At 67.1% G+C, this 52,720-nt stretch carries 35 protein-coding genes; 20 read left to right on the top strand and 15 right to left on the bottom strand.

The features are described from left to right. From TSH20_RS22790 to TSH20_RS22775, 3 genes are all read right to left on the bottom strand, one after another. On the bottom strand, window positions 1-97 hold a 97-nt coding region (locus tag TSH20_RS22790; protein ID WP_146207488.1), incomplete at its 3' end, for a CoA transferase. 839 nt (window positions 98-936) lie between these two features. Beyond that, on the bottom strand, window positions 937-9,960 hold the full coding sequence (locus TSH20_RS22780; RefSeq protein ID WP_109157401.1) for a calcium-binding protein: 9,024 nt from the start codon (window positions 9,958-9,960) through the stop codon (window positions 937-939). A 68-nt stretch (window positions 9,961-10,028) separates the two neighbouring features. After that, window positions 10,029-11,108, bottom strand: coding sequence for a TIGR03032 family protein (locus tag TSH20_RS22775; protein ID WP_109157402.1), 1,080 nt, complete (start codon window positions 11,106-11,108; stop codon window positions 10,029-10,031). Between the two features lie 292 nt (window positions 11,109-11,400). Here TSH20_RS22775 and TSH20_RS22770 point away from each other — a divergent pair, with 292 nt between their 5' ends. Next, window positions 11,401-13,191, top strand: coding sequence for a tetratricopeptide repeat protein (locus TSH20_RS22770; protein WP_158282047.1), 1,791 nt, complete (start codon window positions 11,401-11,403; stop codon window positions 13,189-13,191). Between the two features lie 79 nt (window positions 13,192-13,270). On the opposite strand, the gene TSH20_RS22765 is transcribed toward TSH20_RS22770, so the two are convergent. Next, window positions 13,271-14,167: a hydrogen peroxide-inducible genes activator gene (locus TSH20_RS22765; RefSeq protein WP_109157404.1), complete on the bottom strand. Its 897-nt coding sequence runs from the start codon at window positions 14,165-14,167 to the stop codon at window positions 13,271-13,273. Between the two features lie 123 nt (window positions 14,168-14,290). Here TSH20_RS22765 and katG point away from each other — a divergent pair, with 123 nt between their 5' ends. Both katG and TSH20_RS22755 read left to right on the top strand, forming a co-directional pair. Beyond that, entirely contained in the window at window positions 14,291-16,489 is a 2,199-nt protein-coding gene (gene katG / locus TSH20_RS22760; RefSeq protein WP_109157405.1) for a catalase/peroxidase HPI, read from the top strand. Window positions 16,490-16,611: 122 nt separating this feature from the next. Then, window positions 16,612-16,818, top strand: a complete 207-nt coding sequence (locus TSH20_RS22755; protein ID WP_109157406.1) for a hypothetical protein — start codon at window positions 16,612-16,614, stop codon at window positions 16,816-16,818. A gap of 33 nt (window positions 16,819-16,851) precedes the next feature. On the opposite strand, the gene TSH20_RS22750 is transcribed toward TSH20_RS22755, so the two are convergent. Next, window positions 16,852-17,544: a GntR family transcriptional regulator gene (locus tag TSH20_RS22750; protein WP_109157407.1), complete on the bottom strand. Its 693-nt coding sequence runs from the start codon at window positions 17,542-17,544 to the stop codon at window positions 16,852-16,854. Then, on the bottom strand, window positions 17,541-20,483 hold the full coding sequence (locus TSH20_RS22745; protein ID WP_109157408.1) for an FAD-binding and (Fe-S)-binding domain-containing protein: 2,943 nt from the start codon (window positions 20,481-20,483) through the stop codon (window positions 17,541-17,543). The genes TSH20_RS22750 and TSH20_RS22745 overlap by 4 nt, the downstream gene beginning before the upstream one ends. 427 nt (window positions 20,484-20,910) lie before the next feature. On the opposite strand from TSH20_RS22745, the gene TSH20_RS22740 reads away from it, so the two are divergent. The 6 genes from TSH20_RS22740 (at window position 20,911) to TSH20_RS22715 (ending at window position 27,172) form a co-directional block, all read left to right on the top strand. Then, window positions 20,911-22,116, top strand: coding sequence for an aminotransferase class V-fold PLP-dependent enzyme (locus TSH20_RS22740; RefSeq protein WP_109157409.1), 1,206 nt, complete (start codon window positions 20,911-20,913; stop codon window positions 22,114-22,116). A 39-nt stretch (window positions 22,117-22,155) separates the two neighbouring features. Further along, window positions 22,156-23,145, top strand: a complete 990-nt coding sequence (locus TSH20_RS22735; protein ID WP_109157410.1) for a TRAP transporter substrate-binding protein — start codon at window positions 22,156-22,158, stop codon at window positions 23,143-23,145. A 100-nt stretch (window positions 23,146-23,245) separates the two neighbouring features. Then, window positions 23,246-23,851, top strand: a complete 606-nt coding sequence (locus TSH20_RS22730; protein ID WP_109157411.1) for a TRAP transporter small permease — start codon at window positions 23,246-23,248, stop codon at window positions 23,849-23,851. Continuing rightward, window positions 23,848-25,128, top strand: coding sequence for a TRAP transporter large permease (locus tag TSH20_RS22725; RefSeq protein ID WP_199231050.1), 1,281 nt, complete (start codon window positions 23,848-23,850; stop codon window positions 25,126-25,128). Before TSH20_RS22730 ends, TSH20_RS22725 begins: the two co-directional genes overlap by 4 nt. A gap of 29 nt (window positions 25,129-25,157) precedes the next feature. Continuing rightward, on the top strand, window positions 25,158-26,375 hold the full coding sequence (locus tag TSH20_RS22720; protein WP_109157412.1) for a CaiB/BaiF CoA-transferase family protein: 1,218 nt from the start codon (window positions 25,158-25,160) through the stop codon (window positions 26,373-26,375). Beyond that, window positions 26,372-27,172 carry an enoyl-CoA hydratase/isomerase family protein gene (locus TSH20_RS22715; protein WP_109157413.1) on the top strand — a complete coding sequence of 267 codons (801 nt, stop codon included), beginning with the start codon at window positions 26,372-26,374 and terminating at the stop codon, window positions 27,170-27,172. The genes TSH20_RS22720 and TSH20_RS22715 overlap by 4 nt, the downstream gene beginning before the upstream one ends. Window positions 27,173-27,217: 45 nt before the next feature. Here the strand turns inward: TSH20_RS22715 and TSH20_RS22710 are convergent, their stop codons facing one another. After that, window positions 27,218-28,138, bottom strand: a complete 921-nt coding sequence (locus tag TSH20_RS22710) for a LysR family transcriptional regulator (RefSeq protein WP_247871644.1) — start codon at window positions 28,136-28,138, stop codon at window positions 27,218-27,220. Between the two features lie 210 nt (window positions 28,139-28,348). On the opposite strand from TSH20_RS22710, the gene TSH20_RS22705 reads away from it, so the two are divergent. From TSH20_RS22705 to argE, 9 genes are all read left to right on the top strand, one after another. Continuing rightward, complete coding sequence (locus tag TSH20_RS22705; protein WP_109157415.1) at window positions 28,349-29,758, top strand: MmgE/PrpD family protein; 1,410 nt, start codon at window positions 28,349-28,351, stop codon at window positions 29,756-29,758. Between the two features lie 290 nt (window positions 29,759-30,048). Beyond that, a complete protein-coding gene (locus TSH20_RS22700) occupies window positions 30,049-31,551 on the top strand; it encodes an ABC transporter substrate-binding protein (protein ID WP_247871645.1) in 1,503 nt (500 codons plus the stop codon). Window positions 31,552-31,617: 66 nt separating this feature from the next. After that, window positions 31,618-32,574, top strand: a complete 957-nt coding sequence (locus tag TSH20_RS22695; RefSeq protein ID WP_109157416.1) for an ABC transporter permease — start codon at window positions 31,618-31,620, stop codon at window positions 32,572-32,574. Between the two features lies 1 nt (window position 32,575). Beyond that, window positions 32,576-33,436, top strand: a complete 861-nt coding sequence (locus TSH20_RS22690; RefSeq protein ID WP_109157417.1) for an ABC transporter permease — start codon at window positions 32,576-32,578, stop codon at window positions 33,434-33,436. A 1-nt stretch (window position 33,437) separates the two neighbouring features. After that, complete coding sequence (locus TSH20_RS22685) at window positions 33,438-35,570, top strand: ABC transporter ATP-binding protein (RefSeq protein WP_109157418.1); 2,133 nt, start codon at window positions 33,438-33,440, stop codon at window positions 35,568-35,570. A 105-nt stretch (window positions 35,571-35,675) separates the two neighbouring features. Next, window positions 35,676-36,095 (top strand): RidA family protein, encoded by a 420-nt coding sequence (locus tag TSH20_RS22680; RefSeq protein WP_109157419.1) that lies wholly within the window; start codon window positions 35,676-35,678, stop codon window positions 36,093-36,095. Between the two features lie 53 nt (window positions 36,096-36,148). Further along, window positions 36,149-37,108 carry an agmatinase gene (locus TSH20_RS22675; RefSeq protein ID WP_109157420.1) on the top strand — a complete coding sequence of 320 codons (960 nt, stop codon included), beginning with the start codon at window positions 36,149-36,151 and terminating at the stop codon, window positions 37,106-37,108. Between the two features lie 36 nt (window positions 37,109-37,144). After that, the gene (locus tag TSH20_RS22670; RefSeq protein WP_109157421.1) at window positions 37,145-38,542 is read left to right on the top strand and encodes a formimidoylglutamate deiminase; all 1,398 of its coding nucleotides are present in this window, start codon (window positions 37,145-37,147) and stop codon (window positions 38,540-38,542) included. Between the two features lie 31 nt (window positions 38,543-38,573). Beyond that, window positions 38,574-39,722, top strand: a complete 1,149-nt coding sequence (gene argE / locus TSH20_RS22665; protein ID WP_109157422.1) for an acetylornithine deacetylase — start codon at window positions 38,574-38,576, stop codon at window positions 39,720-39,722. Window positions 39,723-39,744: 22 nt separating this feature from the next. Here the strand turns inward: argE and TSH20_RS22660 are convergent, their stop codons facing one another. The 7 genes from TSH20_RS22660 to TSH20_RS22630 all read right to left on the bottom strand — a co-directional run bounded on the left by TSH20_RS22660 (window position 39,745) and on the right by TSH20_RS22630 (window position 49,199). Beyond that, the gene (locus TSH20_RS22660; protein WP_109157423.1) at window positions 39,745-41,193 is read right to left on the bottom strand and encodes an NAD-dependent succinate-semialdehyde dehydrogenase; all 1,449 of its coding nucleotides are present in this window, start codon (window positions 41,191-41,193) and stop codon (window positions 39,745-39,747) included. A gap of 27 nt (window positions 41,194-41,220) precedes the next feature. Beyond that, window positions 41,221-43,305 (bottom strand): 3-hydroxyacyl-CoA dehydrogenase NAD-binding domain-containing protein, encoded by a 2,085-nt coding sequence (locus tag TSH20_RS22655; RefSeq protein ID WP_109157424.1) that lies wholly within the window; start codon window positions 43,303-43,305, stop codon window positions 41,221-41,223. Further along, window positions 43,302-44,543, bottom strand: a complete 1,242-nt coding sequence (locus TSH20_RS22650; protein WP_109157425.1) for an ABC transporter substrate-binding protein — start codon at window positions 44,541-44,543, stop codon at window positions 43,302-43,304. Before TSH20_RS22650 ends, TSH20_RS22655 begins: the two co-directional genes overlap by 4 nt. Window positions 44,544-44,648: 105 nt before the next feature. After that, entirely contained in the window at window positions 44,649-45,497 is an 849-nt protein-coding gene (locus TSH20_RS22645) for an alpha/beta hydrolase (RefSeq protein ID WP_109157426.1), read from the bottom strand. Further along, window positions 45,497-45,880 (bottom strand): hypothetical protein, encoded by a 384-nt coding sequence (locus TSH20_RS22640; RefSeq protein ID WP_109157427.1) that lies wholly within the window; start codon window positions 45,878-45,880, stop codon window positions 45,497-45,499. The genes TSH20_RS22645 and TSH20_RS22640 overlap by 1 nt, the downstream gene beginning before the upstream one ends. Next, window positions 45,877-48,039 (bottom strand): acetate--CoA ligase family protein, encoded by a 2,163-nt coding sequence (locus tag TSH20_RS22635; protein WP_109157428.1) that lies wholly within the window; start codon window positions 48,037-48,039, stop codon window positions 45,877-45,879. Before TSH20_RS22635 ends, TSH20_RS22640 begins: the two co-directional genes overlap by 4 nt. Further along, window positions 48,036-49,199, bottom strand: a complete 1,164-nt coding sequence (locus TSH20_RS22630) for an acyl-CoA dehydrogenase family protein (RefSeq protein ID WP_109154830.1) — start codon at window positions 49,197-49,199, stop codon at window positions 48,036-48,038. The genes TSH20_RS22635 and TSH20_RS22630 overlap by 4 nt, the downstream gene beginning before the upstream one ends. Window positions 49,200-49,310: 111 nt before the next feature. Between TSH20_RS22630 and gcvA the strand changes: the two genes are divergently transcribed. Both gcvA and pcaF read left to right on the top strand, forming a co-directional pair. Then, window positions 49,311-50,198, top strand: coding sequence for a transcriptional regulator GcvA (gene gcvA / locus TSH20_RS22625; RefSeq protein ID WP_158282046.1), 888 nt, complete (start codon window positions 49,311-49,313; stop codon window positions 50,196-50,198). A gap of 190 nt (window positions 50,199-50,388) precedes the next feature. Then, window positions 50,389-51,594, top strand: a complete 1,206-nt coding sequence (pcaF, locus tag TSH20_RS22620) for a 3-oxoadipyl-CoA thiolase (RefSeq protein WP_109157430.1) — start codon at window positions 50,389-50,391, stop codon at window positions 51,592-51,594. A 74-nt stretch (window positions 51,595-51,668) separates the two neighbouring features. Here the strand turns inward: pcaF and TSH20_RS22615 are convergent, their stop codons facing one another. After that, complete coding sequence (locus TSH20_RS22615; RefSeq protein WP_109157431.1) at window positions 51,669-52,595, bottom strand: FAD-binding protein; 927 nt, start codon at window positions 52,593-52,595, stop codon at window positions 51,669-51,671. Window positions 52,596-52,720 lie beyond the last annotated feature (125 nt).

The following is a 52,720-nucleotide window of genomic DNA, read 5'->3' as shown; positions in this document are numbered from 1 at the left end:
CGTCGGCGCCGAACCAGGCGAGCAACTGGGTGCAGGTCGGCCCCGACTGCACATGCGTGAAGTCGAGAATCCGCACGCCCTGAAGTGCTTTGCCCATGCATGCCCTCCCTATTACCCCAGGAGCACGCGGGCACTCCGGAGTTCTCGTTCAGCAGATTTTTTTGGAGAATCGCCCAGCGTATAGAATGTGAACAGCTGGTGATTGGAGATGGCTGAATTGGTCCTATCGGAGCCAATCCCTTATCATTTGGATTTTCTGGTCGCCTTCATTCGTTCTGGCATATTGCAGACCGCAATGCGTCGTGTATTCCCGAGCAAGACCTTCTCTCACCAGATCAGTCAACATGGGCCTGACCACAACCGGCTTCAGGCGTACCGCCTGAGTTATTTCCATCAATGATGCTGTCGGTCTCAGGGCCTCAGGACCTGGCAGAGCACGCAGGGTGTTGAGCATCGTCCAATTGATAGACAACGGAGAGATCACGGAGTCCTCCTTTCGTACGGCAAAGCCGCGGCCGCCAATGGGCAAGCCAGTAAAATCGGATGGCGATCATGATCGATGCTTTTGAGCCTAGGACCTCAAGCTATCTTGAGGTCAAGGGGAGATTTCACGCACACCAGCAGGATTTTTCCGAACCATGACCTCGGTGAGAGCGTGAGGGGCAGATGCTCTGACGCAAAGAAAGAAGGTCCGGTCCTGTTGATTGGCTCGCATGCCGGGCACCATGGGTACATTCGGCGCAAGCCGATCCGCGAGATAGCGGGCATTCGGGATCTTGTGGTGGCGGGGCGCGTTGGCCTTGTACGACATCGGGTTCTCGGCGTCAGCGGGCCGCCTCTACACCCGCTCGCCCTCCCGACCACCACCAGCCGGGCATTTTTGCACCAACGTCTTGCGGGCGCCCTTCCCTTTTACCACGATGCTTAGCCGCCGGATCAACCGAGGTTGATGTCGGAGAGCGAGAGCACCTGGCTGTTGTACACGCTGAGCAGACGAACCTCGGATGAAGCCACCTGGCCGTCGCCGTTGGTGTCAACCACCTGGTACAGGCCGGAATTGGTGCCGTTGTTGGCCAGAATCAGCGTGCTTGCACCAGCCGACGAGTTCGTCAGCGCACCCAGAGCCGTGCGGAAGTTCGCCAGCGAGGCATCCGTTAGGCTGCCGCTGACCGCCGAGGTCAGGTTCACCAATTCGTTCGAGCCGATGTTCACGCCGTTGGTCGCAGCAGACGCCGTCGCCAGCGAGGCATCGCCGTTCTTGTCCGCCTCGGTCCGGGCCGTACCGGTCAGTTCCACCTTGTCAGTGCCCGACTGGAAGTTCGAGACCGAGACGAAGCCGGTGTTCGCACCCAGCGACGCGATGTCGCTGAAGGACGAGTACACGACCGTATCCGTGCCGCTGCCGGACAGAGTCAGGCTGTCGCCCGTACCACCCAGGAAGCGGATCGACCCGCTGGTCATCGTGATCGCATCGGTGCCCGAACCGCCGATCAGCGTCTCGACGCCCGAGACCGACATGGTCACGCCGGTGTTGCCGGCGGTGATCACGTCGTTGCCGGTGCCGCCGACCAGGGTCTCGATGCCACGCAGCAGGACGGTGTTGCCGTTGTCGCCGAGGGTGACGCTATCAGTGCCGGCGCCGCCGACCATGATCTCGATCCCGCTCTCGGCCCGCATGGTGACGCCGGTGTCGCCCAGGAGCACCAGGTCGCTGCCCGCACCACCGATCATGGTGTCGATGCCGCGGGTGATGACGGTGTTACCCGATGCACCCAGGGTCACAACGTCCGAACCGGTGCCGCCGACCAGATACTCGACGCCCGAGGCCAGCATCGTCGCGCCGGCGGAGCCGGTGAAGACGATGTCGGTGCTCGCACCGCCGGTCAGGGTGTCAATGCCCGTCACGGTGATCGTGTTGGCCGTGTCGCCCAGCGTGATCGCGTCGGTGCCGGCCGCACCGATCAGGGTCTCGACCGCACGGGTCAGCAGGGTCGTGCCCGAGGTGGCGAGGCTGACAACGTCGGTGGAGGCGCCACCGATCAGCAGTTCGATGCCCGAACCCAGCGCCATGGTGACGCCGGTGTCGCCCAGGAACACCCAGTCGGTGCCCGCACCGCCCGACAGCGTATCGATGCCGCGGGTGATGACGGTGTTGCCCGAGGAGCCCAGGGTCACAACATCCGAACCGGTGCCGCCGACCAGGAACTCGACGCCCGAAGCCGTCATCGTCACACCGGCCGAGCCGGTGAAGACGATGTCAGTGCTCGCACCGCCGGTCAGGGTGTCGATGCCGGTGACGATGACCGTGTTCACCGTGTCGCCGAGCGTGATCACGTCGGTGCCGGTGTTGCCGATCAGGGTCTCGATCGCACGGGTCAGCAGGGTGGCACCCGAAGTGCTGATGGTCACGACGTCGACCGCTGCGCCGCCGACGAGGATTTCCAAGTTCGCACCCAGGGTCAGCGTGTTGCCGGTATCGCCCAGGACCGCAAGGTCGGAGCCCTCGCCACCGACCAGTGTCTCGATGCCGCGAATGGTGGTGGTATTCCCATCGGACCCGAGGGTCAGGACATCGGTGCCGCTGCTGCCGACCACGAAATCCGCACCCGAGACGGTCAGGGTCGCCCCCGTCGAACCGGTGAAGATGACCTCAAGCCCCGTGCCGCCGATCAGCGTCTCGATGGCGAGCGCCAGAAGCGTGCCGCCGGCAGTGCCGATGGTGACGACATCGGTGCCTGTGCCGCCGACCAGGGTTTCGATGTCCGACACCATCAGCGTGTTGCCGACCGAACCGAGGGCGACGAGATCGGTGCCCAGGCCACCGACGATCGTCTCGAACAGCGATGCCGTCGCCGTGTTGCCCGTGTTGCCGAGCGTCAGCACGTCGACACCGCTGTTGCCGGTCAGTGTTTCGATGCCGCGCAGCAGAAGCGTGTTGCCCGCCGAGCCCAGCGTCACGATATCCGTGCCGGTGCCGCCGATCAGGGTATCGATTCCCGACACCGCAATCGTCGATCCGCCTGAACCAAGGAAGACGAGTTCGGATGCCGCGCCACCCAGCAGGGTTTCAAGTGCGTTGGCCACCAGCGTTGCACCCAGGGTGCCGATCGCGATCACGTCGCTGCCCGCCCCGCCGGTTAGCGTTTCGAGGAGCGACACCATCATCGTGCTGCCGCCCGAGCCCAAGGCGATGACGTCCAGCCCGGACCCGCCGGTCAGCGTCTCTATCGCGCTCGCCAGCATGGTGGTGCCGGTGTCGCCGATGGTGACGGTATCGCTGCCCGCCCCGCCGGTCAGGGTTTCAATACCGCGCAGCAGCAGCGTGTTGCCGTCCGACCCCAGCGTAACGACATCCCGACCGTTGCCGCCGACCAGAATATCAAGGGCCGATGCCAGCAGCGTGCTGCCGGTGCTGCCCAGGAAGATCAGATCGAAGCCTTCGCCACCGACAACGGTTTCAAGGACATTCACCTGTGCCGTGATGCCGCCCGACCCCACGGTGATGACATCGATTCCCGCACCACCAATGAAGGTTTCGATGCCGGTGATCCGCACCGTCGTGCCGGCGGTGCCCAAAGTCACCACATCCAGACCGCTGCCGCCGATCAGCGTCTCCACCGCCACCGTCGCCAGGGTGCTGCCACCGGACCCCAGCGTCACCACGTCCAGACCGGCGCCACCCAACAGCGTCTCAAGCTGCGACACCGCCAGCGTGTTGCCGCTGGTGCCGAGCAGGACGGCATCGATGCCGGTCCCGCCGATGATCGTCTCGAACAGCGACACCGTCGCCGTGTTGCCGGTGTCGCCCAGCGTCAGAACGTCGACGCCGCCGTTGCCGGTCAGCGTCTCAATCCCGCGTAGCAGCACCGTGTTGCCGCCGTCACCCAACGTCACCGCGTCGTTGCCGGCTCCGCCGACGAGGATCTCCAGCCCCGAAACCAGCACCGTGTTGCCGGCCGAGCCGAGATAGACCACATCCGTCCCGCTCGACCCGATCAGCGTTTCCAGGCCCGCGACCAGCAGCGTGTTGCCGCCGGTGCCCGATACCCGGTTCATGTCAGCCGCCGTGTCGAACCGGGCGGTGGCGAGCGTCACGATGTCCAGTCCGCTGCTGCCGATCAGCGTCTCCAGCTGCGACACCAGCAGCGTGTTGCCGCCGGTGCCCAGCATGATGATGTCGAGTGCGGTCCCGCCGACCAGCGTCTCCAGGTTCGAGGCCACCATGGTCGAGCCGCGATTGCCGATGGTGATCGCATCCACGCCCGTTCCGCCGGTCAGCGTCTCCAACATGCGCAGCAGCGTGGTGTTGCCGGCGTTGCTGAGCGTGACGACGTCCGCGCCGGCGTCACCGACCAGGACCTCCAGCCCGGCGATCAGCAGGGTCGAACCGCCGCCCAGCTCGCCAATCACCACGACGTCGCTGCCGGAACTGCCGATCAGCGTCTCGAGCAGATTGGCGACGAAGGTGCCACCACCGTCCGACAACTGGACGACGTCGCTCCCGCTGTTGCCGGTGATCGACTCGATGCCGGCGATCCGCACCGTCGTGCCGGCGGTGCCGAGCGTCACCACGTCCAGCCCGCTGCCGCCGATCAGCGTTTCCACCGCCACCGTCGCCAAAGTGCTACCGCCGGACCGCAGCGCCACCACGTCCAGACCGGCCCCGCCGATCAGCGTTTCAAGCTGCGACACCGCCAGCGTGTTGCCGCCGGTGCCGAGCAGGACGGCATCGACACCGGTTCCGCCGATGATCGTCTCCAACAGCGATACCATCGCCGTGTTGCCGGTGTCGCCCAGCGTCAGAACGTCGACGCCGCTGTTGCCGGTGAGCGTCTCGATGCCGCGCAGCAGCACGGTGTTGCCGGCGATCCCGAAGGTGACGACATCGGTCCCGACCCCGCCGATCAGGGTGTCGATGCCCGACAGCGCGATCGTCGAACCGGACGTGCCGAGGAGGAGCAACTCGGAGCCCGTGCCGCCGGCGATGGTCTCCATCAGGTCGACGAGCAGAGTGGCGCCGGCCGAACCGATGGTGACCACATCGGTACCGATCCCGCCGGCCAGGGTTTCCAGCCCGCGAACCAGCAGCGTACTGCCTGCCGTGCCCAGCGCGATGGTGTCGGTCCCTGACCCGCCAACCAGCGTCTCGATACTCGAAACCGCCATGGTGGTGCCGGTATCGCCGATGGTGATGGCGTCGGTTCCCAAGCCGCCGATCAGGCTTTCCAGCCCCCGCATCAACAGGGTGTTGCCTGCCGGACCCAGCGTGACAATGTCGGTGCCGGCGCCGCCGATCAGCAGGTCCAAATTGGACGCCAGGACCGTACCGCCGGCCGAGCCGAGGAAGATCAACTCGGAACCCGCGCCGCCGGTGATCGTGTCCAGCAGGTTGGCGAGCAGAGTGCTGCCTGCCGAACCGAGGGTCACGACATCGGTGCCCGCGCTGCCGGTGATCGTCTCCACAATCGAGAGCAGCAGCGTGTTGCCGGCCATGCCCAAGGTGACGATGTCGGTGCCGCCGCCGCCGGTGATCGTTTCAAAGTCCGAGATGGACAGGCTGTTGCCGGCCGAACCGAGAACCACGACGTCGGTGCCGGCTCCGCCGGTCAGCGTCTCGAGAGCGGTTGCAAACAGGGTGCTGCCGGCCGTGCCCAGCGATATGGCGTCGACGGCCGCGCCGCCGATGATCGTCTCAAAAGCCGAAACCCGCGTGGTGTTGCCGGTATCGCCCAGCGTGACGATGTCGGTCCCGATCCCACCTGTCAGCGTCTCGATGTTGCGCAGCAGCAGGGTGTTGCCGACCGTGCCCAGGGTGACGACATCGGTGCCGATGCCGCCGGTGAGGATGTCGATAGCCGAGATCGAAACGGTCGAACCGGACGTGCCGAGGGCGATCAGATCGGAACCCGTGCCACCGGTGATCGTCTCCAGCAGGTTGACCAGCAGAGTGCCGCCGGCCGATCCGAGGGTCACGACATCGGTGCCCGCAGACCCTGCCAATGTCTCGATGGCATTGACGAGCAGGGTCGTGCCGCCGGTCCCCAGCATGACGACGTCGATGCCGCTGCCGCCGCTCAGCGTCTCCAGCCGCTCGGCAAGCAGGGTGCCGCCCGTGCTGCCCAGGGCGATGACATCGGTGCCGGCTCCGCCGGTGATCGTGTCGAGCAGGGTTGCCAGCAGCGTGATGCCGGACGTGCCGACGATCACCGCATCGCCGGCGTCCGACCCGGTCAGCGTTTCGAGACCTTCGACGTAAACCGTGCTGCCGCCGCTTCCAAGCGTGATCACATCGGATCCCGACGATCCGAGAATGGTCTTGTATTGGGTGGAGACCGACAGGGTGTTGCCACCGTCGCCCAAGACGAGAATGTCGGCATTCAGAATGCTGACCAGGGTTTCGAGCCCGCTCAGATGAAGAGTCTGCCCGGTCGCGATGACGGTTTCAATATTGACGGCGTGAAAGGTCGCCCCGCTGCTGCCAAGCATGACGACATCGGTGCCGGAGCCTCCGATAATCGTCTCGATGCCGGTTGCCAGCAGGGTATTGCCGGCGGTGTCCACTGTCACGACGTCGGTGCCGGCACCGCCGATAAGCGTCTCGACACCGGTTGCCTGCAGAGTGTTGCCGCTGGTGCCGAGCATGATGATGTCGGTGCCGGTCCCACCGGTCAGCGTTTCAACAGCCGAGACCATCAGGCTATTGCCGACAGCACCTAGCGAAATGACATCAGTCCCGGCCCCACCGGTCAAGGTCTCAAGACCTTGTGCAGTCAAGGTCGCTCCAGCCGTACCCAGGGTGACGACGTCAGTGCCGTTGTCTCCCGCCAACGTTTCGATGTCGGACACCAGCATCGTGCTGCCGGCGGTACCCAGTGTAATGACGTCGGTGCCGGCCCCACCGGTCAGCGTTTCGACAGCCGAGACCAGCAGGGTGTTGTCGGCAGTGCCGAGCGTTATGACATCCGTGCCGGCGGCGCCGATAAGCGTCTCGATGCCGGTTGTCAGCAGGGTGTTGCCACTGGCGCCGAGCGTCACGACATCAGTGCCGGTCCCGCCGGTCAAGGTCTCGACAACCGAGACCAGCATCGTGTTGCCGGTGCTGTCCAGTGTGATGACATCCGTGCCGGCTCCGCCGAGCAAGGTCTCGATGCCTCGTACCGTCACCGATACACCGGTCGTGTCCACGGTTACGACGTCGGTGCCACTGTCTCCCGTCACCGTTTCGATGCGGGAGATCTGAATTGTGTTGCCGGCGGTGCCAAGAATGACGACATCCGTGCCGACCCCACCGGTCAAGGTTTCGATACCGGACGCAAGTATCGTGCCGCCGGCGGAGGCGACCGTCACGACATCGGTGCCGATCCCGCCGCTCAGCGTTTCGATGCGCCAAACTTGAATTGTGCTGCCGGCGGTGCCGAGCATGACGAGATCTGAGCCAGCCCCGCCGGTCAAGATCTCGATATCGGAGGCCAGCACCGTGTTGCCGCCGGTGCCGAGCGTCACGACATCGGTGCCGATGCTGCCCGCCAAGGTTTCAAAAGCAAAGAGCAGCAGGGTGTTTCCGGCAGTGCCGAGCGTCGCAACGTCGGTGCCGGCCCCGCCGGTCAGTGTTTCGACAGACGAGACCAGCATCGTGTTGCCGGCGATGCTCAGCACCACGAGGTCTGTGCCGGTGCTGCCCGCCAAGGTTTCGATGTCGGACACCAACACCGTGCTTCCGTTGGAACCGATCGTCACAACATCGGTGCCGGCCCCACCGGTCAACGTCTCGATTCTCCACAACTGGATGGTGTTGCCCGAATCCACCAGCGAGATGGCGTCGCGGCCCGAGCCACCGTTCAATGTTTCGATCTGGGAAAGAAAAAGGGTTATGCCACTGGCGCTGACTGTGACGACATCGACGCCCACACCACCAACCAGTGTTTCAAGCGCCGCGATCAATACCGTGCTGCCGGCCGGCCCGAAGTTCACGACGTCCGTGCCGGTCGCACCGATGACGCTTTCCACGGCGGAAAGCAGCACCGTGTTGCCGGCGGTACCGAGCGTCACGACGTCGGTGCTGGCCCCGCCGATCAAGGTCTCGATGCCTTGCACCTTCACCGATACGCCGGTGGAGCCCACCGTTACGATGTCGGTGCCGCTGTCTCCCGTCACCGTTTCAATGCGGGAGATCTGAAGCGTGTTGCCGCGGGTCCCGAGAATCACGACATCGACGTTAATCCCACCGGTCAACGTCTCAATGTCGGAAACCAGTGTCGTGTTGCCACCGGAGGCGAAGGTCACGAGGTCGGTGCCGGCACCACCGACCAGGGTCTCCAGCAGCTTCACCGTCATGGTGCTGCCGATGGTGCCGATGGTGATGACATCGGTGCCGGTGCCGCCCGTCAGGGTTTCCAGCCCGGAGACCAGCATGGTCGTGCCGGCCGTCAAGATGGTCACGGCGTCGGTGCCGACACCACCGATCAGCGTCTCCAGATCCGACACCTTCGTGGTGACGCCGGCCGATCCCAGGGTGATCAGGTCGGTGCCGCTATTGCCGATGATGCTCGTCACCAGCGACACCGTGGTGGTGTTGCCCTGCGTCCCCAAATTCAAGGACGCTGTGCCGCCCGCGCCACCCGCGATGACGACTTCAACGCCGGACACTGCGTACCGCACGCCATTGGAGCCGAGCACGATGGAGTCCGTGCCCGCACCACCGATGATGGTTTCAGTGGAATAAACCGCTATCGTGTTGCCGAGATCGCCCAGGGTTATGGCATCGATACCAGTGCTGCCCAGCAGGGTCTCCAGTCCGGACACCAGGATGGTGTTCCCCCCGGTACCCAGCGTTATTTGATCAATTCCAATCCCGCCGATCAGGGTTTCCACCAGCGAGACTGTCGTGCTATTGCCCGCCGAACCCAGCGTGATGAGGTCGTTCCCAACCCCGCCGGTCAGGCTTCTCAGCCACGACACCATCATGGTGGAGCCGGCCGTGTCACCCAGCGTGATGACATTGGTGCCACCGGTGCCGGTCAGCGTTTCGACCCCGGTGACGCCGAAGGTCGCGCCGATGTCGCCCAGCGTGATGACGTCCGTACCGGCGCCCCCCGTCAGGGTGTTGATCTGCGACAGCGTCAGCGTGTTGCCGGAATCGGCCAGCGTCCTGACGACCGGCGCGATGTCCCGGAGATATAGCAGGGAGCCAGCTTGGACACCGTAAATCGCGTCAAGGTCGCCGTCGCCGTCGAGGTCGGCCAAGGCCGGCATCGGATAGGCTCCGGTGTTGAGGCCGTAAACAGCCGTCCCGACAAGCGAGAATGTCGGGGACGATGTCGTCCCGATGTTGATGGAAACGACATCCTTGTTCACAAGGTCGAGATCGCCGTCGCCGTCGAGATCGACGAGGACCGGCGCATTGTGGCTTACGCCCGCCGTCATGCCGAAGAGGTTCGTTCCCTCCAGCGAAAAGGAGGGCGCCGACGAGGTTCCGGTGTTGCGGTAGAAAAGGAGGCCGTTGCTGGTGGTCCCCATCAGCAGATCGGCATCGCCGTCGCCATCCAGGTCGGCGAAGCTCGGAACCATGTAGCCGTCGGTGACGATGCCGAAGAGGTTGGTCCCCTCCAGGGAGAAAGATGGAGAGGCCGACGTTCCGCTGTTGCGGAAGAACCGGGTGCCGCCATCCTTGCTACCGATGAAAAGATCGAGGTCACCGTCTCCATCGATATCGACGAGTCTTGGGGCCGCATAGGTATTGTAGCTGGAAATGCCGAGCAGATTGGTGCCTTGCAGGGAAAAGGTCGGCGCCAGCGTCGTCCCGACATTGGCGAAATACACCGTCTCGCCAGATTTGTTTCCGACCAGGAGATCCAGGTCACCGTCGCCGTCGAGATCCGCGAATGTGGGGGCGGCGTATTGCCCGACGCCGCTGAGACCGAAAGAGTTGGTGCCGACCAGAGTAAAGGTTGGAGTAGCCACGATCTTTCAGCCCCTCGGATATATCTGTCGACGCCGCACCCGCTCACCGTCCGCCATGTGGCGTCCAGTCAATTCGGAACGTCTGTTGGAGTGGTCACCGCTTCGGCCAGCGCCCGCGCGTCGAGCAGCCCCACCGCCTCCGCACGGCGCACACCGGGAAGGATGGCGACGTCGTACAACTCGTTGACGGTGTGATGGAGCCACAGCATGTGCGCCACGGTTCCACTGTCGGTGTCCACCACGGCCAAGCCGCATTGAGCGGAAACTCCGGCCCGGTTCAGGGCCGCCTCAAGCGGCAACGCGCTCAGCGTTCCGTGATCGCCGCGTGGACGCGACAGCCCGACAACCGCCCATTTCCCAAGGAAGGCCAATCCGCGCGCGAAGCCGGGGCAGAAGCAGACCGGCGTGAAGCGACCGCTTGCGTCCACCGTTCCAAGCTCGCCGGTGCCGGAATTGAGCAGCCACAGCCGGCCGCGGTGCCAGCGGGGGGAATGGGGCATCGACAACCCAGCGCAGGCAACCTCGCCCGATGGAACATCGATCAGCACGCCGCCGTCGGTCCGGCGCTCGCGCCAGCCCTCGATGACATCGCAGCGGCCCAACGCCGTCGCAAACAGCGGCCGGCCGTCTTCGCCGAGTGCCATCCCGTTCAGATGGCAGCGGTCCTCGTTGCGCAGGGCGGAAATAAAGGCGGGCTTCCAGACCGGACGGAATCCCCGGTCGGCGTCGGGAACGGCAAGACAACTGAAGCGCGTGTTGACGAAGATCAGAACGCCGTCATGCCCGACCGCGATGTCGTGGATATCGACGTCGCCGGTCATGTAGCCCAATCGCGGCACGTAAAGACGGTCCGCGCCCGACGGCGTACGGCCGAACGGTTGCAACATATTGGAGAAACGCCAGAGGTGGGACTGTCCGGCGACCCACAGCGCTGCCCCGTCGACACACAGGCCCTGGCAACGCTGCACCATCCGCTCATGGGCCTTCAGACGCCCATCCTCTCCCAGCCCAAGGAAGAACAGCCTGTGCGTCTCGTAGGTCGAAAATGCGATCGCGCAGCCGACCGTCTCCAGCCAATCGGGCAGGTTCGGTGTGCCCTGCAGCATGGGATGGGCCAGCACGGGATGGGATCGTTCTTCGGCTGCCATCCGACCGTTCTCCCCAACTTTTCGCGGATCATCCCGGAAGGATCGTTAGCATGCACCGCAAAACAAAATTAAATTATTAAGAGAGTAGATAATTTTCTCAAAAAATCGTTTTCTTCACAGCCAAAGATGGAGAAGACATGGAGGAATATCCACAAGCGATCGACTTAAGATGGTGAATGTCGGGGCAAGCCGCGGATTTCGCTCAGCCGAATCGGGCGGATGCCGCCCTACGCACAAGTTCTCTCTGCAGCAGCCCTGCACTGATCCGCCGCCTTCCTCAGGACACTCTTTCATGCCCGACCCAACCGCCGGTTTCACCGACCAAGCCGTTGTACTCACCCACCGAGGTGCCGCCGCCCTGGCAGACGGGCAGGAAACGCTCGCCGTTTCCTGTTTCACCACGGCAGCCATACTGGCACCGCATCGGGCAAGCATCTGGCACAATCTCGGCGAAGCGCGGCGCGCCCTGGGCCAGGCAGCCGGTGCGGCGCGGGCTTACCATCACGCCTTGCGGCTGCGTCCGGCCTACCCGAGGGCTTGGGCCGGACTGGCCTCGCTGCTGCACAAAAGCCGGCGCTTCAAGGCGGCGGCGCGGGCGTCGATGCGGGCGTTGGCTCTCGACCCAGGCTTTGCCGAAGGCTGGTCGGTCGTCGGTTCGATCCTGCTGGAACGGCGGGCAATGGAGCGCCTGCCGATCATCCTGCATCGGGTGGTACGGCTGGCGCCGGACAGCCCGCCGGCGTGGCTCGCGCTGGCCGGCGGGCTCGGGGATACGGCAGAGCCGACGCTGCCGCTCGCCTGCGCGCTGCGCGCGGTTGCGCTGTCGCCCGACCGGCCGGCCGGCTATGTGAACCATGCCGGGCTCCTGATCAGGCAGGGCAGGCTCGACGCGGCCAAGGCGATGCATGACCGGTTGCGCCGCTTGGCTCCGCTGGAGGGATATGCCGAGGCCGGCGACAGTCTGCTGGCAACCTTGCGCGGCGACTTCGCTGCGGCGGTGTCGCTGGCCCGTCGGTCTCTGGTCCTGCAACCGGCTTCCCCGACCGCACTCATCAACCTGTCCCTGGCAGAACATGGCCGCGGACAGGCGGAGCGGGCGCGCCGCGGCAACGAGCGCGCCATGGTGCTCCATCCCGAAAGCGACGTTGCACGCTTCAACCTGTCTATGGTGCTGCTGGCGGATGGCGACTTCGCCAATGGCTGGCGTCTCTATGAATCCCGCTGGCGGATGGACCGTGTTGCCTATCCGGCATATGCCCCAAGCTGGCAAGGCGGCGACCCGGCGGGACGCTCATTCCTTCTGGTGGCCGAACAGGGGCAAGGAGATACGCTGCATTTCGTCCGCTATGCCCCGATGCTGGCCGCACTCGGCGCCCAAGTCCATCTGATGGTCCAACCGTCACTGGTCCGGCTGCTGTCGGGGCTCCCCGGTATCGCCTCGGTCCGGGCGCCCACGGAACCGCCACCGAAATGCGATACCTGCATTCCGCTGCTCAGCCTGCCCTTGGTGTTCGGCACCACACTGGCAACCATCCCGGCAGCCGTTCCCTATCTGCGCGCATCCGAGCAGGATCGCACCACCTGGAAACGGAAGCTCGACGGAGAGCGCCGCTTGAAGGTCGGGCTGGTCTGGGCCGGTTCGGCGCACAACGACCAGTTCCTGGCCCACATGGTCGACCGGCGGCGAAGCCTGCCGCTTGCCGCGTTGGCCCCGCTGGCCGGCGTTCCGGGCGTGCGATTCTACAGCCTGCAAAAAGGCCCGTCGGCGACCGAAGCGCCGCCGTCCGGTCTCGACCTTGTCGACTGGATGGATGCGGTTGGCGATTTCGCCGACACCGCCGCGCTTGTCGCGGAGCTCGACCTGGTCATCAGCGTCGATACTTCGGTGTGCCATCTGGCCGGCGCACTGGGTCGCCCGGTCTGGATGCTGTCGCGCTACGATTCCTGCTGGCGCTGGCTGCGCAACCGGTCGGACAGTCCGTGGTATCCGACCATGCGCTTGTTCCGCCAGGATCGGCCGGGTGACTGGACCCCCGTCATCCTTCGCGTCCGCGCCGCCCTGGAGCGTTGGGCGGTGCAGTGATGAACCGGATGAGCGGATGGTTCCCCCCCTTAACCATATCCATCTGTCGATCGGTAGTGCAGCTTTGTCGGCGTAGGGATCAAAGCTCCGATTGCCGGCCAAACGACTCCGTCAATTTCAGGAATTGGCTGGCCAATGGACTTGTCTTGCGCCAGACCATGCCGATGGTCCGGGAGGGTTGGGGATCCTTGAAGCGGACGACGGATACCGTGCCTGAACCGGTCTCCACCGCCACAGCCATTTCCGGTATCAATGTCACGCCCATACCCGCCTTGACCATCTGGACGAGCGTGGAGAATGAGTTCGCCTCCAGCGCCTTCCGCGGCGAAGAGGACGGCATGTTGCAGAAGGACAGGGCCTGATTGCGAAAGCAGTGCCCCTCCTCCAGCAGGAGCAGCCGCATCTCCCGCAGCATTTCCCTTGTTGGCACCGGCTTTTCCGCATCCTTGGCCGGGCGAACCAGCAGGAAATCCTCGGTGAACAGCACCACCTCGGTCAGCGACGGCTCCAACACCGGCAGCGCGACGATCGCGGTATCGAGCCGGCCATCGCCAAGCTCTTCGATCAGTTTCGACGTCAGCGCCTCACGCACTTCGATCTCGACATGGGGATGCTCCTGCGTGATCACCCCGATCACGGCCGGCAGCAGATAGGGTGCGATGGTGGGGATCATGCCGATGCACAAGCGACCGGTGATCCGGTTGCGCGACATCTGGGCAAGCTCCCCCAGCTGATCGACCGAGCGCAGAATGTCGCGGACGCGCAGGGATGCCTCCTGCCCGAAGGCAGTCAGCCGAATGCTTCTGCCGCCCCTCTCGACGAGTGCCGCACCCAAAGCTTCCTCCAATTCCTTGATCTGCATCGACAGGGCGGGCTGCGAAACGGCACAGGCCGCCGCCGCCCGTCCGAAATGGGCGTGGTGTGCCAGCGCATCGAAATAGCGGAGCTGCCTGAGAGTCACGGATCCGGGAATCATAAGAATACCTTATCACAGCAATCACCAAAGACCATTTTACCTGATCGTACGTTAACCATACAGTTTTATCTGCTGAGCATTTATTGCTGCCACGGGAGCCCATAAGCGATTCAGGAGGGAACGATGGACGCAAGGACCGACGAGAGCGCAGGCAAGTGCCCGTTCAGTGGGGGAAGCAAAAGCCGCAGGAACCGCGACTGGTGGCCGAATGCCCTCGATATTGAGATGCTCCATCGGAATTCGGCTTTGTCCAATCCGATGGGCAAGGATTTCGACTATGCCAAGGAATTCCAGTCCCTCGATCTCGACGCGGTCATCAAGGATTTGCATGCCTTGATGACGGACTCGCAGGATTGGTGGCCTGCCGACTTCGGTCATTATGGCGGCCTGATGATCCGCATGGCGTGGCACAGCGCCGGCACTTACCGAATCGCCGACGGTCGCGGCGGCGCCGGCACCGGCCAACAGCGTTTCGCGCCGCTCAATTCCTGGCCGGACAACGCCAATCTCGACAAGGCGCGCCGTCTGCTGTGGCCGATCAAACAGAAATACGGTCGCAAACTGTCCTGGGCCGACCTGATGGTCCTGGCCGGAAACGTCGCTTTGGAGTCAATGGGTTTCAAGACCTTTGGCTTTGCCGGCGGCCGCGTGGACGCATGGGAACCGGAGGAACTTTTCTGGGGTCCGGAAGGAAGCTGGCTCGGCGACGAGCGCTACAGCGGCGAACGACAACTCGCGGACCCGTTGGGCGCGGTGCAGATGGGACTCATCTACGTCAATCCGGAGGGGCCGAACGGCAACCCGGATCCCGTTGCGGCGGCCAAGGACATTCGCGAGACCTTCCGCCGCATGGCCATGAACGACGAGGAGACCGTGGCGCTGATCGCCGGCGGCCACACCTTCGGCAAGACGCATGGTGCGGGCGATCCGTCCTTCCTCGGCCCAGAACCCGAAGCCGGTGCGCTGGAGGACCAGGGCCTCGGTTGGAAAAGCAAACACGGCACGGGATTCGGACCCGACGCCATCACCGGCGGCCCGGAGGTGATCTGGTCCCAGACACCGACGAAGTGGAGCAATCACTTCTTCGACAACCTGTTCAAGTACGAATGGGAACTGACCAAAAGCCCGGCCGGTGCGTGGCAATGGCAGGCGAAGGATGCCGAGCCTTCAGTTCCGGGCCCCTGCGCGGACTCTGAAAAGCGCCTGCCCACAATGCTGACGACCGACCTGTCTCTGCGTTTCGATCCCGTCTATGAGAAGATCTCGCGGCAGTTCTACGAGAATCCCGACCAGTTCGCTGACGCCTTCGCCCGCGCCTGGTTCAAGCTGACCCACCGCGACATGGGGCCGGTCGTTCGCTATCTCGGCCCGCTCGTCCCGAAGGAGACGCTGATCTGGCAGGACCCGATCCCGCCGGTCGATCATCCGCTGGTGGATGATGCCGACGTTGCCACCCTCAAGACCCGAATTCTCTCTTCCGGCCTTTCGGTCTCGCAACTGGTTTCGACGGCTTGGGCTTCCGCCTCCACCTACCGCGGTTCCGACAAGCGCGGCGGCGCCAACGGCGCGCGCATCCGCCTTGCCCCGCAAAAGGATTGGGAGGTGAACGAGCCGGCGCAACTCCAGACCGTACTACAGACGCTGGAAGCCATTCAGAAGGACTTCAACGCAGCGGCCGGCGGCGGCAAGAGGATCTCGCTTGCCGACCTGATCGTTCTTGCCGGCGGTGCGGCGATTGAGAAGGCGGCACAGGATGCCGGTTTGACCTTGCAGGTGCCGTTCTCGCCCGGGCGCATGGATGCATCGCAGGAGCAGACCGACGTCGACTCCTTCGCCCCGCTCGAACCACGCGCCGATGGCTTCCGCAACTATGTCAACAGCACGAAGCAGCAGTTCATGATTCCGGAAGAGGCACTGGTGGACCGGGCGGCATTGCTGCGGCTGACCGGCCCGGAGATGACGGTTCTCCTCGGTGGGCTGCGCGTTCTGGGCGCCAATGTCGGCGGTTCCAAACATGGCGCCCTCACCGACCGGCCCGAGACGCTGACCAATGACTTCTTCGTCAACCTGCTCGACATGGGCACGGAGTGGCAGCCTCCGAATGCGGACGGCATTTACGAAGGACGCGACCGCAAGACCAAGGAACGCAGATGGACGGCCACCCGCGTCGACCTGATCTTTGGGGCGCATTCGCAGCTCCGCGCATTTGCGGAGGTCTATGCGTGCAGCGATGCGCACGAGAAGTTCGCGATGGACTTCGTTGCCGCCTGGACGAAGATCATGAATGCCGACCGTTTCGATCGGGCCCGGCCGCTCCTTTGACGCGGAAGGACTTCGACAATGGCACCCGGCCGACCGGCCGGGCGCCTGCGTGGCCGGTCGGGAAATCGGTCTTTGCGAGCGAGGGTATGCCGCCACCAGTGAGGGAGAAGGGAGGCTCGATCATGAGCGACCGCCGGATACAAACCGATCGCGAGTGGCTGATCTTCATTGAGAAGGACATCGACACTCTTGATCAGCAAATCTACCACGCGAAATGGACGATCACACAGTCGCAGTCGGCACTTGAACGGCTGAGGGCCGCCCGCGACTCTTTGCTTACCCAGGCACAGGAGATCCTGGATCGCCTCGACGGGAAGTCATCCGCATAGGCGGCTGCTCTATATGGGGATTGGCGGACAAGCTCAGGCGGCCGACGAGGTTTTCGCGGCGTCGGCACCCGACGGCGCCATCCCGGTCGAATCGGCCATGATGTCGATCTTGCGCTCCAGATGCTGGCGCAGCAGGATCGCGATCGCGGCGCCATCCCGCCGGACCAGGGCGTCCAGGATCTGTTCATGCTCGCGCACCGCCTGGTCCCACCAGTCGCGCGGCATGTCGGCGACGTAGCGGGCGCGGCGGATGCGCAGCGCCAAGCCGGCGTGGGTGGCGATCAGCACCGGGTTGTTCGACGCCGTCAGGATCATGTGGTGGATGCGCTCGTTCAGCCGGTAATAGGCCTGCAGGTCGCGGCGGGCATGGTGGGCCAGCATCTCGTAATGCAGCGCGCGCAGCTCGGCGATCTGTTCCTCGGTGATGTGGGCGCAGGCCAGCTCGCCGGACAGCGCTTCCAGGCAGGCCATCACCGTGAAAGTGTCCTCGATGTCTGCCCGCGTCAGGGTGGCGACACGGGCGCCGCGGTTGGGCAGCAGCACCACCAGCCCCTCGCTGGCCATCACCTTCAACGCCTCGCGCAACGGGGTGCGCGACACGCCGAAGCGTTCGCACAGCTCACGCTCATTGACGCGCGAACCGGGCGACAGGTCGCCGTCGACGATGGCGGCGCGCAGCCGGGCGACGACCTCGGCGTGAAGGCTGCTGCGGTCGATCAGCGTCATTCCGGTCTTCCCCCCACCGCAGCCGTCCGGTCCGCCAGCGCCTGCTCCAGCAGGATGGCGACATGCACCGCCCGCCGGCCGGCGCCGTCCTGGATCTGGTGGCGGCAACTCGTCCCGTCGGCCACCAGGATGGTGTCCGCATCGGCGGCGCGCACCGCCGGCAGCAGGTCGAGTTCTCCCATGCTCATCGACACCTCGTGATGCTCCGCCTGATAGCCGAAGGCTCCGGCCATTCCGCAACAGGTGGATTGTAGCACCGAAACCGCAAGGTCCGGGATCAGCTTCAGCACTCTTTCCACGGGCGGCAGCGCGCCCATGGCCTTCTGGTGGCAATGGCCGTGCACCAGCGCCTTGCGTGCCGCTAGCGGCTTCAGCGCCAGGGTCAGCCGGCCGGCGGCGTGCTCGCGGTCGAGGAACTCCTCGAACAGCAGGGCGTGGTCGGCGATGCGGGCATATTCCAGTCCGGGCAGCACCGCCGTCATCTCGTCGCGCAGGGTCAGCAGGCAGGATGGCTCCAGCCCGACGATCGGCACCCCGCGCCCGGCATAGGGCATCAGCGCCTCGACCACGCGCCATTGCTCCGCCCGCGCCTGCTCGACCAGACCGGCGGCGAGAAAGGTCCGGCCGCAGCACAGCGGCCGGCCGCCGTCGGCCGGTGCCGCGCCATGGACGGTGTACCCCGCCGCCTCCAGCACGCGGGCCGCCGCGCGGGCGTTGTCGGACTCGAACCAGCGGTTGAAGGTATCGGCGAACAGAACCACCTCGCCGGCCGCGCCGGGCTTCGGGACGTCGGGGTGCCGGAACGGCGTCCGGTGCCAGCGCGGCAGCGACCGGTGGCGGCTCAGCCCGAGCAGGCGCTCGGTCAGCGCCGGCAGGCCGGGGATCCGGCCGTGCAGGTTCAGCAGGGGGGCGGCGGCCGACAGCGCCGGGGCGTAGCGCGGCAGCCACGCGACCAGCCGGTCGCGCAGCGACAGGCGGGCGCCGTGCTTGCGGCGCTGGGCCAGCACCTCGATCTTCATCTTCGCCATGTCGACGCCGGTCGGGCATTCGCGCTTGCAGCCCTTGCAGCCGACGCAGAGGTCCAGCGCCTCCATCACCCCGTCGCCGGCCAGCCCCTTGGGGCCGAGCTGACCGGTCAGCGCCAGCCTCAGCGTGTTGGCCCGGCCGCGGGTGACATGCTGCTCGTCACGGGTCGCCCGGTATGACGGGCACATCACGCCGGGGTCGGACTTCCGGCAGGTGCCGTTGTTGTTGCACATCTCCACCGCGCCGAGGAAGCCGTTCCACTCCGACCAGTCCAGTGCGGTGTCGACCGGCATGGCGCCATAGCCGGGCTTGTAGCGGAACAGGCGGCGGTCATCCATGCGCGGCGGATCGACGATCTTCCCGGGGTTGAACAGGCCGGCCGGGTCGAACAGCATCTTGACCTCGCGGAAGGCATCGACGATGCGGCGGCCGTACATCGGCTCATGGAATTCGGAGCGGACCAGCCCGTCGCCATGCTCCCCGGAATGGGACCCCTTGTATTCGCGCACCAGGGCGAAGGCTTCCTCGGCGATGGCGCGCATCTTCCGCACCTCCAGCTCCTGCTTGAGGTTCAGGACCGGACGGACGTGCAGGCAGCCTTCGGAGGCATGGGCGTACCAGGTGCCGGTGGTGCCGTGGCGGTGGAAGACCTCGGTCAGCCGTTCGGTGTAGTCGGCCAGATGCTCCAGCGGGACGGCGCAGTCCTCGATGAAGGAGACCGGCTTTCCCTCCGTCCGCATCGACATCATGATGTTCAGCCCGGCCTTGCGCACTTCCCAGATCGCCGCCTGGAAGGCCGGGTCGACCGCCTCCACCACCGCGCCGGGCAGGCCGAGGTCGCCCATCAGTTCGCTCAATCGCCGGAGATTGGCGATCTCCTCGTCGCGGTCCTCGCCGGCGAACTCCACCAGCAGCAGGGCGTCGGGCTCGCCGACGATGAAGCGGTCCATGGTGGCGCGGAACAGCGGGATGTTGCGGCCCAGCGCGATCATGTTGCGGTCGACCAGCTCCACCGCCGCCGGCTTCAGCGCGACGATTGCCTGGGCCGATTCCATCGCCTTGCGGAAGGTCGGGAAATGGCAGACGCCCAGCACCTTGTGCCGGGGCAGCGGCGCCAGCGCCAGCTCGATGCGCTGGAAGAAGGCCAGCGTCCCCTCCGACCCGACCAGCAGCTTGGCGAGGTTGGGGTGGTCGCCATCCAGCCGTTCGATGTTGTAACCGCCGACCTTGCGGCGGACGGCAGGAATGCGGGCGGTGAACTCATCGGCCTCGCGGGCGTGCAGCGCCTTCAGCGCCGCTTCGAGTTGCCGATGACGCTCGGTCGAGGGGGCGGAGCCATCGAAGCGCACCGGGGTGCCGTCGGCCAGCACGGCGTCGATGGCGCGGACATTGTGCACCATGTTGCCGTAGCGCAGCGACCGGGTGCCGCAGCTGTTGTTGCCGGTCATGCCGCCGATGGTCGCCTGCGCCGCGGTCGAGACGTCGACCGGGAACCACAGCCCCAGCGGTTTCAGCGCCTTGTTCAGATGGTCAAGCACGATGCCCGGCTGCACCGTCGCCGTCCGCGCCTCGGCATCCACGTCCAGGATGCGATTCAGGTGCCGGGAGCAGTCGAGGACCAGCGCCTCGTTCACCGTCTGCCCGCACTGCGAGGTGCCGCCGCCGCGCGGCAGGATCGGCACCCCTTCCTCCACCGCGACGGCGACCGCCGCCGCCACATCCTCCGCATCGCGCGGCACGACGACGCCGACCGGCTCCATCTGGTAGATCGAGGCGTCGGTGCTGTAGCGGCCGCGCGCGAACCGGTCGAACAGCACCTCCCCCTTCACGGCGCCGCGCAGGCGGGCGGCCAGGGCGGAGTCGCCGATCCGGGAGCCGCGGCGCGGCGGGGCGTTGCGGTCGTCGAGCGGCATGGCGTGGGCTCCCCTGAAATGGATGGCGGCGGATGGTGCGGCTGGATCGCCATTTTTGCATGCAAAATTCATATTGCGATGAATCGTCCCTGCTTGCCGATGGATCGGAGCATGAGCCTCAATCGTTCGCAAGACGAACAACATCCTTATGGGAACGCCGGATTTCCGTCGAGTCCCAGCGGCATCATAGGCGCTTTTGCCGATGCACCCTTTCGGAAATGGGTAGGCATGGCCGCAAATGACCGTTTGCAGCGCCGGCCATTTGAATGCAAAATTTGTTTGGTGGACAAACCAACGGTCTTCGCGCGCCGTCGTTATCCTGCGTCCGGATCACGCGCCCGAAACACGCACATCGGCCGCGCGCGCCGACACTGCCCCCAAGTCACCGACACCACGGCATCATCGACACAAGGGAGGAGGAGCCTACATGGCCCATCGCAGCGGACGCCATTTCCTGCAAATCCCGGGGCCGACCAACGTGCCCGACCGCATCCTGCGGGCGATGGACCGGCCGACCATCGACCATCGCGGCCCGGACTTCGCCGCGCTTGGCCGTGAAGCGCTGGCAGGGATCAAGACGATCTTCAAGACCGAGCAGCCGGTGGTGATCTACCCGGCGTCGGGCACCGGGGCGTGGGAGGCGGCGATCGTCAACACGCTGTCTCCCGGCGACCGGGTGCTGATGTTCGAGACCGGCCACTTCGCCACGCTGTGGCGCAACCTCGCCGACCGCTTCGGCATCCACTGCGATTTCGTACCGGGCGACTGGCGCCACGGCGTCGACCCGGCCGCGGTGGAAGCCCGGCTGGCCGAGGACCGCGGCCACGCCATCAAGGCGGTGATGGCGGTCCACAACGAGACCTCGACCGGCGTCGCCAGCCGCATTCCGCTGATCCGCAACGCCATCGACGCCGCCGGCCACCCGGCGCTGCTGCTGGTCGACACCATCTCGTCGCTGGGGTCCATCGACTACCGCCACGACGAATGGGGCGTCGACGTGACGGTCAGCGGCTCGCAGAAGGGCCTGATGCTGCCGCCGGGGCTGAGCTTCAACGCCATTTCCGAAAAGGCGATCGCGGCCAGCCGCAACAACAAGATGCCGCGGTCCTACTGGGATTGGGCCGACATGGCCGGTCCGAACCGGGCCGGGTTCTTCCCCTACACGCCGGCGACCAACCTGCTCTACGGCCTGGTCGAGGCCATCGACATGCTGCACGAGGAAGGGCTGGACGCCGTCTTCGCCCGTCACGACCGCCATGCCGAGGCGACGCGCCGGGCCGTGACCGGCTGGGGGCTGGAAGTGCTGGCGCTCAACCCCGCGGAATATTCCAGCTCGCTGACCGCGGTGCTGCTTCCGGACGGCCATGACGCCGACCGGCTGCGCCGCATCATCCTCGACCGCTTCGACATGTCGCTGGGCGCCGGGCTCGGCAAGCTGGCCGGCCGGGTGTTCCGCATCGGCCATCTCGGCGACTTCAACGATCTGACGCTGGCCGGCACGCTGAGCGGGGTGGAGATGGGGCTGGAACTCGCCGGCATCCCCCACCGCAAGGGTGGCGCCCGCGCGGCGATGGATGCCCTGCAGGCCCGAGCCGCCGCGCAGGCGGAAAGGACGGCCGCCACCGTCGCCTGACATCGCAACGAGACACCAAACAAAATGGGAGGGACAGTCATGGGCTACACCAAGGCGCTGATCGCGTCGGTCCTGTTCGCCGGTTCGCTGATGGCGGGCGCGGCGCAGGCGCAGGCGCAGACCGAGATCAAGCTTGGCCATGTCGGAGAGCCGGGATCGCTGTTCGACCGCTCCAGCCAGGAATTCGCCCGCATCGCCAACGAGAAGCTGGGCGGGAAGGGCAAGGTGGTGGTCTTCGGCTCCAGCCAGCTCGGCGGCGATTCGGAGATGCTGAAGAAGCTGAAGCTCGGCACCATCGACCTGTCCCTGCCCTCCACCGTCATGTCGTCGGAGGTGCCGGTCTTTGGCTTGTTCGAACTGCCCTATCTGGTCAAGGACCGCGACCACATGGTCCGCATCCGCGACGAGATCGTGACGCCGACCCTGGTGCCGGCGGCGGAAAAGGACGGCTACCACATCCTCGGCGTGTGGGAGAACGGCTTCCGCCAGATCACCAACAGCAAGCGCCCGATCACCAAGCCGGAGGATCTCCAGGGCATCAAGCTGCGCGTGCCCAAGGGGGTGTGGCGGGTCAAGATGTTCAAGGCATATGGCGCCGACCCCAGCCCCCTCGCCTTCTCCGAGATCTTCGTGGCGCTCCAGACCGGGGTGATGGACGGCCAGGAAAACCCGCTCGCCCAGATCTACCCGGCCCGCTTCTACGAGGTGCAGAAGTACCTGTCGATGAGCGACCACGTCTACACCCCGGCCTATCTGACCGCCGGCCGCAGCTGGAAGAAATTCTCGCCCGAAATCCAGAAGGCGCTGACCGAGGCCGCGCAGGAAGTCCAGCCGACCGTCTACAAGATCGCCGCCGAAATGGATGAGGATCTGCTGAAGAAGCTGAAGGAGGCCGGGATGGAGGTCAATCAGGTGGACAAGGCCGCCTTCGTCAAGGCCAGCGTCGGCATCTACAAGAGCTTCGAGGACGAGGTTCCGCAGGGCGGCGAGCTGATCAAGAAGACGCAGGCGCTGGCCAGCAAGTCCTAGGGCCGGTCCGCCGCGGGGGCGGCCGTCGGCGGCCGCCGCCCAAGCCCGTTGCCCAAGCTCGCCCCCCTTTCAGCCACCCCTTCGGAGGGAAACCGTCGTGATGCTCGACCGTCTGCGCACCGGCTTCGAGTGGGTGCTCGAAACCATCGTCATCCTGCTCGTCTCCGCCCTGACCCTGCTCATCATCGCCGGCTTCGTCTGCCGCTATTTCGGAAGCTCGCTGACCTGGTACGACGAAGTGGCGTCGATCGGGCTGGCGTGGCTGACCTATTACGGCTCGGCGCTGGCCGCGCTGAAGGGCGCGCACATCGGCTTCCCCGGTCTGGTCAACGCGATGCCGCCGTCCTTCCGCCTGCTGGCGACTCTGTTCGCCGAGGCCAGCGTCTTCCTGTTCTTCGGCGTCCTCGCCTGGACCGGCTGGGAGGTGCTGATGGTGCTGGAAGGCGACACGCTGGTCAGTCTGCCGTCGGTGCCGCTGCAACTGACCCAGTCGGTCATCCCGGTGGGCGCCGTGCTGTTCATGATCGCGGAAGCGCTGCGCCTGCCCAGGGTGCTGGCCGACGCCTGCGGCCACGGCTTCGTCGACCACGAGCTGGAAGACGCGCTGGGTGCCGATCTGGCGCGGCCCGAGCCGCCGCGATCCGCCACCGGTGCCGCCACCCCGATCGCCCGCGCCACCGCCTATCCGGAAGGACCGCGCCCATGACCATCGGCTTCATGCTCAGCGGGCTGTTCGCCCTGGTTCTGCTCAACGTGCCGGTCGCCATCGCGCTTGGCCTCGTCGCCATGGCCGCCATCGTGGCGATCCAGGGGTCGGACAATCTGGTCAACGCGGCGCTGGTGATGTTCGACGGCGCCACCAACTTCCCGCTGCTGGCGATCCCGCTGTTCATCCTGGCCGGCGCCATCATGAACGCATCGAGCATTTCGCGCCGGCTGGTCGCTTTCGCCTCCGCCCTGTTCGGCTTCGTCCGCGGCGGACTGGCGATGGTGGTCATCGGCTCGTCGATGTTCTTCGCCGAGATCTCCGGCTCGGCGGTGGCCGGGGTGGCGGCGCTCGGCACCATCCTGATCCCGGCGATGAAGACGCGCGGCTATTCCAGGGAGTTCTCGGCCGCCATCTGCTCGTCGGCGTCGAGCCTTGCCATCATCATCCCGCCGTCGATCCCGATGATCCTCTACGCGGTGATGGCCGAAACGTCGGTGGTCAAGATGTTCGTCGCCGGCATCATCCCCGGCGTGCTCGGCGCGATCGGGCTGGCGGTCGCCGCCTACATCCAGGCGGTGCGCTATGATTTCCCGGTGGAGGAGCAATTCCGCATCTCCCGCCTGCGCGAAACGGCGCGGGAGGCCGCCTGGGCCTTCCTGCTGCCGGTCATCATCCTGGGCGGCATCTTCGGCGGCTTCGTCACCGCGACGGAGGGCGCCGGGCTGGCGGTGGCGGCGGCGCTGTTCATCAGCATCGTGATCTACCGCGAACTCGACCTGCGCGAGCTGCGCAAGGCCTGCCTGGACGGCGGGGTGCAGACCGCCGTGGTGATGCTGCTGGTCGCGGCGTCGGCGCTGATCGGCACCTTTCTGACCGAGGCGCAGCTGCCCCAGGCGCTGGCCCGCAGCATCAGCGAGATCACCACCAACAAATACGCCGTGCTGGCGCTGCTGAACGTCGCCTTCCTGATCCTGGGCATGTTCCTGCATTCGGCGGCGGCAATCATCCTGGTGGTGCCGATCGTCATGCCGCTGATCCACGCGGTCGGCATCGACCCGGTGCATTTCGGACTGGTGGTGACGCTGAACCTCGCCATCGGGCAGCAGACCCCGCCGGTGGCCAGCGTGCTGATCGCTGCCTGCTCCATCGCCCGCACCGACATCTGGGAAACCACCAAGGTCAACCTGCCCTTCATCGGCGTCCTGCTGCTGGTGCTGGCGATCTGCACCTATGTGCCCGCCCTCTCGCTGGGGCTGGTCGACCTGTTCTACTGAAACACTCCAACGCCGAGGACGATTGAGCGATGGCCGATACGGAACAACGGCGCACGGGCGGACCACTCGCCGGCATCAAGGTGGTGGAACTGGCCCACATCATGGCCGGCCCGGTCTGCGGCCTGATGCTGGCCGACATGGGCGCCGACGTGGTGAAGGTGGAGAAGATCCCCGGCGGCGACGACAGCCGCCGCATGGTGCCGCCGACCATCAACGACGAATCCGCCGCCTACATGGCGATGAACCGCAACAAGCGCGGCATCGCGCTGGATCTGAAGACCGACGACGGCAAGCAGGTGCTGCGCCGCCTCATCGCCGGCGCCGACGTGGTGATCGAAAACTACCGCCGCGGCACCATGGAGAAGCTGGGCTTCGGCTATGAGGCGATGCGCGCCATCAACCCAGGCATCGTCTTCTGCGAGATCTCCGGCTTCGGGCGCAGCGGGCCGCTGGCCGACCACGGCGGCTTCGACCTGATCGCCCAGGGCATGAGCGGCCTGATGAGCATCACCGGCGAAGGCCCCGGCCGGCCGCCGGTGAAGGTCGGCGCCCCGGTGACCGACATCACCGCCGGGCTGCTCGGCGCCATGGGCGTCATGGCGGCGCTGGTCGAACGCCAGCGCACCGGCGAGGGGCAGCGGGTCGACACCTCGCTGTTCGAGGCGGGGATCATCCACACCTACTGGCAGTCGGCGATCCGCTTCGCCACCGGGGTCAGCCCCGGTCCGATGGGCTCGGCCCACCCGCTGAACGGCCCCTACCAGGCCTTCCCCACCGCCGACGGCTGGATCACCGTCGGCGCCGCCAACCAGACCAACTGGCTGCGCCTGACCGAGGCGCTGGACGCGCGTTCCCTGCAGGATGATCCGCGCTTCGCCGACAACCCCGGCCGCATGCGTCATCTGGCGGAGCTGGACGAGCTGCTGTCCGCCATCCTGCGGCGACGCACCACGGCCGAGTGGCTGGCGGTTCTGGAGGCGGCCGGCGTCCCGGCCGGACCGGTGCTGAGCATCGCCGACATGCACGAACACCCGCACACGCTGGCCCGCGACATGGTGGTGGAGGTCGAGCACAGCCGGGCCGGGCCGGTGAAGACGCTCGGCCTGCCGATCAAATTCTCCCGCACCCCCGGCGGCGTGCGCGGCCCGGCCCCGGCCTTCGGTGAGCACAGCCGGGCGGTGCTGGCCGAACTCGGTTACGACCAGGACGCCGTCGAGGCGATGGAACGCGCGCGGGTGGTGGCATGACCGGAACCGATGGACCGATGACGGACGAACTGCTCTACGAGGTGCGCGACGGCATCGCCCGCGTCACCTTCAACCGGCCCCAGGCGCGCAACGCCCTGACCTTCGCCATGTACGACCGGCTGGCGTCGGTCTGCGCCGAGGTCGACGACACGCCGGATATCCGCGCGATGCTGCTGACCGGTGCCGGCGACAAGGCCTTCGCCGCCGGCACCGACATCTCCCAGTTCAGGAGCTTCACGACGGCGGAGGACGCCCTGGCCTACGAAGCGCGGATCGACCGCGTGCTGGGAGCCCTGGAGCGCTGCCGGGTGCCGACCATCGCTGCGGTCGCCGGGGCCTGTACCGGCGGCGGGGCCGGCATCGCCGCCGCCTGCGACCTGCGGATCGGCGCCGCCAGCGCGAAATTCGGCTTTCCCATCGCGCGCACCCTGGGCAACTGCCTGTCGATGGGCAATTACGCCCGGCTGTCGGCGCTGATCGGTCCCGCCCGCGTCACGGAGATGATCTTCACCGCCCGCCTGATCGAGGCCGACGAGGCGAAGGCCATCGGTTTGGTGTCGGAGGTTCTCCCCGACGCGGCGGCGCTGGCGGAGCGCGCCGAAACGCTCGCCCGCACCGTTGCGTCCCACGCGCCTCTGACCCTGCGGGCGACCAAGGAGGCGTTGCGCCGGCTCCGGCAGGGCGGCGATCCGGGGACCGGAGAGGATCTGATCGTGATGTGCTACACGAGCGCGGATTTTCGTGAAGGGATGGACGCCTTCCTGAACAAGCGCCCGCCACGCTGGCGGGGCGAATAGCCCCTCTCAGGAAGCGGGGCTTCGGAGAGTCGCGGTGCGGTTCACTCAGCGTCGGATCATTGGCTTGAGCCAGGGAGAGATGGCGAACACGTCGGTGAAATATCCCTGCTTGATGACTGCGCAACCCGCCTTGTGGATGTTGGCGGGCAGCGAGCCCAGTTCCCCCTTCCGGGTCACCACATGGATCGAGCGGCGGAACCCGGGGGTCGGCAACGGCAGCACGCGCATATGGTTCAGGTGCTGACGGCTTTTCACCAACGCGGTCGGCGGGAGCAGGCTCCATCCCATCTCTTCCGCCACCATCGCCATCACGGTGTCGGTCGCGTCGAAGGCGAAGCTGCGCGGCACCTCCATGCCCAAGCGCCGCAGATGCTGATCCACCAACCGGCCGAGCGCGCTGTCCGTCGTGCTGCGGATCAGCGGCAGGGTCCGGGACAGTGCTCGGAGAGCGACTTCATCGACGACCTCGGGGCAACTGCGCGGCAGCAGCAGCACGAACGGCTCGGTGAGCAGGCACAGACTGTCCACTTGGTCCATGTCGTCGAAGCTGTCATTGGTGAACAGCACATCCAGGCGGCGGGCGAGGAACTGTTCGCGCAGTTGCCCGCACAAACCGGACGCGATGCTGAAGGATGGAACATTGTCGCGCAGCCGCTGAAGCAGCCGGGGAATAAAGGGTGCCGCCAGCGTGTCGATGCAGCCGATGCGCAGTTCCGGCATGAAGGGCGCATCCGTTCCGCCGATGGCAGCCGGCAATTGCCGCGCATCGGTCAGGATGCGGTTGCTCCAATGCCAAAGCCGCTGCCCGGCGGCGGTCAGCGCCATGGGCCTGATGCTGCGGTCGAGCAACTGGGTGGCGAAGGCGTTTTCCAGTTGGCGCACGACATGCGACACGGCCGATTGTGTCAGCCCCAGCCGCCCGGCGGCGCGGGTCATACTTCCCAACTCGGCGACGGCGACGAACACTTCCAGGGATCCCAGATCGAAGTCGCGGTGATGCATGGGGCTCCCATCTTCGGGTTTGGTGGCGGCTGCACATCGCATACTATCTTATGCCCGATGCTCTCATGAATGCCGCTCATGCCGACCATGAAATAAATTTCTCCGGCTGACGATAATTGTGATTTTCGCGGCAGCCTGGGGGACCTGCTTGCACGTTCCGCCGGAGACCCTGCCATGACGCTGCCCCCTGACGATCTCCCTTCCCCCACCGCCGCCGCCCGGCGGATCGGCGATTGGGTGGCGGGGTTGCAACGAAGCGATGTGCCGGAACCGACCGCTGCCGTCGCGCTGGACTGCATCGTTGACACGCTGGGGGTGGCGCTCGCCGGGACCAGGGAGGCGGCCACCCGACTGGCGGCGGACGACGCGCGAGAAAGCTATGCCGTGGGACCATCGCGGCTGCTGATCGGTGGCCGCCTGTGCGCGGAGGGTGCCGCCTTCGCCAATGTCGCGGCCGCCCATGTGCTGGATTTCGACGACAACAGCTATGCCGGCTTCGTCCACGGTTCCGCCGTCGTGGTGCCGACGGCGCTGGCGATGGTCGAGGCGGCCGGCGGTACGGGGGGCGATCTGCTCACCGCCGTTGTGGCCGGTGCGGAGGCGCAATATGCGTTGGCGGAGGCGGTCGGCAACGGGATCTATCATGCCGGCTGGTGGACCACCGCGCTGTTCGGCACCGTCGGTGCTGCCGCCGCCAGCGCGAAGGCTCTCGGGCTGGACGGCCGGACTGCGGCAGACGCCATTGCCTTTGCGCTGTGCGGGACCGGAGGTTTGCGCGCATGCTTCGGCACGGGTGCGAAGCCGCTGCTTGCCGCACAGGCCGCGGCGAACGGAGTGCAAGCTGCCCGGCTGGCCGCGCGAGGCCTGACTGTGCCCCATGGGGTGGTGGAGGATCCGCGCGGTTTCGCCCGGCTGATGGCGGCCGACCATTTCGATCCGACGGCTCTGGATGCGCTCGGACGGCGCTGGCGCCTGCTGGCCCCCGGCATCGACACCAAGCTCTATCCGGTCTGCCTGTCCGCCCATGCCGCCATCGACGCGGTGCGCGACCTGATGGCGGAAGGGGGACTCACGTCCCGTGACATCCGGGCAATCGACTGCCGGGTTCCGCCGGTTGTGGCCGCCAACCTGACCTATCACCGGCCGATGACAGCGGGGGAAGCCCGCTTCAGCCTGCCTTTCGCGGTGGCCTGCGCGATGCTGCACGGAACGCTGGCGCTGGAGCATCTGGATGAGGCGGCACTGGCCGATCCGGTGCTGCGCCAAGCCATGACCTGTGTCTCGATGACAGTCGATCCCTGGTGGAACGCCGATCCCGACCGCGCCCGCACCGCACCGGAGGGCGCCGAGGTGAGTATCGAGACAATGGAGGGGGAGCGCTTCGTCCGCTTCTGCGCCTCGGCACGCGGCACGGTGGCCCGCCCACTGTCGGCGGCGGAGCATGCCGCCAAATTCCGAACCTGCGCCGCCCGCGCGGTCGGGCTGGACGAAGCGGAACGCCTCCACCGGAAATTGCGCCAACTTGAGGCGGAGTCCGACCTGTCTCGCCTGTTCGACTTCACCCACCATGCCGGCTGTTCATGATGTCGATGAAAATCCGTCATGGTGGGCTGCCGCTCGATCGGCGGCAGCCCGCTTTTTCAACAAGCGGGCCCATCGGACCATTCGCGGAAAACTCAGGAAAACCAGCGGCTTCGTCGAGAGTGCACTGCACAATTTCTATGCGAGGCGGCCGCTTGCCTAAGTTTTAGCCCGATTGTCGCCCGGATTATCGTCCTCCCGCCCCCCTTTCCTCCGGCTGCGGCCTTGTGAGACCGTTTTGATCAAGCAGAAACCAAGGTCCGCCGAAAGGACCGGTAAACAGAGGGGCTTTCATGATGATGCGACGTATGGTGGCGCGGGCCGTGCTCTCGGCCATCCTCCTGTCCGGGACGGCGATGTCGGTCCAGGCCGCGGGTACGCTCAAGGTCTCCGTGGATTCGAACCTGAACACGCTGGATCCCGCCAAAATGAAGGGCGGTCAGGAGTATGTCGCCGCGTATCTGATCTTCAACGGCCTGACCGTCATCGGTCACGACATGACGGTGAAGCCCGATCTGGCCGAACGCTGGGAGCACAGCGACGACCTGAAGACCTGGACCTTCCACCTGCGCAAGGGCGTGAAGTTCCACAACGGCAAAGACCTGGAGGCCGAGGACGTCGTCGCCACCATCGCCCGCATCCAGGACAAGGCGACCGGCTCCACCGCCCGCGTCAATTTCGAGATCGTTGAGTCGATGAAGGCGCTGGACCCCTTGACCGTCCAGTTCCAGTTGAAGAGCCCCTATGCCGGCTTCGCCGAGCTGTTCGGCGAGCGGCAGGCGCGCATCGTGCCGCGCGACGCCGTCGACACACTGGCATCCAAGCCGGTCGGCACCGGTCCGTTCGAGTTCGTCTCCTTCGCCCCCGGCGACCGCATCGTCCTGAAGCGCAACCCCAACTATTTCGAACCCGGCCTGCCGAAGCTGGACGAGGTGGTGGTGCGCATCCTGCCGGAACCGGCGGCCCAGGTGGCGGCGCTGACCACCGGCGAATTGGATCTGGTGTGGAACCTGCCGCTGGAGGCCATCGACAAGATCAAGGCGGACCCGAAGCTGAAGATCGATTCCGTCCCGACCTCGACCTGGGACGGCGTCATCATGAACAATAAGGTGAAGCCGTTCGACGATCCGCGCGTGCGCAAGGCGGTGGCGATGGCGCTCGACAAGCAGGCGATCACCCAGATCGCCCTGTTCGGGCACGGCACGCCGACCCATTCGCCGATCCCGCCAAGCCACCCCTACTACAACAAGGATCTGAAGATCGCGAAGGGCGACCCGGCCGGGGCGAAGAAGCTGCTGGCCGAGGCGGGCTATCCCAACGGGTTTGAGGTCACGCTGCACACGCCGGCCGGCCGCGCCACCCGCGAACGTCTCGGCCTTGCCGTGCGTGAATTGCTGAAGCCGGCGGGGATCACCGTCAATGTTCAGCGCGTGCCTTTCGACGTCTTCCTGAAGGACATCGAAGGCAAGGCCGGCTTCTACATCGACGGATTCTTCAGCCGTCCGACCATCGATACCTCCGTCTATCCCTGGTACCACTCGCGCGGATCGTGGAACACCGCGCTGTGGAACTACTCCAACCCCAAGATGGACACGCTGCTCGACAACGCCCGCCAAGCCAAGAGCGAGGACGAGGCCAAGTCGCTCTACCAGCAGGTCCAGGCGCTGGCGGTGGAGGATTCGCCGGGCGTGATCCCCTACGTCATCAACCACATCAACGGCCTCAGCACCAAGGTGCACGGCTTCCATTCGCACCCGATGATGTTCCTCGACCTGCGCGATGTGTCGGTCGACTGAGGCCGATCGGGAGCCGGCCGCGTCCATGGCGGCCGGTTCCCCCTTCCTCCTTCCGGGGATGCTGCCATGCTTGCCTACACATTGACCCGTCTCGTCTATCTGGCGCTGGTCCTGGCCGTGATGTCGGTCCTGATCTTCCTGGTGACGCAGGCGATGCCCGGCGACGTCGCCTCGATGATCGCCGGCCAGTTCGCCTCCAAGGAGGTGGTGGACGCCATTGCGGTCAAACTTGGCCTCGACCAGCCCTTGATCGTCCAGTACGGGCAATGGGCGGCCGGCATCCTGCGCGGCGACCTCGGCCGCTCGCTGGTGCTCGAACAGCCGATCGCTCCCATCCTGATGGAGGCGCTGGCCCGCTCGCTGGTGCTGGCCGTCGTGGCGCTGGCGGTGGTGGCGGTGGTCGGCATCGGGCTCGGCGTCCTGGCGGCGGTGCAGCGCGGCAAGCTGACCGACCAGCTGGTTTCCGGCATCTCCTACCTCGGCATCGCGGTCCCCGACTTCTTCTGGGCCATCGTGCTGGTGCTGATCTTCGGCAGCTATATGAAGCTGTTGCCGACCGGCGGCTATGCCCCGATCTCCGACGGTTTCCTGCCCTGGGCCTCGCATCTGGTGCTGCCGGTCATCACGCTGGTGCTGATGCTGCTGGCACGCATCGCCCGGCTGACGCGGTCCAGCATGATCGACGTGCTGCAGACCAACTATGTGAAGTTCGCCCGCGCCAAGGGCATGCCGGAATCGGTGGTCATCCTGCGCCATGCGCTGAAGAACGCGCTGCTGCCGACGATCACCGTGCTCGCCATCGACTTCGGCCTGATCCTGGGCGGCGTGGTGGTGATCGAGACGATCTTCTCCTATCCGGGGATGGGCCGGCTTTTGCTGTTCGCCATCCAGCGCCACGACCTGCCGCTGATCCAGGCAACGATCCTCGTGGTCTCCGCCGCCTACTGCCTCGCCAACCTGACCGCCGACCTGCTCTACGCCTATGTGAACCCGAAGATCCGCCACGGCATGAAGGCCGCCTGACATGACCGACGCGTCCCCCGTCCAACTGGCGCCGCGCCGCCGACTGCCTGACCTGCCCGTCTCGCTCATCCTCGGCATTCTTCTGCTTGCCCCTCTGGTGGTGGCCGCCGTCGCCGGCTCCTGGCTTGCCCCCTATCCCTATGACGAAATGAACATCATGAGCCGGCTGCAGCCGCCGGGGGCCGAGTTCTGGTTCGGCACCGACGAATTCGGCCGCGACGTGTTCAGCCGCACCCTGGTCGGCACCGGCAGCTCGCTGGTGATGGGCGTGGCAGCCACAGCGCTGAGTCTGCTGGCCGGCGTGCCGCTTGGGCTGATCGCCGGCTACAAGGGCGGGCGCGTCGGCGAGGCGATCATGCGGGCCATGGACGTGCTGATGTCCTTCCCGCCGATCCTGCTGGGCATCCTGGTGCTGGCCGTCACCCAGCCGGCGCAATGGAAGGCCATCGTCGCCATCGGCATCGTCTATGTGCCGCAGGTGGTCCGCCTGACCCGCGCCATCACGCTGGAGCTGATGCAGGAGGAGTTCATCACCGCCGCCCGCCTGCGCGGGGAGAGCGCCGCCTACATCCTCTTCCATGAAATCCTGCCGAACATCTGGCCGCCACTGGCGGTGGAGGCCAGCCTGCGCGTGGTCTTCGCCATCCTGCTCGGCGCCTCGCTCAGCTTCATCGGCATGGGGGCGCAGCCGCCCTCCTCCGACTGGGGCCTGATGATCAGCGAGGCCCGCCCCTTCGTCGAACAGGCGCCCTGGATCGCGCTGTGCCCCGGCTTCGCGCTGGCCACCGCGGTGATCGGCATCAACCTGCTGGGCGACGGGCTGCGTGCCCTGCTCGACCCGCGCAACACGGGAGCGCACTGAGATGATGACCGCTCCGCAAGCCCGCCCAACCGTCGCCCCGGTGACCGTTCCGGCGTCCGCGCCAGAACCGGCGCCGCTGCTCGAGGTTCGCGGCCTGACCATCAGCTACGGCAACGCCCGCGGCACGCTGCGCGCCGCCAGCGACGTCAGCTTCGCCATCCGTCCCGGCGAGGTGATGGGTCTGGTCGGCGAGTCCGGATCGGGCAAGAGCACCATCGCCATGGCCATCCTCGATCTGCTGGGCGGCGGCGGCCGGGTGGACTCCGGCGAGATCCTGTTCGACGGGACCGATCTGCGCCGATTGTCCGCACCCGAACGCCGGGCGCTGTGCGGGGACAAGATCGCCGCCGTCTTCCAGGATCCCTTCACCTCGCTGAACCCGGCGCTGACCGTCGGCCGCCAGATCGCCGAACCGCTGATCCAGCACAAGGGCTTGTCTCCGCGGCAGGCGGCGGTGCGGGTGCAGGATCTGCTGGCGGAGGTCGGCATCCGCGATCCCCGCCGCGTCGCCGCCGCCTACCCGCACGAGCTGTCGGGCGGCATGCAGCAGCGGGCGCTGATCGCCACCGCGCTCGGCTGCGAGCCCAAGCTGCTGATCCTCGACGAGCCGACCACCGCGCTCGACGTGACGGTGGAGGCCCGCATCATCGATCTGCTGGCAAAGCTGTGCGACAGCCACCAGCTCAGCGCGCTGTTTGTCTCCCACAATCTCGGCATCGTCAACCGCATCTGCCAGACCGTCACCGTCCTCTATGGAGGACTGGTGGTGGAGACGGGACCGACCGGCCGCGTGCTGTCCCGCCCGGCCCATCCCTATGCCAAGGGGCTGGTCGCCGCCCTGCCGCGCATCACCGCCGGCCGGCGCCACCGCCTGCCCTCGATCCCCGGCACGGTCGCCAAGCTGTCCGGGCCGCCCGCCGCCTGCGTCTTCGCCCCGCGCTGCCCCTTCGCCGAGGAGACCTGCCGCAGCCAGCCGCAGGCGATGTACGCGGACGCGGCCGGCGACGGCGTGCGCTGCTGGAAGGCCGATGCCCTGACCGGCACGCCATGGCCGGACGAGGATGCTGCGGCCCGCGCATCCGCCCCGCCAGCACCGGCGCAGCGTTCCGCCCCGCTGGTGGAGGTGGATCATCTGCGCAAGGTCTACGGCGCCAGCCGCTCCATCCTCCCCTGGCTGCGCCGGGCCGGCACCGTGGCGGTGGAGGATGTCTCCTTCACCGTCGGCCGCGGCGAGGTGGTGGGGGTGGTCGGCGAAAGCGGCAGCGGCAAGAGCACCATCGGCCGCGCCCTGCTGGCGCTGACCGAACCCAGCGCCGGCACCGTGCTGTTCGACGGCGCCGACCTGACCCGGCAGGTGAAGCAGGGCGACCAGGATCTGCGCCGGCGCGCCCAGCTGGTCTTCCAGAATTCCGCCGCCTCGCTGAACCCGCGCAAGACGGTGGGGGACGCCATGGACCGGCCGCTGGTGCTGGCCGGCCGGGCGGACGCGGAGGAGCGGCGCAAGACCGTCGCCGGTCTGCTGACCCGCGTTGGGCTGCCGGCCGCCTATGCCGACCGCTACCCGCACGAACTGAGCGGCGGCGAACGCCAGCGCGTCAACATCGCCCGCGCGCTCGCCACCGACCCCGACTTCGTCGTCTGCGACGAGGCGGTGTCGGCGCTCGACGTCTCGGTCCAGGCCAACATCCTGAATCTGCTGGCCGAACTGCGCGACGAGATGGGGCTGTCCTATCTCTTCATCACCCACGACATCGCCGTCGTGTCGCACATCGCCGACCGCGTGCTGGTCGTCTATGGCGGCACCATCTGCGAGGAGGGTCCGACCGGCCGCGTGCTCCGCCCGCCCTACCATCCCTATACCGAGGCGCTGCTGTCCGCGGTGCCACGACTGGCCGAGGATGGTCAGGAGGCGCCACGGATCCTGCTGGAGGACGCGGCCCCCACCCCTGGCGGGCAGGGCTGCGCCTTCGCCGCCCGCTGCCCGCGCAAGCTGGGTGCGGTCTGCGACGAACAGGCTCCACCGGTCCACCGGACGGACGACGGCCACCGCATCGCCTGCCACATCCCGCTGGCGACGCTGGCCGAACGCGCCGCGGTCTTCCCGGAACTGGCCGGCGACACCCCGCTCCGCTGACCGGTCCATTCTGAACGCCTAGTCCACCGGCGCACCCCACCAGGGGCGCCGGGCGCCACCTCCTTGCCTCTTTACCCAACCCCAAACCTAGCCAGGGCTTCCGCCATGACCGTCCACACCCGCATCCGCCAGTTCAACACCAAGAAGACCTATCCCGAGCAGTCGATTGACAACGACCTGTGCCAGACCGTCGTCGCACGCGGCACCATGGTCTTCGTCCGCGGCCAGATCGGCCAGAACCTCGACACCAGCGAAAGCGTCGCCGTCGGCGATGCCGCCGGCCAGACCGAGCAGGCTATGTCCAACATCAAGATGCTGCTGGAGGAGGCCGGTTCGTCGCTGGAGCACATCTGCAAGATCACCGTCTACATCACCGATCCGCGCTACCGCGAGCCGGTCTACCGCACCATCGGCAAGTGGCTGAAGGGCGTCTATCCCGTGTCCACCGGTCTCGTGATCAGCGCGCTCGCCCGCCCGGAATGGGTGGTGGAGGTCGATGCAATCGCGGTGATTCCCGACGCCTGACGCGCCGGCTCCTCCACCAGCTGTCCCGCCAACCGACAAGAAGAACCGCCACCATGAGCACCAGCCTGACCAACCCGCCGCGCCGCGAACTGCAGAGCTTCCTCGACTTTCCGATCTGCACCGACATCGACCAGCTCGACGGCCATATCGGCATCCTCGGCATCCCCTACGGCGATCCCTATTCGATCGACGAGGTGACCAACGACCAGACCAATGCCCCGACCTGGGTGCGCCGCTACACCGAGCGGGCGCTGCGCAAGCTGGAACGCTGGGACTTCGACATCGGCGGTCCGCTCCTGGGCGGCAAGGACATCAAGGTGGTGGATTGCGGCGACGTGAAGGCCGATCCCCGCGACCTCGACCTGCATTACCGCAATGCCGAGGCGGTGGTGCGCCGGATGCTGGCCAAGGGCATGCTGCCCATCGTCATCGGCGGCGACCACGGCATCCCGATCCCGGTGCTGCGCGCCTATGACGACCAGGGGCCGATCACCCTGGTCCACATCGACGCCCATCTGGACTGGCGCGACGACGTCAACGGCGCCCGCAACGGCTATTCCAGCCCGATCCGCCGTGCCGCCGAGATGGACCATATCGGCCAGATCTTCCAGATCGGCCTGCGTTCCGCCGGCAGCGCCCGGCCGGAGGAGGTCGAGGCCGCGCTGTCCTACGGCGCGGTGCTGGTCCCCGACGTTGAATTGCAGGACATCGGCATGAAGGCGGTGCTCGATCGCATCCCCGACGGCGGCCGCTACTACCTGACCATCGACGCCGACGGCATGGATCCGACCATCATGCCGGCGGTCAACGGTCCGGCGCCGGGCGGCGTCACCTATCCGCAGATCCGCACCCTGATCCACGGGCTGGTGGCCAAGGGCCGCGTCGTCGGCATGGACATCGTGGAGATCACGCCGAAGAAGGACCTCAACGGCATCACCGCCATCACCGCCGGCCGCATCATCTGCAACCTGATCGGCAAGACCATCCAGGCCGGCTATTTCGACGCCAAGTGACGGCGATAGGGCGAGTATGATTGGGAGGACCCGACGATGACCGCCGCGCGCCGGCTCGACCGGCTTTTCTGCCACCGGGCGCTGCTGGCCGGCGGCTGGGCGTCGGGGGTGCTGCTGCGCTTCGACGCGCAGGGGCTGATCGCCGCCATCGAAACAGGGTTGGACAAGCCGCCTGCCGGGATGGAGCGGGCCGCCGGGCCGGTCATCCCCGGCATGCCCAACCTGCACAGCCATGCCTTCCAGCGGGCAATGGCCGGCCTGACCGAGCGGGCCGGGCCGGCCGAGGACAGCTTCTGGACCTGGCGGGAGGTGATGTACGGCTTTGTCCGCCGCATCGACCCCGACGAGTTCCAGGCGGTGGCGGCGATGGCCTACGCCGAGATGCTGGAGCGGGGCTATACCTCGGTGGCGGAATTCCATTACCTCCACCACGCCCCCGACGGCCGGGCCTATGCCGATCCGGCCGAGATGTCGATGCGCATCCTGGCCGCGGCGGACGCCACCGGCATCGGGCTGACCCATCTGCCGGTGCTCTACGCCCAGGGCGGTTTCGGCGGACAGCCGGCGGGCGAGGGGCAACGGCGTTTCCTCAACTCCCCCGACCGGCTGCTGGACATCGCCGCCGCCTGCCGCGCGGCACCCGGCGACCATCGCATCGGTCTGGCTCTGCATTCCCTGCGCGCCGTATCGCCGGAGGCCGCCGAGGCGGTGCTGGACGGACTGTCGGCGCTCGACCCCACGGCCCCGATCCACATCCATGTCGCCGAGCAGACGGCGGAGGTCGACGCCAGCCTTGCCTGGTCGGGACGGCGGCCGGTGGAATGGCTGCTCGACCGCGGTTGGCCGGGGCCGTCCTGGTGCCTCGTCCACGCCACCCACGTCACGCCGGCTGAGGTGGCGGGCATTGCGGCCTCAGGCGCCGTCGTGGGACTCTGTCCGACGACGGAAGCAGACCTCGGCGATGGGCTGTTCCCGGCGCGCGACTTCCTGGCGCAGGGCGGGCGCTTCGGCATCGGCTCCGACAGCCAGATCATCATCGATGTGGCGGAGGAGCTGCGCCTGCTGGAATTCGGACAGCGGCTGACTGCGCGGCGGCGCAACCTGCTGGCGTCGCATCCGGGCAGCTCGACCGGAGCGGATCTCTACCGGACCGCTGTCGCTGGAGGGGCGCAGGCGCTGGACCGGCCGGAGCCGGCGGGCGGACTCAAGGTTGGACAGCGCGCCGATCTGGTGGTGCTCGATCCGGACGATCCGCGGCTCTACGGCCGCAGCGACGACACACTTCTCGACAGCTATGTCTTTGCCGGCGCCCTAAATCCCGTGCGCGACGTGGTGGCCGGCGGGCGGCTGGTGGTGCGCGACGGCCGGCATGTCGATACCGACGCGATCCGCAACGGCTGGCGCCGCGCCGTCGATCGGCTGCACGCGGCTTGATTGAATTTCCGAACGAACAGGGACGATTCCGATGACGGCAACCATCGACATCCTCGACCGGCTGGTGGCCTTCAACACCGTCAGCCGCGACAGCAACCTCGACCTGATCCACTGGGTGCGGGAGAGGCTGGAAGCCGCCGACGCGGCGACATGGCTGGTGCCGAGCGAGGATGGACGCAAGGCCAACCTGTTCGCGACGCTGGGGCCGGCGGACCGTCCCGGCGTCCTGCTGTCCGGACACAGCGACGTGGTGCCGGTCGAGGGGCAGGCCTGGACCAGCGATCCCTTCCGGCTGACCCGCCGCGACGGCAAGCTGTTCGGCCGGGGCACCGCCGACATGAAGGGCTTCATCGCCGCGGCCCTCGCCTTGTTCGACCGCGCCGCCGGACGGACCCTGTCCCAGCCGCTGCATCTGGCGCTGTCCTATGACGAGGAGGTCGGCTGCCTCGGCGTCCGGCGCCTGATCGAGATGATGGCCGCCCTGCCCGTCCGCCCGCGCTTCTGCATCGTCGGCGAGCCAACCGGCATGCAGGTGGTTACCGCCCATAAGGGCAAGACCGCTCTGCGTGCCGAATGCCACGGCGTCGAATGCCATTCGAGCTTGGCGCCACAGGGCTTGAACGCCATCCATATGGCGAGCGACCTGCTGAGCGGCCTGCGCCGCATCCAGAAACGACTGAGTGACGAAGGCGCCCATGACAACGCCTATGATGTGCCCTGGACCACGATCCATGCCGGGGTCATCCACGGTGGCGAGGCACTGAACATCGTGCCGAACCGCTGCCGCCTCGACTTCGAAATCCGCCATCTGCCGCAGGATCCGGTGGAACCGCTGCTTGACCACGTCCAGGCGGAGGCCGACGCCATCGTCCGGCGCCTGCGTCCCGATTTCCCGTCCGCCGGTCTGACCATCACCGAGCTGTCCAGCTATCCGGCGCTCGACACCGACGGCACTGCCGAGGTGGTGGCCTTCGTCAAATCACTGACCCGCGGCAACAGCACCTGCAAGATCTCCTTCGGAACGGAAGGCGGACTGTTCCAACGGCGGCTGTCGATGCCCACCGTGGTGTGCGGCCCCGGCAGCATCGGCGAAGCCCACAAGCCCGACGAGTTCATCGCCGAGGACCAATTGGCCGCCTGCGACCGCATGCTGGACGCTCTGCTCGTCCAGATGGCCTGACGCCGCTCCGCATCCCTCCCGATCAATGGGGCGCCTGGCTGACGAACTTCACCTGTTCGAATGCCTGGAACCCTTCGGTTCCGCCCTCCAGTCCGATGCCGCTGTCCTTGATGCCGCCGAAGGGTGTTTCCGGATGCGAGACCACCCAGTGGTTCACCACGACATTGCCGCATTCAATGTCCGCCACCAGCCGGTCGGCGAGCGCCAGATCGCGGGTAAAGACGTAGGAGGCCAGCCCGAGCGACAGGCGGTTCGCCAGCGCCACCGCCTCGTCCGCATCCCGGAAGGAGGCAATCAGCGCCAGCGGTCCGAACGGCTCTTCACCGGCGGCCCGGCAGGCGGCGGTGACACCGGTCAGCACCGTCGGCTGATAGTAGAAGCCGGAACCGTCGATGCGGGCACCGCCGGCCGCCACCGTCGCGCCGTTCCGCCGGGCATCCTCCACCAGCGCATCGATCGCCGCCAGCCGGCGGGCATTCTGCACCGGTCCCATCTGCGTTGCGGGATCGAACGGATCGCCCACGCGGATCGCGGATGCGGCCTCGGCGAAAGCGGCGGCGAAGCGGTCATGGATCGCTTCGTGTACATAGAAGCGGGTCGGCGACGTGCAAATCTGCCCGGAACTCCGGAACTTGGCGGCGGCGGCGCTGCGGGCCACCGCCTCGACATCCACGTCGGGAAAAACCAGCACCGGGGCGTGGCCGCCCAGTTCGAACACGCCGCGCTTCATGGTCCGCGTCGCCAGGGCTGCCAGATGCTTGCCAACGGGGATCGAACCGGTGAAGGACACCATACGGATCGCCTCAGCCTCCAACAGCCGCTCGGCCACTGCGCCGGGGTTACCGAACAGCATGTTGGCGACCCCGCCCGGCAATCCGGCCTCGGCCAGCGCGCGGGCGATGAACAGGGCGGCCGCCGGGGTTCCTTCCGACGGCTTGATGACGATGGAGCAGCCCGCTCCCAGCGCGCCGGCGATCTTGCGCGCCGGCGTGATCGCCGGGGCGTTCCAGCCGCTGAAGGCCGCCACCGGCCCGACCGGCTCGCGCAGCGCCATCAGCCGGTGGCCCGGCGTGCGGGGCGGGATGATGCGGCCATAGGACCGGCGGCATTCCTCGGCCGCCCAGTCGAACATGCCGGCCGCCGTCTCGACCTCGCGCGCGGCCTCGAGGATCGGCTTGCCCAGTTCCAGCGCGATCAGCGCAGCGAGTCCACCTGCATCCGCCCGGATCAGATCGGCCGCGCGGCGCAGCAGCGCCGACCGCTCGACGGCACTGGTCCGCCGCCAGACCCGGAAGCCGTCGGCCGCAGCGGCGACCGCCGCATCCACATCGTCGGCGCCGGCATTGGGCAGCAGCCCAAGCGTCGCACCGGTCGCCGGGTTGATCACCGGTTCGCAGGAACGATCCCCGGCCTCGATCCAGCGCCCACCGATCCACAGGCGAAGGTCAGGATAGGTGGTGTTCGTCATCATCGCCTCGATACAGCAAAGTTGATGGACTCAGACGGCGGGAATCATGCCCGGATCGCAGCGCCGGAAACCCGGCTCGCTGAGCTCTGCCAACCGCGCCAGTTCAGCCCTGAGCCACGACGGATCCTGGCGGGTGGCCCAGAACAGCGGCCCACCCTCCCAGGCCGGGAAGCCGTAGCCGTTGACCAGCACGAGGTCGATGTCCGACGCGCGGGCGGCCACGCCTTCGGACAGCAGACAGGCGGCCTCGTTGACCATGGTCAGCAGCACCCGGCCGACGATCTCCTCGTCCGGGATAGCGCGGCGGACGATGCCCTTGGCGCTCGACGCCGCTTCGATCAGCGCAGTAACCTCCGGATCCGTTTCGCCACGCTTGGCACCGGGTGGATAGCGGTAATAGCCGGCGCCGGTCTTGCGGCCAAGCCGTCCGGCCTCGCAAAGCCGGTCAGGAATCTCGACATAGCGGGCTGCCGGGTCCCGCGTCGCCGACTGTTGCCGCCGCATCCGCCAAGCGATGTCCAGTCCCGACAGATCGGCGACCGCGAACGGCCCCATGGCGAAGCCGAAGCGTTCCAGGGCTGCGTCGACCCCCGCAGGCAGGGCGCCTTCTTCGATCAGGAATTCGCATTGGCGGCGGTAGGCGGCATAGATCCGGTTGCCGATGAAGCCGAAGGCGTTGCCTGCGACCACTGGCAGCTTGCCCAGCCGTTTCGCCAGCGCGAGGGCGGTCGCCAGAACGTCGGGCGAGGTCTTCGCCCCGCGGACCACCTCCAGCAGACGCATGACGTTGGCCGGGCTGAAGAAATGCAGCCCGACCACATCCCGCGGCCGGCTGGTCGCCGCCGCGATGGCGTCGAGGTCCAGGTAGGAGGTGTTCGATGCCAGCACGGCGCCCGGCGCCAGCACGGAGTCGAGCCGGCGGAACAGGTCCTGCTTGACCTCCAGATCCTCGAACACGGCTTCGATCACCAGATCGGCAGTGGCGAGCGCCGCGATGTCGATCGTCGGTTCGAGTGCCGCAAGCCGCTTCCCGGCCGCCTCCGCGCTCAGCTTTCCACCATCGACACGGCGCGCGTAGTGGTCGCGCAGCCGGGCCAATCCGGTGTCGAGCGCTCCGGCGCCGTTTTCCAGCAGGGTCACCGGCAGACCGGCATCCAAGGCGGCGATGACGATCCCGGTCCCCATGGTGCCGGAACCGACCACGCCGATCCGCTCCAACCGCCGCGGCGCCACGCCCTCCAGTTCCGCAAGGCGGGCCGCGTCCCGTTCGGCGAAGAACAGGTGGCGGCGGGCAAAGGCCTCCGTCTCCAGGCGCAGCCGTTGGAAAACCGCGCGCTCCTCCGCCAAGGCTTCGTCCCGCGGACGCTCTGCCGCGGCACGGACGGCACGGATCGCCTCGATCACCGGAGGACGCCCACGGCCCGCCCGCAGGGCGGCCACGGCGGCTGCCTCGATAAACTCGGCCGGCTCGGCCGGGACAGGCTTGTCAGCCGCCCGGCATTTGCGTCCCGCAAGGCTCCGCGCATGCGCGACGGCGGCGGTGCACACCGCCTCCACCCCATCGTCGCTCGCCAGCGCGTCGACGAGGCCGAGCGCCAGCGCGTCAGCGGCGGCCAGGCGCCGGCCTTCGCAGATCAACGCGATGGCGGTGGAGAGGCCGACCAGACGCGGCAGGCGCTGGGTGCCGCCGGCACCGGGAATCATGCCCAGCGTCACCTCCGGCAAGCCAACCCGCGTGCCGGGCGCCGCGACGCGGGCGTCGCAGCCCAGCGCCAGCTCGAACCCACCGCCAAGCGCCGCACCGTGCAGGGCGGCGACCACCGGTTTCGCGCAAGCCTCGATGGCGGCGATAACGGCGGGAAGCTGCGGGTCCTCCAGAGGCTGGCCGAACTCGCGCAGATCGGACCCGGCGATGAAGGTCCTGCCGGCGCCGATCAGCACCGCCGCTTCCAGTTCGGGATCCGCCGCGAGCGTCGTGACGGCGTCCAGCAGCCCGCGCCGCACGGCGGTGGATCCGGCGTTGACCGGCGGGTTGTCGATGACGATCACCGCCACCCCGCCGTCGCGCTCCAGCCGGACCGTTCCACCGGCCCGGTCGTCCGGCCTGCCGGTCACTTCGCCACCAGCGGACAGCCGCCCTGATCCATCGGACGGAAGGCCTTGTCGCCGGGCACCGTCTCCAGGACCTTGTAATAGTCCCAAGGGCCTTTCGATTCCGACGGCTTCTTCACCTGCATCAGATACATGTCGCGGATCACCCGGCCGTCAGGGCGGATGGAGCCGTTCTTGGTGTAGAAGTCGTTGATCGGCATCTTGCGCATCTGTTCGGCCACCTTGGTGGCGTCATCGCTGTCGATCGCCTGGATCGCCTTCAGATAATGGGTGACGGCGCCATAGACCGCCGCCTGCAGTCCGCCGGGCGCCCGGCCGTTGAAACGGTCCATGAAGCGCTTGCTCCAGGCCCGCGTCTCATCATTCATGTCCCAATAGAAGCTTTCGGCGAAGGTCAGACCCTGCGCGCTCTCCAGCCCCAGTGCATGGATGTCGGGCAGGTTGACCAGCAGCGCCGCCATCGTCTTGCCGCTGGCGGTGATGCCGAACTCGTTCGCCTGCTTGACCGCGTTGATCATGTCGGCTCCGGCATTCGCCAGCCCGACCACGGTGGCCGATGACGCCTGCGCCTGCAACAGATAGGAGGAGAAGTCCGCGGTGTTGAGCGGCGCCCGCACCGCCCCGACGACGGTACCGCCGTTGGCCTTGACCACACGGGTCGCCTCGCCTTCCAGCGCGTGGCCGAAGCTGTAGTCGGCGGTCAGGAAATACCAGTCCTTCAAGCCGCGCTTGACCAGGGCGGTGGTGGCGACGGTCGGCAGGGCATAGTTGTCGTAGGCCCAATGCACGCCGACAGGCGAGCAGGCTTTGCCGGTCAACTCCGGCGTGCCGGGGCCGGTCGCCAGGAACATGCGGTTCTTGTCGCGGGAAATGCCCTGGACGGAGAGCGCCACGGCGGACGACACCACTTCGGTGATCGCATCGACGCCCTCGACGTCATACCAGCGTCGCGCGATGCCGGATCCAACGTCCGCCTTGTTCTGATGGTCGGCCGAGACGATCTCGATTGCCGCACCATTGACCTTGCCGCCGAAATCCTCGGCCGCCATCTGGGCGGCCAGCACGGCTCCGGCACCGACATTGTCGGAATAGGGGCCGGACATGTCGGTCAGCACGCCGATCTTCACCGTCTTGCCTGAAATCTCGGCGGCCGCACCGCCAGCCAGGCCGATGGTCAGCGCAGCGACAGCCGTGGCGGTCAGCGCCCGCAGACCGGGCACTCGAACAGTGATGGCACGCATGAATGGTCCCTCCCCGGGGTATTGATGGCCGCCGCCCTTGTTGCGGGCGGCGGGCGGTTATTGTCGAAGCGATGGTGGCCGGAACGCTTGCTGTCGGAACGGCACTCAGCGGTGGGCGATCTCGTTCAGCACTGGCAGCAGATGGGCGCTGAAGCCGTCCGGGTCCTCGCTCATCGGGAAATGGCCCAGCCCCGGCATGATCGATACGGTGGCGCCGGGAATGCAGGCGGCGGTTTCCAGCGTGTCGGCCGGAGAACAGGAATAGTCGTATTCCCCGGTCAGCAGATAGAGCGGGCAGCGGCTGGTGTCGATCTCGCTCAGCCGATGACGGATGTCGCCGTCCACCTTGTAGAAATAGAGGTCGCCCTTGAAGATGCCCGGTCCGCCCTGCATGTAGTGCCAGACCGTTTCCCAGCGGTGGGCGTCGGGCGCGTTCGGCCCGACCAGCCCGGCGGCGATGGCGGCGCAGACCTCCCCGCCGTTCACGTCCGGATGATGCAGCCAGGTCGTGTCGTAATAGGGATGGACGTGGGCGGAGGATTGCAGCCCGATGATGGCACGGAACTCCTCGGCATGTTCCATCGCCAGATGCAGCGCGATCCGCCCGCCGATGGAGCAGCCCATCGCCACCGGCCGATCCAGCTCCAGTGCCCGGCAGACCGTCAGGATGATGTCGGTGTAGTCGGCGCTGGTCAGTTGGTAGTCGCCGTCCTGCCAGCCGGCGGGCGGCGAGGACTTGCCGTGCCAGGGCAGATCGAAGGCGATGACGCGGAAATCGCGCGTGATGCGCGGGTCGTTCAGGATCCCGCGGAACTGGCGCCCGTCCGACCCGGCGGTGTGCAGGCAGACCAGCGGGATGCCCTGTCCCGCCTCCTCGAAATAGATTCGATGTTCGCGGCCCTTGTAGTCCAGCCGCATGTAACGTCCGGTGATGGATTCGATCGTCGCATGCATCAGGCGGTTTCCTTCGGGCTGCGCAGGCTGGCCATCACGTCCTTGATGTAGAGGAGGTTGGCCATGAAGGGCTGGAGGTTGCCGGACAGGGTCAGGTCCCCCCGCCGCAGCAGGGCGAACAGGTCGTGGAAGCCCGGCGGCGGCAGCGGCTGCCAGAAGCGCTCCAGCGCATCGGCCGGGCAGGACAGGCCGAAGGTCCAGGACGGCATGACGAACGGCCCCTTGCGAACCTCGGCGATCCGCCCGCGGTCGATGGAGATCAGATAGGCGTCGGCGCCGATGTCCAGCCGCATCACCGCGGTCAGGAAACGGCCGCGATGGACGAGCCGTTCATTGGCGTTCACAAGCTCCGGCAGTGATAGCACATCCGGCCTGGGCATCATCGGTTCCTCCCGGAACGGTTTTCAGTGTCGTCTTCTTGGGCTTGACTGTCCGCGTCCGCCGTTGCCAGCCGGACCAGCGCATCGACCGCCACAGCCCCCTGTCCATCGGCCATCACCATCAGCGGATTGATCTCCGCCTCCAGCACGGTCACGTCGTCCAGCAGGGCAAGGCGGGAGACCGCGACCAGCGCATCGGCGACGGCGCCGAGGTCGCCGGCCGGCCGGCCGCGATAGCCGGCCAGGGCCTGGAGCGCCTTCACCTCGCCGATCATCTCCAGCGCGGTGGCCCGGTCCACCGGCGCCAGCCGCAGGGCGCGGTCGCGGTAGATCTCGGTCAGTACGCCGCCGGCGGCCAGCATCACCACCGGCCCGACCTGGGGATCACGGCGCAGACCGACCAGAACCTCGCCCACACCGCGCGTCATCGGCTGGACCAGGATCTGGCGCACGCTCATTCCCGGACGCGCGGCTTCGACCCGATCACGGATCGCGGCGATGGCGGCGGACAGCGCATCGGCGTCGGCGATGTTCAGCGCCACGCCGCCAACGTCGGTCTTGTGGGCGATGTCCGGATGCAGGACCTTTGCCACCACCGGATAGGCGAAGGGAAGCTCCGGCACCGGCTCGCCGACCGTCAGCACCGTGACCGGCGCGTGAGGAACGCCGACGCGGGCGAACAGACGATAGGCCTCGGCCTCGTCGATGGTCCGCCCGGCACCCGCCTGAACCGGTGGCGACGGCAACGCCAGTTCGGATCGGGGGGTGCGGCGGCCGAACGCGGCGGCGATCACGTCGCCGCAGGATTCCGGCGCGCGGAAACACGGGACCCCGGCGGCATTCAGGCGCAACAGCGCTTCCGGCGCCTCCGGCACGATGAAGGCGGCCAAGGGCTTTTCATGCTCCCGCGCGCTGTCGATCACCGGCGCCACCGCCAGATCAGGCTGGAACCGGGCGGAGGAGCCGACGGTCGCCAGCACCAGATCGAATTCCGGCGCGGTCTGCATCACCCCCAGCGCAGCCTTCATCACGTCGTAACGGGTGCCCGCCAGCGTCAGATCGACCAGCCGCCCCTCTCCGGCCGCGATCCCCACCTCGGCGAGACGACGCACGGTGTCCGGGCTGGGGGCGGCGACCCGCACGCCGCGGATGGCAAGCTGGTCGATGGCCATGGCCGCACCGCCGCCGGTGGTGGTGACCACACCGACGGCGGGTTGCCGCACAGATTTCACCGGCATCCGGTTGAGCAGCGGCATGATCTCCAGCAGCCCGTCGAAGGATTCCACCCGGGCGATCCCGCAGTCGCGCAGGAAGGTGTCGGCGACATCGTCCTCTCCGGCCAGCGCACCGGTGTGGGAGACCGCCAGTTCCGCCGCCTCCGCCGAGCGGCCAAGCTTGTAGGCCGCCACCGGCTTGCCCCGCTCCGCCGCCGCCAAAGCGAAGCGGCGGAGCGCGTCGGCGTTGCGCATCGATTCCAGGAACAGCAGATAACCGCCGATCTTGGGATCGTCTAGCGTCGCCTCGCAGATTTCGCCGACCGACAAATCCACCTCGCCGCCGACCGAAACCAGCCCAGCAAAGCCGACGCCACGCGCCTTGCCCCGCGACAGCATGGCACCGATCAGGCTTCCGCTGTGCGAAGCGACGAACACCCCGCCTTCCGGCAGGTCGGGTTCGGCGAAGGCGGCGTTGGCGGTCAGCACCAGCCGCTCATGCACGTTGACCACGCCAATGCTGGACGGGCCCAGCACACGCACGCCGTAGGACCGCCCGATCTCCGCCAGCCGCCGTTCGCGTTCGATGCCGGCGTCTCCCGCCTCGGAAAAGCCGCCGGCCAGGATGGTCGCGACCGGGACACCCAGACGCCCGCACTCCTCCAGCGCGGCGATGGCCGCATCGGTGCCGGTCAGGATGAAGGCATGGTCCGGCCGTTCCGGCAGAGCCGACAGCGACGCGAAGGCCGGCTCGCCCTGCACGGTGGCGCGGGTGGGATTGACGCTGTAGACCTCGCCGCCATAACCGGCACGGCGCAGGAAACGCAGCGGACGGGCGGCGGTCTTGGCGATGTCGTCCGACACCCCGACCAGAGCCACGGAGCGTGGCCGCAGCAAGGCCTCGGCAAGAGCTGAGCCGCTGCAGCCCTTAAGGGCGGTGCCGCTCACGACCGACTCTCCCGCGGTGGGCGCTGATCGAAGCGACGCTCGAACAGCTCCTCGGCGATGCGGTTCTTCAGAATCTCGATGGAGCCGCCGGCGATCATCCAGCCGCGCGTCCGCTTCACACAATATTCGACCAGCGCCTCCTGGCTGTAACCGGTGCCGCCCATGATCTGCAAGGCTTCATTGGCGACCTCAAAGCCGGCAAGGTTGCAGGCCAGCTTGGCGATCGAGGTTTCATAGGCCGACGGCAGGCCGTTGTCCGCGTTGGTGGCGGCGCGGTAGAGCAGCAGCTGCGCGCCTTCCAGCTTCAGCGCCATGTCGGCGAATTTCCACTGCAGGCCCTGAAACTCGCACAGCGGGCGGCCGAACTGGGTCCGCGTCTCCGCATGATCCTTGGCGAGGTTGAAGGCATGTCGGCCAAGCGCCAGCGCCCGCGAGGCATTGCCGATGCGCTCCACGTTGAAGCCGGCGATCTGCTTCTTGAAACCGCCCGGCCCCAACAAAACGTTGGCCTTGGGAATCCGGCAGTCCTCAAAATAGAGCTGGCACCATTCCTCTCCGCTCATAAAGGCGGAGGGCTGACCGACGGTAAAGCCCGGGGTGCCGCGTTCGATCAGCACCGAACCGATGCCGCCGACCCCGGGGCCAAAACGGACATAGATCAGGAACAGCGTCGCTTCCGGGCTGTGGGTGGAGAAGACCTTCGATCCGTTGATGACGTAATGGTCGCCATCCTCGCGGGCGCTGGTCTTCAGATCGGTGACGGCCGATCCGGCGTCCGGCTCGCTCATGCCCAGCGCCAGCAGCTTGCGTCCGCCGAGCAGGTCACCCAGCCAGCGCTCCTTCTGCTCGGGGCTGGCATATTCGGCAAAGGTGCGGATCGGCCCAAAATTGCCCGCTTGGACGACGTCGGCGCTCTTGGGACAGACCAGCGCCAGCTCCTGGATGGCGATCACCGCGTCCATCAGCGTGCCACCGATTCCGCCGTCCTCCTCGCGGATGGTGATGCCCAGCAGCCCCATCTCCGACAGTTTCGCGGCCACGTCCCACGGAAAGGCCGGGGAGTGGGCGCGCTTCAGCGCGTCGGCAGCCAGCTCGGCGCGGGCAAAGCGGCGCACGGAGTCGGCGAAGGCGCGCTGTTCCTGGTTGAGTTGAAAGTCCATGGCTCCGACGGGGCTATCGATTTGCGTTGCAGACAATCAATCGCATTGACGAACAAGCGGCAAATTCCTAGTTGTTGGGCATACATAACCTTTTGTAATGGAGCCGAGACGGTGCGCCCAATCCCCCCGCTCAACCCGCTCCATGTCTTCGAATGCGCTGCCCGGCATGGCAGCTTCACCAAGGCGGCGGACGAGTTGAGCGTCACCCAACCAGCGGTCAGCCGGCAGGTCGCCTTGCTGGAGGATTACCTGGGGGTGCGGCTGTTCCACCGCGAGGCCCGCGGCCTGACCCTGACCAGCGAGGGCAAGCGGTACGCGGCGCAGATCGCACCGGCCTTCCGCTGCATCGCGGAGGCGACGTCCGAACTGGTGTCCGCCCGTGCCGCCGCTCCCTTGAAGCTGCAGGTCTATGCAACCTTCATGGCGAAATGGCTGATGCGGCGCCTTCCGCAGTTGCAGACCAACCACCCTGATCTGCGGCTGCGCACCCGAACCGCGGTGACGCCGGTCGACTTTGCCCGCGACAACGTCGACGCAGCGATCCAGTTGGGCACCGGCGATTGGCAGGGCATGGACTCGGTTTTCCTGTTTGCCGACGAGATCCTGCCGGTCTGCAGCCCCACCCTGCTCGCCAGCGGCCCGCCGGTGAGAACGCCGGCCGATCTGCAGCGCTACCCGCTGCTGCATTCCCATTACCGGCGGCGGGACTGGTCCGACTGGCTGGAGGCGGCTGGCGTGACGATGGCGGAGACGCAGGAGCCGCTGATGTTTCCCAGTTCGCTGCTGACCTATCAGGCCGCCCTGGACGGGCTGGGCATCGCCATGGGCCAACCCGCCATGCTGGAAACCGAACTGCGCAGTGGCAGTCTGGTCTGTCCGATCGACCAGCCCTTGCGCCGCGATCTCGGCTATTATTTCGTGGTGCCGCCCAACCACCAGGACCGCGCCCGCATCGCCAAGGTGCGCAACTGGCTGCTGGAGCAGGTGGCGATTGGCTGAGGCCTGGCGGCGTACCATTACCGCAGGTTATGCCCCGCCAAGTTTATGTCAGTTGTCTGGTCCATTCCGGCTTCCGATAGTTGAGGCGGCGGCCGGCCGCATTGCCGATGCCGCAAGCCGCCGTCAACTCCCCGCCCAACAACGCGCCCGCTCCGCCCCCGAAGGTTGCGGGCACCGGAAGACCCAGCCCATGACTGAAGCATTTCTGTGCGACGCCGTGCGCACGCCGATCGGGCGTTACGCCGGCGCGCTGGCGCCGGTACGCGCCGATGATCTCGCCGCCATCCCCCTGCGGGCATTGCTCGACCGCAACCCATCCCTCGATCCGTCGGCAATCGACGACGTGATCCTGGGCTGCGCCAACCAGGCGGGAGAGGACAACCGCAACATCGCTCGCATGGCGGTCCTGCTGGCCGGTCTGCCCGAAACGGTTCCCGGCACCACGGTGAACCGCCTGTGCGGATCGGGGCTCGACGCCATCGCGCTCGCGGCGCGCGGCGTGCGCGCGGGCGAACAATCCCTGCTCCTGGCCGGCGGAGCGGAGAGCATGTCGCGCGCGCCCTTCGTGATGGGAAAGGCAGAAGGCGCTTTCTCCCGTGCGATGCGGCTGGAAGACACCACCATGGGCTGGCGCTTCGTCAACCCGCGACTGAAGGCGTCGCACGGCGTTGACACCATGCCGGAAACCGCCGAGACGGTGGCCGAACGGTATGGCATCGCCCGCGACGATCAGGATGCTTTCGCCCTGCGCTCGCAGCAGCGGGCCGCCGCCGCTCAGCGCAGCGGACGCCTTGCACGGGAAATCGTCGCCGTGCCGGTCGCCGGTCGCAGGGGTTCCGTCACCGAGGTGACAGCCGACGAACATCCTCGCCCGGACACCACGCTCGATCAGCTCGCCGCGCTGAAGCCGGTGGTGCGTCCCGGCGGTACTGTGACCGCCGGCAATGCGTCCGGCATCAACGACGGCGCGGCGGCGCTGATCGTCGCCGGAGAGACGGCAGCCAGGCGTCATGGCCTCACGCCGCGTGCCCGCATCGTCGGCGCGGCGGTGGCCGGCGTCGAGCCGCGCGTGATGGGTATGGGACCGGTCCCGGCGGTGCGCCTCCTGCTCGACCGCACCAGCGTGCCGCTCGACCGCATCGACGTGATCGAGTTGAACGAAGCGTTCGCCGCACAGGGCCTTGCCTGCCTTCGGGAGCTTGGACTGGCGGATGACGATCCGCGGGTCAATCCCAATGGCGGTGCCATCGCGCTCGGCCATCCGCTGGGGATGTCCGGTGCGCGGCTGGCCACCACCGCGTTGATCGAACTGGAGCTGCGCGGCGGCCGGTACGCCCTGTGCACCATGTGCATTGGTGTCGGCCAGGGCATCGCACTGCTGCTTGAACGGGTGTAGCAGCGATTGTTTCTTCAGAGCAAAGGGCGCCTCCCGGTGGAGGTCGCCCTTTTTCGTGAACGATTGACGACCGATCACAGCGCCTGCTGCAGCTCCGGCACAGCCTTGAACAGGTCCGCGACGAGGCCGTAGTCGGCGACCTGGAAGATCGGTGCCTCCTCGTCCTTGTTGATGGCGACGATCACCTTGCTGTCCTTCATGCCGGCGAGGTGCTGGATCGCACCCGAGATGCCGACGGCGACGTACAGCTCCGGCGCCACGATCTTGCCGGTCTGGCCGACCTGATAATCGTTCGGCACGAACCCCGCGTCCACGGCGGCCCGGCTGGCGCCCACGGCGGCGCCCAGCTTGTCGGCGATGGCCTCCAGCAGGTGGAAGTTGTCGCCCGACTGCATGCCGCGCCCGCCGGAGATGATAATGCGGGCGGAGGTCAGTTCCGGACGCTCCGACTTCGACAACTCGGCCGAGACGAAGCTCGACAGGGCGGGATCGGCCACGGCGGCGACGCTCTCGACCGGGGCGCTGCCGGTGGCTGCCGCCGCTTCGAAGGCGGTGGTGCGGACGGTGACGACCTTCACCGGATCGGCCGACTGCACGGTGGCGATGGCGTTGCCGGCATAGACCGGCCGCTCGAACGTGTCGGCAGAGACCACGGCGGTGATGTCGGAGATCATCGCCACGTCGAGCAAGGCGGCGACGCGCGGCAGCACGTTCTTGCCGGCTGAAGTGGCGGCGGCGAGCACATGGCTGTAGCCGGGGGCGAGCGACACCAGCAGCGCCGCGACCGGTTCGGCAAGCGCGTGCTCGTAGGCGGCATCGTCGACCAGCAGCACCTTGGCGACGCCGGCCAGCTTGGCGGCCTGCTCGGCGGCCGGGGCGGCGTTGCGGCCGGCGACGAGGAGGTGGATATCGCCGCCGAGCTTGGCGGCGGCGGTCACCGCGTGGGCGGTGGCGGGCTTGAGGGTGGCGTTGTCGTGGTCGGCGAGGATCAGGGTGGGCATGGCGGATTCCTCTGTCGGGCGGGGGGTGGCGAGTGCTGACACTTGCCCCCACCCCGACCCTCCCCCGCTCTCGGCGGACCGAAGGTCCGTCCGACGTGGGGGAGGGGGAAAGTGCTGATGCGGGA

Source organism: Azospirillum sp. TSH20, assembly GCF_003115935.1.
Lineage (GTDB): Bacteria > Pseudomonadota > Alphaproteobacteria > Azospirillales > Azospirillaceae > Azospirillum.
The sequence above is the reverse complement of the archived record's forward strand: the minus strand, read 5'-3'. Positions and strand labels throughout refer to the sequence as shown.

Bases quoted from the DNA above. Each gene is read 5' to 3' on its own strand.
- TSH20_RS22775 (WP_109157402.1), bottom strand. From the start codon at position 11,108: ATGGCAGCCGAAGAACGATCCCATCCCGTGCTGGCCCATCCCATGCTG.
- TSH20_RS22770 (WP_158282047.1), top strand. From the start codon at position 11,401: ATGCCCGACCCAACCGCCGGTTTCACCGACCAAGCCGTTGTACTCACC.
- TSH20_RS22765 (WP_109157404.1), bottom strand. From the start codon at position 14,167: ATGATTCCCGGATCCGTGACTCTCAGGCAGCTCCGCTATTTCGATGCG.
- katG (WP_109157405.1), top strand. From the start codon at position 14,291: ATGGACGCAAGGACCGACGAGAGCGCAGGCAAGTGCCCGTTCAGTGGG.
- TSH20_RS22755 (WP_109157406.1), top strand. From the start codon at position 16,612: ATGAGCGACCGCCGGATACAAACCGATCGCGAGTGGCTGATCTTCATT.
- TSH20_RS22750 (WP_109157407.1), bottom strand. From the start codon at position 17,544: ATGACGCTGATCGACCGCAGCAGCCTTCACGCCGAGGTCGTCGCCCGG.
- TSH20_RS22745 (WP_109157408.1), bottom strand. From the start codon at position 20,483: ATGCCGCTCGACGACCGCAACGCCCCGCCGCGCCGCGGCTCCCGGATC.
- TSH20_RS22740 (WP_109157409.1), top strand. From the start codon at position 20,911: ATGGCCCATCGCAGCGGACGCCATTTCCTGCAAATCCCGGGGCCGACC.
- TSH20_RS22735 (WP_109157410.1), top strand. From the start codon at position 22,156: ATGGGCTACACCAAGGCGCTGATCGCGTCGGTCCTGTTCGCCGGTTCG.
- TSH20_RS22730 (WP_109157411.1), top strand. From the start codon at position 23,246: ATGCTCGACCGTCTGCGCACCGGCTTCGAGTGGGTGCTCGAAACCATC.
- TSH20_RS22725 (WP_199231050.1), top strand. From the start codon at position 23,848: ATGACCATCGGCTTCATGCTCAGCGGGCTGTTCGCCCTGGTTCTGCTC.
- TSH20_RS22720 (WP_109157412.1), top strand. From the start codon at position 25,158: ATGGCCGATACGGAACAACGGCGCACGGGCGGACCACTCGCCGGCATC.
- TSH20_RS22715 (WP_109157413.1), top strand. From the start codon at position 26,372: ATGACCGGAACCGATGGACCGATGACGGACGAACTGCTCTACGAGGTG.
- TSH20_RS22705 (WP_109157415.1), top strand. From the start codon at position 28,349: ATGACGCTGCCCCCTGACGATCTCCCTTCCCCCACCGCCGCCGCCCGG.
- TSH20_RS22700 (WP_247871645.1), top strand. From the start codon at position 30,049: ATGATGATGCGACGTATGGTGGCGCGGGCCGTGCTCTCGGCCATCCTC.
- TSH20_RS22695 (WP_109157416.1), top strand. From the start codon at position 31,618: ATGCTTGCCTACACATTGACCCGTCTCGTCTATCTGGCGCTGGTCCTG.
- TSH20_RS22690 (WP_109157417.1), top strand. From the start codon at position 32,576: ATGACCGACGCGTCCCCCGTCCAACTGGCGCCGCGCCGCCGACTGCCT.
- TSH20_RS22685 (WP_109157418.1), top strand. From the start codon at position 33,438: ATGATGACCGCTCCGCAAGCCCGCCCAACCGTCGCCCCGGTGACCGTT.
- TSH20_RS22680 (WP_109157419.1), top strand. From the start codon at position 35,676: ATGACCGTCCACACCCGCATCCGCCAGTTCAACACCAAGAAGACCTAT.
- TSH20_RS22675 (WP_109157420.1), top strand. From the start codon at position 36,149: ATGAGCACCAGCCTGACCAACCCGCCGCGCCGCGAACTGCAGAGCTTC.
- TSH20_RS22670 (WP_109157421.1), top strand. From the start codon at position 37,145: ATGACCGCCGCGCGCCGGCTCGACCGGCTTTTCTGCCACCGGGCGCTG.
- argE (WP_109157422.1), top strand. From the start codon at position 38,574: ATGACGGCAACCATCGACATCCTCGACCGGCTGGTGGCCTTCAACACC.
- TSH20_RS22660 (WP_109157423.1), bottom strand. From the start codon at position 41,193: ATGATGACGAACACCACCTATCCTGACCTTCGCCTGTGGATCGGTGGG.
- TSH20_RS22650 (WP_109157425.1), bottom strand. From the start codon at position 44,543: ATGCGTGCCATCACTGTTCGAGTGCCCGGTCTGCGGGCGCTGACCGCC.
- TSH20_RS22645 (WP_109157426.1), bottom strand. From the start codon at position 45,497: ATGCATGCGACGATCGAATCCATCACCGGACGTTACATGCGGCTGGAC.
- TSH20_RS22640 (WP_109157427.1), bottom strand. From the start codon at position 45,880: ATGATGCCCAGGCCGGATGTGCTATCACTGCCGGAGCTTGTGAACGCC.
- TSH20_RS22630 (WP_109154830.1), bottom strand. From the start codon at position 49,199: ATGGACTTTCAACTCAACCAGGAACAGCGCGCCTTCGCCGACTCCGTG.
- pcaF (WP_109157430.1), top strand. From the start codon at position 50,389: ATGACTGAAGCATTTCTGTGCGACGCCGTGCGCACGCCGATCGGGCGT.
- TSH20_RS22615 (WP_109157431.1), bottom strand. From the start codon at position 52,595: ATGCCCACCCTGATCCTCGCCGACCACGACAACGCCACCCTCAAGCCC.